Source organism: Achromobacter sp. 2789STDY5608621 (genome assembly GCF_001299375.1).
Classification (GTDB): Bacteria; Pseudomonadota; Gammaproteobacteria; order Burkholderiales; family Burkholderiaceae_B; genus Achromobacter; species Achromobacter insuavis.
The window spans coordinates 1-56490 of record NZ_CYTU01000031.1; the positions used below are offsets into that span (position 1 = coordinate 1).

The following is a 56490-nucleotide window of genomic DNA, read 5'->3' on the forward strand; positions in this document are numbered from 1 at the left end:
CGCCGCGCCGGCCGCGGCGGCCGAGGAGGGCCGCCACGCGCTGGTGGTGGGGGCGGGCCTGGCGGGGGCGGGCATCGCGCAGTCCCTGGCGCTGCGAGGCTGGCGCGTGACGGTGCTGGATGCGGCGCTGGCGCGGGGCGCGCTGGCCCATGCCGGCCACACCGCGGCGGCGCTGACGCCGGTGCTGGCGCGCGACGACAACGCCCGCGCGCGCCTGTCGCGCGCCGGTAGCGGACGCGCCCAGGCTCGCTGGGCCGGGCTGGCCGGCGGCGCCGCGCCGACCGTGTGCGGCACCGTGCAGCTGGAGCGAGATGCGGGCCGCGCCGCGGCGCTGGAAGAAACATTGTCGGTGCTGGCGTTTCCGCGCGACTGGGTGCGCGCGGTCAGCCGCGACGAGGCCAGCGCGCTGGCCGGATTGCCGCTGGCGCGCGGCGGCATCTTCTTCGGTCAGGGCATGCTGGTGCAGCCCGGCCAATTGATCCCGGCCTTGCTGGCGACGCCCGGCGTGCGCGTGGCGGCGGGGACGGTGGCGCGGGTGGTGGCCGAGGGCGCGGGCTGGCGCGCGTTCGACGCCGCGGACACGGAGCTGGCGCGGGCCGATGTCGTGATCCTGGCCAACGCCTTCGGCGCGCAGGGCGTGCTGGCGGCCAGCGGCCTGCTGGCGCCGCTGCCGCGGGTGGCGCAGATGCATGCGCTGGCGGGCGAGGTCACGCTGGTGCCGGCGGCGGCGCTGGGCGGCGGTCCGCGCTGCGTGGTGGGCGGCGAAGGCTACCTGCTGCCCGATACCGGCGCCGGTTGCGTGGCGGGCAGCACCTATGTGCACGGCGCCACCGAGGCGCGTATCGGCGCCGAAGGCCAGCGCGTCACGTTGGACAAGGCGGCGGGACTGCTGGGCGGCGGTTTTCCGGCTTTCGACGCCCTGGCGCCGGGCAGCTTGCCGGGCTGGGCGGGATGGCGGGCGGTCTTGCCGGGACGCCTGCCCGCCGTGGGCGAGCTGACCCATGCGCCGGGGCTGTGGCTGGCGGCCGGTTACGCGTCGCGCGGGCTGTCCTGGTCGGCGCTGATGGGGGACCTGATCGCGGCCCGGCTATGCGGCGAGCCGTCACCGCTTGAAACCGATCTGTCCCGGTTGATCGCGCCACGCTGAAAAAAACTTCTGCGGGGCTGCCGGGCGCGGAATGGGGTGGCGTAGAATTGGGGCAAATGCCAGGATTTGGCGCCAAATGGGCCCGCGTTGGGCGCAGGTTTGGTGTTCCGGAGGCGCTCTGGCGACGACGCGCGGGAGGCCGGCCGGGGGCTTTGTGACCCCTTTTTTTGGATGATATCGCCATCCAAAAGAGGGACCGAGTTTATTTCAAAGCTCAAATCCGTCAAAATAGCGTCTTTTGATGGTTTTTGGCTTAAGCCGGGGGATGCTCTGTGCCGCCCAAGTTCGACTTTGCCCATACTACCCAGCTCGACACCATCGAGCTGCTGACGTCCCGCCCCAGTCGCATCGATTTCGACGCGGGCGATGGGTTGCACCTGGTAGTCGAGGCGCATGCGCCTGGTGTGTTTCGCCTGCGCTGCGGCGAGGCGAACCACCTTACCGATGACAAGCCCGGCGCGCGCGCGCGCGCCGTGGCCGAGATGCTGCTCGCGCGCCAGGAGGCGGTGGGCGAGGCCGCCATCGCCCCGCGCGAAGGCGGGGACGGTTGGCGCATCACCCAGGGCGATGTGGCCCTGGAGCTCCAATCCAACCCGGTGCGCTTTGCGCTCTATCGCAATGAAGAGCGGGTGTTCGAGTCCGAGGTTTCCGCGCATACGCCCGCATTCGGGCACAACGCGCTGGACCAGGCCGACGACGCGGTCTGGACGGCGGGCTTCACCCTGCTGCCGGACGAGCGCGTGTACGGCCTGGGCGAAACCCCGGGCGACCTGAACCGCCGCGAAGAATCCGTGGTCTCCGACGATCCCGAGCATCGCGCCCTGCCGCTGGCATGGAGCCCGCGCGGCTGGGGTCTGTACGTCAACACCATGCGCCGCGTCGAGCACGCGGTCGGCACGGCGCCGGCCGATTCGGCCTACGTCGTCAGTGTCGACGACGTGGTGCTGGACGTGTTCCTGTTCGCCGGCGAGCCCGCTGAAATCCTCAACCAGTACACCGCGTTGACCGGCCGCGCCGGCCAGCCCGTGCTGTGGGCGATGGGCGCGTGGCTGCAGCAGGCCAGCGGCGAAATGCCGACGCAGACCGTGGCCCTGCTGGGCCGCATGCGCGAGAACCAGATCCCGGTCGACGCCGTGACGCTGGCGCAGCCGGCGGCGTGGGGCTTCCAGGCCGACAAGACCGTGTTCGAATGGGATGCCCAGCGCTTCCCCGACGCCAAGCAGATGCTGGCGCTGTTCCACAAGCACAACGTGCACGTGGCCGCGTCCGGTTTTCCCGGCGTCATCAAGACCAGCCCGTTGTTCGAGGAACTCGAAGACCGCGGCTGGCTGCTCACGCGTGAAGACGGCTCGGCGCAGGTGTTCGACGGCATCGCCGCCACCTCCGGCCAGCCCTACGGCTTGCTGGACCTGACCTATCGCGACATCTACAACCTGTGGGTCGAGCGCCATCGCCAACTGGTCGAGGACGGCCTGGACGCGCCGGCCTGCGACGCCCAGATCGCCATCCCCGACGGTGTCACCGCCCGCAATGGCGAGACCGGCCCGGCACTGCGCAGCATGTATCCGCTGCTGGTGCGCCGCGCGCTGTTCGACGCCGTCGCCGGCCTGAAGGTGCCGCCCGAAGGCGTGGTGCCCAGCACCGACCTGTTCCCCGCCGCGCAGCGCCTGCCGTGGCAGGTGGGGCCGCAGGTCGACAACACCTGGGAAGGCCTGCGCCATACCCTGCGCACCGCGCTGTCGATCGGCGCCTCGGGCCTGCCGGTCCAGGTGCACGGTATCGGCACCGGGTCGCGCGGCACGGCCGACATGACGCCCGAGCTGTACCTGCGCTGGCTGACCGCCGGCGTGTTCTCGGCGAACTTCTCGTTCCAGGGCGTGAATGGCCTGCTGCCGTGGGACTTCGGCGACGAGACGCTGGCCCAGGTCAAGACCTGGATGCAGTGGCGCTATCGCCTGGTGCCCTATGTGCTGGGCGCCATCGAGGATGCCGCGCGCACCGGCCTGCCGGTGCAGCGTTCCATGGCGCTGTCGTTCCCGAACGATCCGCACGCCCACGAATGGGATCTGCAATACCTGCTGGGCCCGGCCTTGCTGGTGGCGCCGATCACCGCGCCGGGCAAGCAGGTGCGGGTGTATCTGCCCAAGGGCGAAGCCTGGTGGGACCTGAACACCGGCCATCGCTACGAAGGCGGCACCACCTGGACCATCGATTGCGATCATGGCCAGTTCCCGGTGTTCGGGCGCGAAGGGCACATGCTCTGTCTGGGTCCGGCGGCGCAGCACACGGGCGAATTCAATTCGGCCCGCATCCTCGACGAAGTCTGGATGTTCGGCATGCCTGTGCATAACCCGGTGGTCATGCGTAACAAGATCCGCGTCATGCAGATGCAGGGCTCCAGCTACATCAAGGGGCTGGAAGGCCTGCGCATTTCGCCGTCGGAAGGCCTGGAGGTCAAGCGCCGCGGCGCCGAGGTCCGTATCTCCCGCGCTCGTTGAGCCAGGCGGGGCTGGTCCGCCGGCCTCCGATGCAAAAAGGGCAGTCAGGAAGGCTTTCCTTCCCGACTGCCCTTTACGTCTTTTTGTGGACGTATTCTATATTACTGTTAGTTATTAAAAATGGAAAAAACGGTCGTTCTCTTTAGAAGAGAAAAGATACAAAATCGCTTGCCATGATTCAGATCGAGAACCTATCCAAGACCTACGCCACGCCGCACGGCCAGTTCCAGGCGCTGCGTGGCATCAACCTGCACATCCAGCAGGGCGAGGTCTTCGGCATCATCGGCCCCAGCGGGGCCGGTAAAAGCACGCTGGTCCAGTGCATCAATTTGCTGGAGCGTCCCAACGAGGGCTCCATCGCCATTGGCGGCCAGGCGCTGACCGGCTTGAGCGAGGCGCAACTGCGCGCCCAGCGCCGCCGCATCGGCATGGTGTTCCAGGGCTTCAACCTGCTGTCGCGCCGCACGGTGTACGGCAACGTGGCGCTGCCACTGGAAATCGCCGGCGTCGCCAAGAGCGAGATCCCGGCCCGCGTCGAGCGCCTGCTGGCGCTGGTGGGCCTTGAGCACCTGCGCGACCGATATCCCAGCCAGATCAGCGGCGGCCAGAAGCAGCGCGTCGGCATCGCGCGCGCCCTGGCCAACAATCCGGACGTGCTGCTCAGCGACGAAGCCACGTCCGCGCTCGATCCCGAGACCACCCACAACATCCTGGCGCTGCTGCGCGACATCAATCGCAAGACTGGCGTCACCGTGGTCATGATCACGCACCAGATGGAAGTGGTGCGCGAAGTCTGCGACCGCGTGGCCGTGCTGTCGCAGGGCGAAGTGGTCGAGATGGGCAGCACCCGCGAAGTGTTTGCTCAGCCGCGCCACGAAGTGACCCGCGCCATGGTGTCGGCCGCGACCGCCTCGGACCTGACCGACGCCACGCTGGCCGCCGTCAAGCAGCGCATCGAGACGCTGGCCGCCGCCAAGCCGGGCCAGGCCGTGCGCCTGCTGCGCCTGTCGCTGACCGGCACCGACGCGTCGGGCTCGTTCCTGTCCGACCTGTCGACGCAGTATTCGCTGGACGTGGGCCTGGTGCAGGCGCGCGTCGAAGACATCCAGGGCGTGGCCGTCGGCACGATGTTCGTGCTGGCCCAAGGCGCGCCCGCCGCGGTCAAGGACGCCATCGCCGCGTTGACCGCCCGTGACATCACCGTTGAAGAAATTGCTCATGAGTCCGCAACTGATCGACCTGCTTATTACGTCGCTGCTTGACACCCTGCTGATGGTGGGCGTGGCCAGCGCCATCGCGGTGCTGGTCGGCATTCCGCTGGGCGTGATCCTGACCGTCACCGCGCGCGGCAACATGCTCGAGAACCAGCCCGTCAACCACGCGCTGGGCGCGGTCATCAACGCCACCCGCTCGGTGCCGTTCGTGATCCTGATGGTCGCCATCATTCCGTTCACGCGCCTGGTGGCGCAGACCTCGATCGGCACCACGGCCGCCATCGTGCCGCTGTCGGTGGCCGCGATTCCGTTCATGGCGCGCATCGCCGAGAACGCCATGCGCGAAGTCGATCCGGGCCTGATCACCGCCGCGCGCGCCATGGGCGCGTCGCCGATGCAGATCATCATGAAGGTACTGCTGCCCGAGGCGCTGCCCGGCCTGATCGCCGCCACCATCGTCACCGTGGTCAGCCTGATCGGTTATTCGGCCATGGCCGGCGCCATCGGCGGCGGCGGCCTGGGCGACCTGGCGATCCGCTATGGCTACCAACGCTTCCAGTCCGACGTGATGGCCGCCGTGGTCATCGTGCTCATCGTGCTGGTGCAACTGATCCAGAGCCTGGGCGACCGCTACGTGCGCCGCATCTCGCACCGTTGAACGCAGGCTTTCCTCATTCTTTTCCTCCCTCCGACATTCGGGAAATTCGCAACATGAGCATCAAGGTTTTGAAGTCGCTGGCCGCGTTCGCCCTCGGCGCCGCCGTATTCGCCCAGCCCGCGCTGGCCCAGGACAAGCCGCTGAAGGTCGGCGTCACGGCCGGCCCGCACGCCCAGATCTTCGACGTGGTCAAGCAAGAAGCCGCCAAGCAGGGCCTGAACATCCAGGTGATCGAGTTCACCGACTACGTGCAGCCCAACGTCGCGCTGGCCTCGGGCGACCTGGACGTCAACAGCTATCAGCACCAGCCCTACCTGGACAACGCCAACGCCGACCGCGGCTACAAGCTGGTCAGCATCGCCAAGACCGTGATCTTCCCGATCGGCATCTACAGCAAGAAGATCAAGTCGCTGGCCGAGCTGAAGGAAGGCGCCCGCATCGCGCTGCCGAACGATCCCACCAACGGCGGCCGCGCCCTGTTGCTGCTGCAGGCCAACGGCCTGATCAAGCTGCGTCCGGAAGCCGGCCTGAAGGCCACCCCGATCGACGTCATCGAGAACCCGAAGAAGCTGCGCTTCATCGAACTGGACGCCGCCCAGCTGCCGCGTTCGCTGGACGACACCGACGCCTCGGCCGTGAACACCAACTTCGCGCTGGAAGCGGGCCTGAACCCGGCCACCGACGCCATCGCCCAGGAATCGCCCAACTCGCCGTACGCCAACGTGCTGGTGGTGCGTGAAAAGGACAAGGACCGTCCCGAGTTCGCCAAGCTGGTCAGCATCTATCACAGCCCGGCCGTGAAGCAGTTCATCGAGACCAAGTTCAAGGGCGCGGTGGTGGCTGCCTGGTAAGCCAGGATCGCCTCTCCGATGCAGAACGGCCGCGCAAGCGGCCGTTTTTCGTTGACGCGCGCGGGGCGGCCATTTTCCATTGCCCCGCCGGGCCGACCGGAGGGGCGTGTGCACTGGCGCGTCGGGCGGGTCGCGAACGGATGTTGCGTCGTTGAGGCGCCTCGTCTCTATTTTTTGACAAGGTCTGCGAAATCAGCCATAATTTCTGGCTTCGGTCGGGCTGATAGCTCAGTCGGTAGAGCAGCGGACTTTTAATCCGTTGGTCGCGAGTTCGAGTCTCGCTCAGCCCACCACCCCAATTTGCCGGAACAAATGCCTGCGAGGTTGTTCAGGTCTTTGTTCCAGGCGGCCAGATTGCCTCTTGCGCCGCCGCATCGAAAAGACGCCGCTTTCAAAGCGGCGTTTTTTTTTGCGACGCAGGTCTTGCCGCGGTTTTCTTCTGGCAGGGGGCAGGGCCAGCATCGCATCCCGGCGGGGGAATCGTGTCATAATCAATAACGATTCCCATTTCCCTATTTTGTGCGCCGTGGACTCCCATCTGGCCAGAAACGCCCGCTTCGCCAGCATCTACAAAGACGATCATCCGTGGCTCGAGCGGCGCTTGCGCGATGGCCTGCGCAATCGGGAAGATGCGCAGGACGTCGCCAGCGAGACCTTCACGCAACTGCTGCAGGCGCCGGCGCTGCATCAGTTGCTCGAGCCGCGCGCGATGCTGGTCACGATCGCGCGACGCATCACCTGGCGGCTCTGGCGCAGGCGTGAACTGGAGCGGGCCTGGCTCGACATGCTGCGCATCCAGCCCGAACTGGTGGAACCTTCGGCGGAGAGCCGCTACCAGACCTTGCAGGCATTGCAGGCCCTGGACGCCGTCCTCGATGGCTTGTCCTCCAAGGCCCGCATGGCGTTTCTCTACAGCCAGCTCGACGGCATGACGCATGTCGATATCGCCGGCCGCCTCGCTGTGTCTCCCACGATGGTGCGCAAGTACATCGCCCAGGCCTTGCAGCGCTGCTGCGCAGCGTTCGACGCATGAGCGCCACGCCCGCCACCGAGGCGCGCGAGGCCGCCATCGCCTGGCGGCTCTGTCTGTCGGGGGGCGCGGCCACCGAAGCCGACCAGCGCGCATTCGAGGCCTGGTTGGCCGCCAGTCCTTCGCATCAGGCGGCCTGGCACCACCTGGAGGCCGCGCTCGGCAGCGCGCTGCACGCCATCGATCCCCGTCTGTTGAGCGCTTCCGGCGCGTTGCGGCGTTCCCTGCTGCGGCCGCAGGAGGCCCAGCGGCGTCGATTGAACAAGCTGCTCCTGACCGCCGGCGGGCTGTTCGGCGGCGCCGTCTGCCTGGACCGGTTCCTGCCGCTGACCCACGTGGCGGCGGACTATCTGACCGGCACCGGACAGCGCCGCACCGTGGCCTTGCCCGATGGCGCCATCATGGAACTGGACGCGCGCACCGCGGCCAGCGTCGATTTTTCGGGCGGGCGGCGGCGGGTGCGACTGGAAGCGGGCGCCATTGTCGTGAGGCTGGCCGACGGCGTCGACGCGGTTGGCGGAGCGTCACCGTTGCGCATCCAGACCGCGCAAGGCGCGGTGCTGCCGCGCAGCGGCAGCGTCCTGGTGCGATGCGCCGAGGATCGCAGCCAGTGCGTGGCGCTGACCGGACAGGCCGGGATCGTCACCGTGGGCGGCCAGCAGCGCTTGCTGGCCGAGGGGGAGGGCGCGTGGTTCGACGCGCACAGGATCGACCCGGTCCAGGCGGCGCAGACCCATGCGGCCGCCTGGCAGGAAGGGCGGATCGAGGTCCACGACGAACCGCTGCAACGGGTGATCGACGCGCTGGCGCGCTATCGCCCCGGCTGGATCCGGGTGTCTGCCGCCGCCAGCCGCCTGCGGGTATCCGGCCTGTTCCCGCTGGACGACACCGAGCGCGCCCTCGAAGCCCTGCGCCACACGCAGCCGATCACCCTGCGCCGCTTCGGCGCCTGGCTGGTGATGATCGACGTCGCGACGCGGCAGGCCTGAGGCGCGCTTGCCGCGCCACGGAAAATTTTCCGCACTGGGTGTTTTTTTGGCGACGCCATTGCACATACATGGAACGCGTCTTCACGCAATCACGGAGTGTTCCATGTTCTGCTTCAGGTTCCCGGCTTCCCGCGCGCTGGCCGCGCTCGCCTTCGCCGCCGCCGTCCCGGTCCAGGCGCAAGTCGCCCAGGAGGTCCGGTCGTACCGCATCGCGGCCGGCCCGCTCGACGTCGCGCTGACCCAGATCGCGCGGACCGCGGGCGCGGTGATCTCGTATTCGCCCGAACTGGTGGCCGGCAAGATGGCGCCGGCGGTCTCCGGCGACCTGACGCTGCGGCAGGCCGCCGGGCGCGCGCTGGCCGACTCGGGCCTGGAGCTGTCCACGGCGGCGGACGGCACCCTGACGCTGCGCCGAAGCGCGACGGGCGTTGCCACGCTGGCGCCGGTGAGTGTCGAGGGCGCCACGCTGGGGCCGGTCACCGAGGGCTCGGGCGCGTACACGATCGGTTCGATGAGCACGGCGACCAAGTTCCAGCTGTCCCAACGCGAGACGCCGCAGTCGATCAGCGTGGTGACGCGGCAGCAGATGGATGACCGGGGTTTCCAGTCATTGGACGAGGTGGCGCGCGATACCACCGGGCTGACCACGCGCCAGATTGGCGGCGGCGAGCGGACCCAGTTCTTCTCGCGCGGGTTCGAGATCAGTTCCTTCCTGGCCGACGGGGTGCCGCTGGGCTACGACTACGACACGCAGGGCGTCGCCACCCTGGCGATGTATGACCACGTGGAGGTGCTGCGAGGCGCCTCCGGGCTGATGACCGGCGTGGGCAATCCTTCGGGCACGATCAATCTGGTGCGCAAGCGGCCGACCGCCACGCCGCAGTTCTCGGTGACGACCAGCGCGGGCAGCTGGGACAACTACCGTGGCGAGGTCGATGGGTCGGGTCCCCTGAACGCCAGCGGCAGCGTGCGCGCGCGTGGCGTGGTCGCCTACCAGGATTCGCGCACTTTCAAGAAGGCGTACGAGCATCAGCGGCAGCTGTACTACGGCACGATCGAGGCCGACCTGGGCGCGAACACCACGCTGAGCGTGGGCGGCTACTACAACCGCGAGGACAACCCGGGCGCCGACTGGAACGGCCTGCCGACGCGGCGTGATGGCTCGTTCTACGACTTCAAGCGGTCGACCCGCCTGACCCCCGACTGGGCCTACTGGAACAAGGAGAACTCCAGCCTGTTCGCCGAACTGGACCACCGCTTCGCGAACGGCTGGAAAGGCCGGGTGACGGCCCGCGTGCTGCGCTCGAAGCTGGACATGCTGGGCACGTATCTCTATCCCCTGGAGGATTCCGAGGACTTTGGCCAGGGCGCGGGCCAATACGCCTACGACAAGACGCAGCACAGCATCGACGGCTACCTGAGCGGTCCGTTCCAGTTGTTGGGCCGCACCCATGAACTGGTGCTGGGCGGCAGCTTTCGCCGCAACAAGGACGATGACGGCCCGGGCGGCTGGCCCACGGATTACAACGTGATCGTCGATCCGATGAACTGGGATTCCAGCGCGGTGCCCAAGCCCGCGTTCACCTACCCGTGGTCGCGCAAGGGCCACCAGCGCCTGTCCAGCGCGTACGCCACCACCCGGCTCAGCCTGGCCGATCCCCTGACGCTGATGGTGGGGGCGCGCGTCGATTCGTATGAATACCGCATGACGCTGAAGTCCGGCGACTACGTCGATCCGGCCGGCTACAAGGTGAGCAACGAGATCACGCCCTACGCCGGGCTGGTCTACGACCTGGATGCCCACCACTCGGTCTATGCCAGCTGGACCTCGATTTTCCAGCCGCAGAACTACCAGACGGCGACGGGCGCATTGCTGGATCCGGTGACGGGCACCAATCTGGAGGCCGGGATCAAGGGCGAGTACTTCGACGGCAGGCTCAACGCCAGCGCCGCGATTTTCCAGATCAACCAGCGCAACCTGCCGGTCACGCAGTTGCAGTCCACTTGCGCGAACCCGACCCAGTCGTGCTATTCGCAATCCGGCGAGGTGCAGAGCCGGGGGGTGGAGCTGGAACTGGCCGGCACGCTGACGCCGGGTTGGCAGGTCATGGCCGGCTACACCTACAACCAGTCCAAGTACCTCAAGGATTCGGAGAACGGTCCGGCCGGCACGCGCTATGACACGCAGACGCCGCGCCACCTGTTCAAGCTGTCCACCATGGTCACGCTGCCCGGCGCGCTGAACGCATGGCGCGTGGGCGGCGCGGTCCGTCTGCAAAGCCCGATCAGCCTGCCGCGCTACAACGTGCGGCAGGCGGGCTACGGCATTGTCGATACGGTCGTGTCGTACCAGGCGAGCCGCAACCTGGACCTGCGCCTGAACGTGTACAACGTCTTCGACAAGTATTACTACCAGGCGATCGGCAGCACCCAGGACAACAACCATTTCGGCGCGCCGCGGTCGTTCCTGCTGACCGCCAAATACACCTTCTGAGTCAGGGGGGTCAAAGCGGCAGCAGCGCCGTCGCCTCGATCTCCACCAGCATCCCGTCCAGCGCCAGGCGCGGCACCGGGATCAGGGTGCAGGCCGGCGCCAGGTGGATGCCCCAGCGCGCCTTGATCTCGTGGGTGAACAGCGCCAGGCGTTCCTGGCTGTGATCGACCACCAGCACGGTCAGCTTGGCGACATCGAACAGCGTGGCGCCGGCGCCTGCCAGTGCGGTCTGGACGTTGTCGAGCGCCTGGCGCACTTGCAGCACGAAGTCGGGGTGCAGCTCGCCCCGGGTGTTTTCACCGCCCTGGCCGGCGGCGAACACCAGGCGCGCGGGCGTGTCGGCGACGGCCACGTGCGAGTAGCCGTTGGGACGGGGGTCGTACAGGCCGGGCGGATTGATGAAGGCGAGCGAGGGCAGGGCGGGGGTGATGCGGGACGACATGCTGGACTCCGGGAACGATTCGTCTTGTTGGAGCGCCAGTATCAGACCTCAACCACGGTTGAGGTCAAGGCAGGCCTCCAGGCATCACTTGTCGGCCGGGGCGACGGATCCGCGCTGGATCAGGACAGCGTGCGCGGCGGCATGGCCGACAGGTCGGCCAGGCTCAGGCCGCAGCCGCGGGCGCGTTCGGCCAGGATGGCGCTGTGCTGCAGCGCCCGCTGGCTTTCGGCCAACAGCACGTCCAGCTGTTCGTCGAGGGACGACGCCATGGCCCAGGCGCGCTCGGTGAACTCGGCCGAAAAGGCGTCGGCACAGGATTTGCAGATGGCGGCCCCGTTTCTTTCCAGCAGGGGCGCGCCTTGCGCCAGCGTCGATAGGCAAAAATGGCAGGCGAGGGCGCGGCTCATGCGTCGTGGGCTCGTGGTCGGTTGAAGGCCGTCGCGAGGCGTGTCGCGAGGCCTGACCTACAGGACAACGGCCGATCGGGCGGAGTCTTAAATCGGCGGGCCGCCGTCAGGCGACGTAAGCCGGGCGCAGCGGGGCGGCGATGGCCTGCGGCGTGACGTCGATCACGGTCTCGGCGGGCAGCTTGAAGAACGCGGCGGTGGCCGCCAGGCGCTTGGCCTGTTCCTCCAGCGAGGAGGCGGCGGCCGCCGCTTGCTCGACCAGCGCGGCGTTCTGCTGGGTGACGTCGTCCATCTGCGTGACCGCGCCGTTGATCTGGTCGATGCCGATGGACTGCTCGGTCGAGGCTTCGGTGATCTCGGCCATGATCAGGGTGACGCGCTGCACCGAGTCGACGATTTCCTGCATGGTGTCGCCGGCCGCGCGGACCTGCTCGGCGCCGCTGTCGACATTGCTGGAGGATTGCTCGATCAGGTCCTTCACTTCGCGCGCCGCCTGGGCGCTGCGCTGGGCCAGGGTGCGCACTTCGCCGGCGACCACCGCGAAGCCCTTGCCCTGCTCGCCGGCGCGGGCGGCCTCGACCGCGGCGTTCAGGGCCAGGATGTTGGTCTGGAAGGCGATGCCATCGATCACCGAGACGATCTCGGAGATGCGGCGCGAGCTTTCCGAGATGCGGGCCATGGTTTCCACCACCTGGCCGACGGCCTGGCCGCCGCGCAGGGCGACGCCACGGCTTTCGGCGGCCAGGCTGTTGGCCTGGTGCGCGTGCTCGGTGTTCTGCTTGACCGCGGTGGCCAGTTCTTCCATCGACGCGGCGGTTTCTTCCAGCGAGGCGGCCTGTTCCTCGGTGCGCGCCGACAGGTTGGTGTTGCCCGACGAGATCTCGGCGGCGCCGGTGTTGATCTCGGTGACGCTGCGGCGCACTTCGCCCACCGTGCGGGTGAGGCTTTCCTGCATGCGCTTGAGGGCGGTGAACAGCACGCCGATTTCATTGCTGGAATTGACCGCGACGCGCTGCGTCAGGTCGCCGGAGGCGATGCGGTCGAAGTGCGTGGCGGCGTCCTTGAGGGGCTGCAGCACCTGGCGGCTGATGAAGCGCCAGCAACCCAGCGCCAGCGCGGCCGCCAGGACCAGCATGATGATGGTGGACAACTCGGCGCGTTCATAGCGCAGGTCGGATTCGGCGTTGATGGTGGCGCTGCGGCGTTCGGTGTGCTCGAGGAAGCTGTTCACACGTTCGGCGAAGCGGGCGTCGGCGCTGCGGGTGTCGACCACGGCGGCGGCGTAGCCCTCGGCCGACTGCTTTTGCAAGGAGGCTTCCAGGGCCTCGATGCTGCGCACGTAGGCGGTGAAAACGCTTTCCAGCTCGCCGGCCAGCTTCAGGCCGGCCTCGGTGTTCTTGCGCACGCGCTGGTACACCGCGAATTGCTTGCGCGCATCCTGCAGGTATTGGGTGGCCTGGTCGATGCTGCCTTGCGCCTGGCTGCCCTTGCCGGACACGATGTCCAGGTAGGCGGCCACCAGCGTCAGCCGGCTGCGCAGCAGCAGCGTCTGCGTTTCGTACAGGGGGCGGGTCTGCTCGGTGGCGACCGAGTTCAGGTCGTCCACCGCGGCATCGGCATCGCGGGCGTAGATCCAGCCCATGCTCGTGGCGGTTGCCAGCGCCAGGACGAAGATGGCCATCACGGCCAGCAGGCCGGTGCGTATCTTCAGGTTCTTAAGCATGGTGGGGAGGCTCCTGTGTGTGTCTTGGGGCTGACCCGTCAAAGCGTGGTCTCGGAAAATCCGGCTGACTGTAAATTTGAATTACAAATTTAACAATTGATCATTTTTCATCGAGGCATTCTGCTTTCGGCAATGCTGCCGCCGCGCCTGGCTCTCCTGCGCGTTGGCGGGCCCGGCCGCGGGGTCAGAACAGTTGGGGAGCGTCGCTGCGGATGAAGCGCAGGAAGCGGTGCGCGGCGTCGGACAGGGGGCGCGAGGCGTGCGTCTGGAACTGGAGCTGGCCGGCGTTGAGCAGCGCGTCATTGATCGGGCGGCAGATCAGCCGCCCGCTTTCGAGGTGTTCGGTGGCGGTCAGGCGGGCGCAGAGGGTGACCGCGTCGCTGGCCTGGACATAGTGATAGGCCGCGCCCGGCAGGTTCGAGGTGAAGGCCGGCGACAACGTGATGTTGTAGAGGCTGCAGGCCATGTCCAGCACCTGCCGCAGGGCGCTGCCGCCGTCCGGCAGCGCCAGCGGATAGGCCGACAGCTGCGTGATGTGCAGCGATTCGCTGGCGGCCAGCGGGTGGCCGGGGCGCATCACCGCGACGATCTCGGCGGGATGCGAATAGATCACGGCGATGTCCTTTTCCGCCGTGTGGCTGTAGGTGACGCCGATGTCGGCCTGCGCCGAACGGACCCGTTCGGCCACCAGGCCGGCATCCAGGATGTGCAACTTGAAGCGGATGGTCGGGTGTTCGGCCTGGAAGGCGGCGAATTTGCGCGGCAGGGCGTAGGCGGCGAAGCCGGGCGCGCCGGCGATCTTCACGGTCTGGGTGTAGCGGCCGTTCTGGCCGTCGATTTCGGCATAGGTGCGGGCGGCGTCGGCCTCGACGCGGCGCGCATGGTCGGCCAGGATGCGGCCGACTTCCGTCACCCGCATGCCCTTGGGGTGGCGTTCGAACAATTGGTTGTGCAGGCGTTGCTCCAGGCCGGCGATCTGGCGGCTGACGGCCGAGCTGACGACGTTGAGCCGCGCGGCGGCGCCATTGACGGACCCTGTGTCGACGACAGTGAGAAAGTAACGAAGCGCGGTGCTGTCGAATTGGAATCGCTTCATTGATGTGCGTGCCGTAAATCTCAATGTCGAGTCCGGGCGGCTGGCAACCGCTATGAACAGCGCGGGAGGCGGCGGTCCTTGGGGTGGCCGCGCGCCGTGCCGTCTTGTGAACGCCACGGCCAACGGCGTCGGACCACGCAAGCGAGGGTGGGTTGCGCCGCGGGATGAGCGCTTTCCGGGAGCCCGGCGCGCTGCAATGCCAGCCCCGGGAGCCTGCGGGACAGGCGATTGGGCCAGTGGTGGAATTTATTCCAGCAACACCTTTTGCCACAATCGCAAATTTATCAATATTGCATTCTAATTTCGGCAATAAGCCCTGGCGCCGGGATTTACGGCCGTGCGCGGGCTGGATACGCAAAAAAAGCGCGCCCGAAGGCGCGCTTGAAAGCAGAGTGCAAGCGTGGTGCGCGTCAGTCGATCACGAAGCCGCCGGGGCCGGCCTGGCCGAGCAGTTCGCGCGCGCACTGCACCGCTTCATGCGGCGTGGCCACGGCCAGGAACGGCATGCCGAAGGCCCGCGCCATCTTCTCGCCGCGCTTGCGGATCTTGTCGAGCGCGCCGGCGTCGCGTTCGACGGCGATGAACGCGCGGCAACGCGCCTTCAGCCGCGGCATGTTGGTGGTCTGCCAGTCGATCATGGCCTTGCGGTCGTCGTGGCTGGCCTCGGTGCGCATGTCCGGCACCACCATGACGAAGGTCTGGGGGTTGTCGACCAGCATCTCCATCTCGCGGATCCAGCTGGCGGAATAGCCGGCCGGCGCGCTGCCGTGCCTGGCGGTGACGATGGGGAAGTGGGATAGATCGTGGAAGAAAAACTGGTCGCGGTTCATTCGAATTCTCCGATGGAAGGGGCGGGCGCGGCCTTGCGGCAGCCGCAGCCGCCGTAAAGCACCAGGCTGTAGGAATCCAGCGCGAAGCCGCGTTGCCTGGCGATATCGCGCACCAGCTGCGCCATCGCGGGGTCGCTGGATTCCTGGATCCGGCCGCAATGGCGGCAGACCAGGTGGTCGTGGTGTCCCTTGTCATTCAACTCGTACACGGTGGAGTGCGAGTCGAGCTGAGTACGTTTGAGCAGTCCGGCGTCCTCAAGTTGCGTGATGACGCGATAAACCGTGGCCAGGCCGATGCTGCTGCGTTCCGAGATGAGGTTGCGGTAGATGTCCGCCGCGCTCATGTGCTGGTCGGCGTGCTGGTGGAAGATGTCCAGGATCTTCAGGCGCGGGAAGGTGGCTTTGATGCCGGCCACGCGCAGGCGGGTATGGTCCATGTCGATTCTCCATTCGGGGGGCGATGCCCGATTGATGAGAATGATGTACATTTTCAAATGACCCCGCTAACGGGAATCCGTCAACCTGTAGCTCAAACCTGCCAACCATGCGCGTGACCGTGGTCCACAACGCCTTGCCCGATGTCCTGCTGACGCCGTTCAGCATGCGGCATCCGCGCGCGTCCAAGGGGCTGTCCGTGCCTGACCACGTGCACAACGAGGGCATGCTGGTGCTGGTGCACGAGGGCCTGGTGCTGGTGCAGTCGGGCGCCGAGGTCTGGACCGTGCTGCCGGGCAGCCTGGGCTGGATTCCGCCCGGCGTGACGCACGCCGCGCGCTGGTTCGGGGAGGCGCGCGGGTCGTTCCTGTACGTGCGGCCCGACGCCTGCGCCCGGCTGCCGGATCATTGCCGCTCGTGGCCGTCGTCGCGCCTGATCGACGCGCTGATGGAACGCTTCACCACCAGCCCGCCCGGCGAGCTGTCCGAGGCCTACCTCGAGCAGCTGTTCGAGGTGCTGCTGGTCGAGGTCAAGCAGCGCGAGCACGCGCCGGTGCTGCTGCCGATGCCGGACGATCCGCGCCTGCAGGACCTGGCCAACACGCTGCTGGGCACGCCCGACGACCCCTCCGGCATCGACGAATGGGCGCAGCGGCTGAACATGTCGACGCGTACCCTGATGCGCCGTTTCCGCCAGGAGACCGGCGTCACGCTGGGCCAGTGGCGCCAGCAGGCGCGGCTGCTGCGCGGCCTGGAAATGCTGTGCCGCGGCGGTTCGGTCACGGAAGCCGCGCTGTCGGTCGGCTACGAAAGCACCAGCGCCTTCATCGGCAACTTCCGCGCCGCCTTCGGCATGACGCCCACGCGCTATCTGGCGGGCCGGGAATAAGTCTTCGACGGGCCGCCGGCCGGTCCGGGGCCGCGTGGCGGCAGGCCGCCAACACCCGTCGCCGGCCGCGCCGTCCAGCCCTGGCCAGCCTTTACGGATCTTCACTTTTTCCCGACAGATTTGCGGATCTTCGCGGATGCCCTTTGCCTACCATGGCGGCAGGGTAGGACAGGTCTTCTCGTCCTGCCCTCCATGCATCAAGGGTGTTCCATGACTTGCCAACCTTTCCTCGCTTTCTCGCCGGCCGGGAGCGCCGGCGCCGCCGCGGCTCCGACCCCGGTCCTCGCCTTCGCCCACGTCCTGGCGCGCCTGCTGGCGGCCACGCGCGCCGCCTGGCAGCTCGATGCCCCGGCCGGGAGCACGCCGTGACCACCCCGCGCACCGGCGCGTTGCTGATCCATGGCCTGGGCGGCACGGAATTCGACATGGGCTCGCTGCACAAGGTGCTGGCGCGCGCCGGGGTGGAAACCCATGGCGTGACCCTGCCCGGCCACGCGGGGCGGCCCGAGGACCTGCTGGACGTGCGGGTCGAGGACTGGATGGACGTCGTCACCCGGCGCTACCGCGAGCTGTGCGAACAGTACGAGGTGGTGCACGTCATCGGCATGTGCCTGGGCGCCTTGCTGGCGGTCGAACTCTGCAAGCGCGAGTCGCACACCCGCGGCGCGCTGGTGTCGCTGTCGGCGCCAGTGTTCCTGGATGGCTGGAGCACGCCCTGGTATCGGGGCCTGCGCTATCTGCTGTATCACGTGCCGGGCGTGCCGCGCCGCATCCGGGTCGAGGAAGAAGACCCGTATGGCGTCAAGAGCGAGCTGGTGCGGGCCTTCATCAAGGCGGGCTTCGCGCGCGGCGACGGCTTTCACTACCAATGGGTGCCGCTGGCGTGCGTGCGGCAGGTCGATCGCCTGCGCGGCATGGTCAAGCGCGGGCTGGAGCGGATGCGCTGTCCGACGCTGGTGATGCACGCGGTCGAGGATGAGCTGACCAGCCCGCGTTCGGCGCGGCTGTTGGGGGCGCGGATTCCCGGCGCGTCGGTGGTGCTGCTGCAGGACAGCTATCACATGATCTGTGTCGACCACGAGCGCGAGCGCGTGATGCAGAACGTGCTGAGCTTCTTGGGCAAGGATCCAGGCATCGTGCGCGTGCGGCGTCGCGACAATGCGCCGCGGGCCGCGCGTGGGCAGGAGGCGCAGGCGGGCGCCGAGGGCATGCTGGTCGCCGCCCGTTAGGACGACAGGCGTTTCAGGCCGCGGCCGGCTGGTCGGGCTGGTTGGGGTGCGACGGGCCTTGCGGATCGTTTTCCGCGTCGGGCCGCGGCGGCACCGCCGGCAGGCCCAGCGCCAGCCGCAGGCGCTGGCAATCGGGATTGGGCGAACCGTCGGGCATCCAGATGTCGAACTCGCGGCAGGGCGTGGGGCGGTTCTCGTAGATCGCGCAGTGGATGCCGGGCTGGCCCAGTTCGCCGCGCAGCGAGACGCAGCGGCCGCCGCCCATTTCGGTGCCCTTCATGCAGGCCCGCAGCGGGCTCATCTGCGTCACGAGATCCAGCGGCACCTGGCCGCCATTTTCGCCGGCCAGTTCACCGATATAGAACGACACCCGGAAATGCGAACAACAGGCGCCGCAGTCCAGACAGGGATTGGTGGCGGGGTTGTTGTCGCCGGCCAGCAGGGCGGGCGATACCAGGGTCAGGGCGGCTGTCTCGAGCAGGGACATGGCGGTGGATCCGAAAGCCTGTCCGGCCCCGGCATGACGCAAAACGGGCTTGCATGCCGCAAGCCCGCCTGGCCGATCCGGGGCGCGCTCGGGCACGGCCGGCGCGGGATCAGGGCGGGAAATAGTAGCTGGATTCGGCTTGCGGCCGCTACGACTTTTTTCGGGGACGTTGCTGCGGTAGCATCGGAAACCCGATAGCCGCCAGGACGCTTTTCCATGACCGCAAACTCCGCCTTTTCCGACGGCCTCGCCCGTTGCGCCTGGGTCGACACGTCCGCCGAATACATGGCGTACCACGACAACGAATGGGGCCGTCCGCAAGGCGACGACCGCGCCCTGTTCGAGCAACTGTGCCTGGAAGGATTCCAGTCCGGCCTGAGCTGGCGCACCATCCTGAACAAGCGCGAGGCCTTTCGCCGCGGCTTCGCCGCGTTCGATCCGGCCAAGGTCGCGCGCTTCGGCGAAAAGCAGGTGCTGGCGCTGCTGGCCGACGCCGGCATCGTGCGCCATCGCGGCAAGATCGAAGCCGTCATCAACAACGCTCGGCGGGCGCTGGAAATGATCGAGCGCGAAGGGTCGCTGGGGGCGTTCTTCTGGCGTTTCGAGGCGCCGCCGGGATCGCCGTCCACGCGCGGCGCGTCGACCTCGGCGCAATCCGAGGCCCTGTCCAAGGCCCTCAAGAAGCTGGGCTGGAAATTCGTCGGCCCGACCACGGTGTATGCCTTCATGCAGTCGGTCGGCATGGTCAACGACCACCATCCCGATTGCCACTGCCACGGTCCCAGCGAGCAGGCGCGCAAGGCATTCCGGCGGCCGGCGATCCGGCGGCCGGCGAACCGGCGGCCGGCGTAAGCGCCTATCCGGCGGCAGCCGGCGTCTTCGCGTCCTGCGCCACGGCGGCCGCGCCCGGGATGCAGTAGCGCCCTTCGCGGTAGGCCCAGCTTGGCCAAAGCGCGTGCGCCAGCGCCTCGTCGGCCAGCGCGGGATCCAGCGGCGCCGGGGCATAGTCTTCCGGCGCGGTGTAGCGGTACTGCACCGGCGTCTTGTTCGGCGCCAGCACCAGCAGGTCGTTTTCCTTCAGATAGCCGTAGGTGTTGTCGTACTGCATGATGGCGCGGCCCGGCGTGCTGCGCGTCAGGTCATGGCCGAGCATCGGGTGCTCGGTATCGACGCCGATCAGCGACAGCAGCGTCGGCGCCAGGTCGATCTGGCTGATCAGGCGGTCGTCGCGCCGCGGTTCGACGCCGGCGCCCAGGATCACGGCGGGAATATGGAAGTGGCGCACCGGCACCAGGCTGGCGCCGAACACCCGCGAGTCGTGGTCGGCGGCGATCAGGAAGACGGTGTTCTCCCAGTAGGGCGCGGCCTTGGCGCGCTCGAAGAAGCGGCCCAGGGCCCAGTCGGCGTAGCGCACGGTGTTCTCCACCGTGGCCGGGTTGCCTTCGGTTTGGATGCGGCCCGCCGGGTATTCCCAGGGCGAGTGGTTCGAGACGCTGAAGGCCAGCGTGAAGGTGGGCTGGTCGCCGTCCTCGCGCAGCAGCCGGTCGAGCTGGTTGAACATGTCCTCGTCCGACGCGCCCCACGTGCCGACGAAGGCCGGATCGACGAAGTCCTCGCGGTCGACGATCTGGCGAAAGCCGTTGCCCAGGAAAAAGCCCTTCATGTTGTCGAAGTGCGATTCGCCGCCGTAGATGAAGCGCGAGTGGTAGCCATGGCGGGCCAGCAGGTCGGCCAGCGAGAAGAAGCCGCGCTGCGAGCGCGGCAGCTTGAGCACGGCCTGCGCCGGGGTCGGCAGGAAGCCGGTCACCACCGCTTCCAGGCCGCGCACCGAGCGCGTGCCGGTGGCGTAGGCGCGGGTGAAGGTCCAGGCGTCGCGCGCCAGCGCGTCCAGTTCGGGCGTCAGATCCATGCCGCCCAGGCCGGCGCTGTACTGCGCGCCCAGGCTTTCTTCCAGGATGATGACCAGGTTGAGCGGCCGCGCGGTCTTGCGGCTGGCGGGCTGGCGATGCAGGCTGGGGTAGTCCGCGTTGGCCGGCGGATAGGGCAGGCCGGCTTGCGTCAGCACACGACGCTGCATGTCGTCGTCGTCCATGCCGCCGTACACGGCGGAGGCCGACTTCTCGTTCTTCATGCTGTAGACGGCGTAGAACACGTTGTAGAGCGAGTTCAGCGCCAGGGTGTTGAGCATGCCGTCGGAGCTGTAGGCCACCGACGACGGGTTGATGGGCCGGTGGCCGAGGGTGCCGCGGATCGCCAGGATCACCACCGCCAGGATCGCCAGGCTGGCCAGCGGCATCTGCCACCAGGCCAGGGGCGCGTCGGGCACGGCGTGGCCGAACAGCGCATAGCCGCCCCAGCCGATCAGCCCGAGGGCGCCGAAGCCGCCCAGCAGCGCGCCCTTGTAGCCGCGCCACAACATGCCGGAGACCTCGCGCGGGTGCTTCAGGTATTCGACGAACAGGCGGTTGGGGCGGGTGTCGTATTCGAGGATGAAGGGCGGGGTGGCGACTTCCAGGAAGGCCAGCAGGATGAACGCGACCAGATACCAGATGCCGGCGGCGGTGGCGGCGAACGGCAGGTGGCCGAGCCAGGGCGACAGCACGATCGGCAGCGCGGCCAGCACGCCGATCTGGTGGGCGTCGATGCGCAGTCCGCCCAGCAGCAGGGGGGCCAGGCCGCCGGCGTTGCGCACCCGCTGCCATTGCCATGCGGCCAGGGCCAGGCGGCTGAGGGTCAGCAGCGCAAAGGCCGCCACCACGAAAATCAAGCTCGAATGCCGCATCGGGCCTCCAGGTAGTACTGCTGCTCCGTCCCCGGGGACGGTTGCGGGTCGATCGCCGCGCATTTGAACAGGGCGGGCGTCAAAAAATCGGTAGGAATTATTCCGTCCACGGCGGGCGAACGGCCGGTTCCCGCCCGGTCGCTTTGTAACTTTTGCCGACCGCGCTCTATGACACGGAAAAATCCGTACACATTATGGGGCCGGCAAGCTTAACCCGCCGGGCGCGGCGCGCTACCCTTGAGGGTAAATAGGGCCGGGGCATCGGCGCTCCGGCGGCAACGGCAAGGATGATAACGATGACGCGCAAAACAAAAATAGCGGTCGGGATTGTGGGCACCCTCGTCGTCCTGGTGGCGGTGCTGGTCGTGCTGGTTGCCACCTTCGACTGGAATCGCGCCCGGCCGATGATCAACGAACGCGTCAGCGCGGCCATCGGACGGCCCTTCGCGATCAACGGCGACCTGACCGTGGAGTGGTCGCGCGAATCGGACGAGGGCGGGTGGCGCGGCTGGGTGCCATGGCCGCACATCGTGGCCAATGACATCAGCGTCGCCAACACCGAATGGGCCCGGGTGCCGGAATTCGCCACCCTCAAGCGCGGTGAGTTCAGCCTGTCGCCCCTGCCGCTGCTGGCCCATCGGGTCGTGATCCGGCGCATCCAGCTGACCGAGCCCGCCGCCGACCTCGAACGCCTGGCCGACGGCCGCGCCAACTGGGTCTTCACCCTGCCCGAAACGGGCGAGCCGTCGCCGTGGGTGCTGGACATCAATGAAATCGGCTTCGACAAGGGCAGTGTCGGCCTGTCCGATGCGATCCTGCAGGCCGACCTGACCGTGCTGGTCGATCCGCTGGGCAAGCCGGTGCCGTTCGCCGACGTGGCCGGCGCCGCGTTTGTACCGGAAGACGCCGCAGCGGCGGCGCCGCGCGACTATGTCTTCGGCTGGAAGGTCGACGGCAAATTCAAGAACCTGCCCACCAAGGGCGAAGGCAAGGTCGGCGGCATGCTGGCGCTGCAGGATCCGAAGCAGCCCTTCCCGGTGCAGGCCGAGGTGTCGATCGGCGGCACCAAGGCCGCCATCACCGGCACCCTGACCGACCCCGCCAACCTGGGCGCGCTGGACCTGCGCCTGAAGCTGTCGGGCGGCTCGATGGCGCAGCTGTATCCGCTGACCGGCGTGACGCTGCCCGACACGCCGCCGTATTCGACCGACGGCCACCTGGTGGCCAGGCTGCGCAACGCCGGCGGCGCGGTGTTCGAGTACCGCGACTTCAACGGCCGCGTCGGCAACAGCGACCTGCATGGCGATGTGACGTTCTCGCTGGCCGCGCCGCGCCCGAAGCTGACCGGCAAGCTGTCGTCCAAGCAGTTGCGCATGGCCGACCTGGGGCCGCTGATCGGCGTGCAGTCCGGCAAGCCCGCCCCGGCCCAGGACAAGCCCAAGGACGCGCCGGCCAAGCCGCCCGACGGCAAGGTGCTGCCGACGCAGGCGTTCCGCACCGACCGTTGGCGCGACATGGACGCCGACGTGGCGCTGGAGGCCGGTCGCATCGTGCACGACGCCAAGCTGCCGCTGTCGGACCTGACGGTGCACGTGATCCTGCAAGACGGCCAGTTGACGCTCGATCCGCTGCGCTTCGGCATGGCCGGCGGCAGCATGGCCGCCATCGTGCGGCTGGACGGCTCCAAGGCGCCCCTGACGGGCCGCGTCGAGATGCACGCGCGGCGGCTGCGGCTCAAGCAGCTGTTCCCGGCGACGGCGTCGATGCAGAGCGCGCTGGGTGAATTGAATGGCGACCTGGCGCTGTCGGGCACGGGCAATTCCGTGGCCGCGCTGCTCGGCTCGGCCAATGGCGACGTGAAGATGCTGGTCAACGACGGCGTCATCAGCCGCAGCCTGATGGAGATCGCCGGCCTGAACGTCGGCAACTACGTCGTCTCGAAGCTGTTCGGCGACGACGAGGTCAAGATCAATTGCGGCGCGGCCGACCTGGAGATGAAGAGCGGCGTGATGACGCCGCGCGTCTTCGTGTTCGATACCGAGAACGCGCTGATCAACATCACCGGCACCACCGACTTCAAGAACGAGAAGCTCGACCTGGACATCACGCCCGACAGCAAGGGCTTCCGCATCTTCTCGCTGCGCTCGCCGCTGTACGTGCGCGGCACCTTCGGCAAGCCGGACGTGGGCGTGCACGTGGGGCCGCTGGCCGCGCGCGGCGCGGGCATGGTGGCGCTGGGCGTGATCCTGACGCCGGCGGCGGGTCTGCTGGCGCTGATCGCGCCCAGCACCACCGACGACAATTCCTGCGGCGCGCTGCTCAAGCAGATGCGCACCCCGCCCAAGGCGCCGGCGCCCAAGGGCAAGTAGGCGGCGTCAGCGCGGCAGCGCGAGGCGGGCGCCGTCGCGCGCCTGGTTGTCGGCGACGCAGACCGCGTTGCGGCCGTGGTTCTTGGCGTAGTAGAGGGCGCGGTCGGCGCGTTGGATCACTTCGTCCAGCGTGGCGCCGTGTTGCGGATAGCAGGCCACGCCGGCCGACAGCGTGATCGGCGCGGGCAGGCCGGTCTCGGTGCCGAGCGCTTCCAGCTTCTGACGCAGGCGCTCGGCCGTGGCCACCGCGGCGGCCAGCGGCGACCCCGGCATCAGCATCACGAATTCCTCGCCGCCGCTGCGCGCGACCGTGTCGCCGCTGCGCGAGCCTTCGGTCAGCAGCGCCGCCAGCACCTGCAGCGCGCGGTCGCCGGCGGCGTGGCCGTAAAGATCATTGACGTTCTTGAAGTGGTCGATGTCCAGCGCCACGATGGCCAGCGGCGTATCGGCCGCCTGCAGCAGCGCCATGGCCTCGTTCAGGCCGCGCCGGTTCAGCAGCGACGTCAGGGTGTCGGTGGTGGATGCGCGGCGCAGGTCGCGGATCTTGTGCTGGATCGACGTCAGCCCCATCAGCAGCGCGCGCTTGAGTTGCGAGGCCTCGAAATACCACGAGCGCACTTTGCGGATGCGTTCGGCCGAATCGGGATCCTGCATGTGCTTGGCGATGCTGGCCAGTTCCCCGAGCGGGCGGGCGATCCAGCGCGACAGCAGCCAGATCAGCAGGATCGAAATCAGCAGCAGCGGCAGGGTGTTGCGCGCGGTCGCCATCAGCAGGTCGTTCAGGGGCAGCAGGGTGCTGGCCACCGGCCGCTGCGCGATGATGGTCCAGCCGGTGCTCGGCACCGGCGCGTAGCCGGCCAGGATCTCGGCGCCCGTTGCGTCGGTGAAGCGCGCCTCGCCGGTCTCGCCGCGCAGCGCCGCGGCCAACGCCGTCTTGTTCGCGGACATGCTGCCCAGGCGGCTGCGGTCGGGGTGATAGATCAGCGTGCCGTCGCGCGCCAGCACGTACAGCAGCGAGTCGTCGCGGTTGAAGTGCTGGCCCAGCAGGCGGTCCAGCACGTTGTCCTCGTGCAGGTAGAGCGTGCCGGCGATATAGCCGAGATAGCGGTAGTCGCGCGAAAAGATCGGATGCGTGTACAGGATCAGCCAGCGGCCGGTGCTGGCGCGGAAGGGTTCGCTGATGAACGGCCGGCGCGTGGTCAAGGCGGTCCGGGCGGCGTCGCTGGTCATCTGCTGGCCCATCAGCTGCGGGTAGGAGGTCGACACCGCCAGCACCTTGCCCTGCGCCGACACCACGAAGCTGGAATTGAAGTGGCCCAGCTGTTCTTCCTGGCGCCGCGTTTCCGACGTCATGAGTTCCGGATGGTGCTCCATGTCGGCCAGCATGTCGGCGCTGTAGGCCAGATGGCGCCGCAGGTCGCCGAGGAAGTATTCCGTGGTGGCCGCGAGCTTGGCGGCATAGACGCGGTTGCTCTCGAGCGCGTTGTGCAGCAGCAGGTCGCGTTGCACCAGGTAGCTGGCATGCAGACCCGCGGCCAGCACCAGGAAGATCGACAGCAGGCTGATCCAGAGGATGAGGCGCCGGAGGTCGATGCGGAGCATGGGAGGGCCCGTCAGGCGTGGGCGCGGCCTGGGGGCAGGCCGGAAGGGGGCATGCCGGCGAGCGCGTCCCAGGCGCACATCGCCTGGCGCGCGACCGCTTGCAAGGTCTTGCGGCTGGCGCCGTCGCGCGCCTGGATCGACATTCCGTGCAGGATGGTGGTGTAGAACGCCGCCAACCCTTTCAGGTCGGTGCCGGCGGGCAATTCGCCGGCGGCGGCGCCGGCGGTCAGGCGGGCCAGGATGCGGCCTTGCATTTCGCGGCGGTTGTCGCCCAGGAACACGCCCACGCCGGCATCGGTGTCGGCGCCGGACGGCGCGCCCAGCACGATCAGGCAGCCCGGCGGCGCGCCGGGCGTGGTGAAGCGTTCGGCCGCCGCCAGCAGCATGCCGCAGATGCCCGCGCGGGCGGTGGCGGCGTCGGTCAGGGCGCGGCGCGAGGCGGCGCCATCGGTGTCGCGGTAAAGCTGTACCGCTTCCCGAAATAGTCCTTCTTTTGAGCCGAATGCGCCGTAGAGGCTGGGCGAGTTGATGCCCATCGCGGCCGTCAGATCGGTTAGCGATGCTCCTTCATATCCCTTCGACCAGAAGACTTCCATGGCCTTGCGCAAGGCCTGGGCTCGGTCGAAGTTCCGGGGGCGCCCACGTTCTGCCATGAATCCGATTTTACCCGCGAGAGCTATTTTGTGTTGATTGATAAAAAAATCATTGACGCCTGGCCGCCGTCGGTTGATGATATTTGTACTGAACACTACAAATTAAGGTAGACCCATGCAGAACCTGAACGGAAAAGTGGCCTTCGTGACCGGCGGCAGCCGCGGCATCGGCGCGGCGATCGTGCGCCGCCTGGCGGCCGAAGGCGCGGACGTGGCCTTCACGTACGTCAGCGCCGCGTCGCGCGACACGGCGCAGGCATTGGCGCGCGAACTCGAAGCGGACGGCCGGCGCGCGCGCGCCATCCAGGCCGACTCGGCCGATCCGGCGCAAGTGCGGCGGGCGGTGGAGCAGGCCATCGGCGAACTGGGGCCGGTGGACGTGCTGGTGAACAACGCCGGCATCTTCCTGGCCGGCCCGCTGGACGAGGTCACGCTGGAGGACTACGACCGCACGATGAACATCAATGTGCGCGCGCCTTTCGTCGCGATCCAGGCGGCGCAGGCCGCGATGCCGGATGGCGGCCGCATCATCAACATCGGCAGCTGCCTGGCCGAGCGCTCGGGCCGCGCCGGCGTGACGCTGTACTCGGCCAGCAAGTCGGCGTTGCTGGGCATGACCCGCGGCGTGGCGCGCGACCTGGGCGCGCGCGGCATCACCGCCAACGTGGTGCATCCGGGCCCGATCGACACCGACATGAACCCGGCTGCCGGCGAGCACGCGGGCGACCTGGTGGCGGTGCTGTCGTTGCCGCACTACGGCGAAGTGCGCGACATTGCCGGCATGGTGGCGTTCCTGGCCGGTCCCGACGGACGCTACGTGACGGGCGCGAGCCTGGCGGTGGATGGCGGGTACGCGGCTTGATCCGCGGCGCGATCCCCAGCCCCGTCTACGCGGCCTGATGCCGCGGCGCGCCGCGCGTGACAGGCGGCCCGTTTCGGCGGAAGGCCGGGAGCGATCGGCGGCTCGGCTGCGAGAGGCCTGCGACTTTTTTTGCGGCCGATCGGCAATCGACTTGCACAAATAAAAAAAGGTCCCTATAATCTCGCTTCTTCGCTGGTCAAACACAACAACGCAGCGGCAACAACGCGAAAGCGGCGTTACCCAAGCAGTTGTGAATGAACATGCAGGGCTGTTAGCTCAGTTGGTAGAGCAGCGGACTCTTAATCCGTAGGTCGAGTGTTCGAGCCACTCACAGCCCACCAGAATTTCAAAGGCCGTCGACGTTCAACGTCGACGGCCTTTTTCATGTTCCGCGCGATCCCGTGTCGTCCCGTCGCTCGTCGCTCGTCGGGCGCCAAAGCCAGGCCTTCAACGCCAATCCCTCACGCGATACACCACAACAGCCGGACACCAACGACGGCCGGACACCAACCAGCACGGCACGCTCATCGATCGTTGCATGCGAACGCAGGCCATCAATGCGGCGTACATGCCACAACACACATCAGATTTCGTCTTCCGGCTTGGAGGATTCGAAACAATGCGAATAAGATTGATTATTGATTGTGAATAGTGCCGTCTTCCTCGCATGTCCCCGCCTCCAAGCACAGAGGGGGCTCTGTGCCCTGATTCCCAGCAGACCGTCTCCGACCTGTACCGCGCCCATCACTCGTGGTTGACCGGTTGGTTGCGCGTGCGCGTGGACGACCGGCATGACGCCGCCGACCTGGCGCAGGACACCTTCATCCGCGTACTGCAATCGAACGTGGCCGCCACGCTGCGCGAGCCGCGTTCCTATCTGGCGACCATCGCGCGCGGCCTGCTGATCGATCTGTGGCGCCGCCGCGCGCTCGAGCAGGCCTACCTGCAGGTGCTCGAAAGCCTGCCCGAGACGCATCACCCGTCGCTGGAGGAGCAGGCGCTGGTCATGGAGCGGCTGGTCCGCCTGGACCGCATGCTCGACGGCCTGGGCCGCAAGGTCAAGGCGGCCTTCCTGATGGCGATGATCGAGGGCGCCTCCTATCCCGTGATCGCCGCGAGCCTGGGCGTGTCCGTGCGCACCGTGGGCGACTACATGGCGCGCGCCATGGCGCGCTGCTGCGACATGCTGGAATGATCCGGCCATGATTCGAACTGCGAAAGCGCGCGAGCGCGAAGCGGCGCGGCAGGCCGCGCAATGGTTTGCCCGCCTGATGGCGCCGCAGCATGACGAACAGATGCGCGCCGCCTGGCAGCAATGGCTGGAGGCCTGTCCGGAGAATCGCCAGGCCTGGACCAAGGTCGAGGCGGTGCAGCGCTGCTTTTCGGATGTGGCGTGCAAGCAGGTCGCGATGGCGACCCTGCAGGGCACCGACAGCGGGCGCAGGCAGATTTTGCGCCTGGCCGTGGCGGGCGCCGCCTGCCTGCCCCTGGGCATGCTGGCAATGCAGGCGCCGCAGGCCTGGCGTCGTTGGAATGCCGAATTCAGCACCGCGGTCGGGCAGATCTCGCGGTTGCCCTTGCGGGACGGCACGGTGGCCGTGCTCGATACGGACAGCGCCGCCGACGTGGTCTACGACGAGGGCGCAAGCCGGATCCTGCTGCGCAACGGCCGCGTGTATGTCAATGCGGCGGGCGAGCGCGGCGACGCCTCGTTGGCGGTGGTGGTGCAGACCGAATTCGGCGACGTGCATGCGGCGGGCGCTGAATTTGTCGTGTGCGTCGGAGACGGCCATGGCCAGGTGCGGGTCAACGCGCAGGCCGTGCGCGTCGTGCCGCGCGACGGCCGGGCGGGCGCGCGCCAGGTGGACGCGCACCACTGGGCGGACTTCTCCGCCACCGAGGTCGCGCCGCCGCGTCATGTGCGCAGCGAGTGGTTCGCGGTGTGGCGCACGGGATCGCTGGTGGCGGTCAAGATGCCGCTGGGCCAGTTCGTCGCGCGCCTGCGCGCCTATCGGCCGGGCTGGCTGCTGCTGGATGACAGCCTGGCGGAACTGCCGGTGTCGGGCACATTTCCGCTGGCGAACGCCGATCTTGCCCTGGATGCGCTGGAGAACAGCTACCCGGTCGAGATCCGGCGCATGACGCGCTACGTCACGTGGATCGTTCCCCGCGCCAGGGGGCCGATCCGTTCGGTCTGATACATCTTGTTTCCAATCGAGGTTCCGGTTGGCGAGTCCTGGATCGGCCTACCAGGAAGCCATTCACTCAGCCGGATTTTCCTCGATGCCCCTCTTCACTTCGCCTGTCCAAGCCGCTTCCCCGTCCCGCGCCGTGTTGACGCCCAGGCGGCTGGTCCTGATCCTTGCCGCCGCCTGGTCGTTGCAGACGTCCGTGGCGCACGCGCAGGCCGCGCCGGCCGCCGCCGGCGCTTCGCAGCAGCACTACAGCCTGTCCGCCGGTCCGCTGGTCGACGTCGTCAACCGGTTCGCGAGCCAGGCGGGCATTGCGCTGACGTTCGATGCCGACGCGCTGCGCAATGAGTCATCGTCCGGCGTGCAGGGCAGCTATGGCGTGGAGGACGGACTGCGGCAGGTGCTGGCCGGCACGCGCTGGCAGGCCCGCCGCATGGCCAACGGCGCCTACATCCTGGAGGCGCGCCCGCTGGCCAGCGGCGACGCGACCGTGCTGGCGCCGGTCAGGATCACCGCCCAGGGCTTCAATCCGGCCTCGACCGAAGGCTCGGGCGCCTATGGCGGCTCGGCCACCACGATCTTCAAGGGCGCCCAGTCGGTGCGCGACACGCCGCAGCCGGTGACCATCGTGTCGCGCCAGTTGCTCGACGACCGCAAGCTGCCGGATCTGCACGACGTGCTGCAGAACGTGCCCGGCGTCACCGTCGACTACACCGACAGCGAGCGGGTGAGCTACTACTCGCGCGGCTTCGTCATCGATTCGCTGCAGGTCGACGGCATGAACATGTACCAGGCCGGTTCGAACTTCATCCAGCCCGACACGGCGGTGCTCGACCGGGTAGAGATCCTGCGCGGGTCGGCCGGCATCCTGCGCGGCTCGGGCAATCCGTCGGCGACGGTGAACCTGGTGCGCAAGCGTCCGACGCGCGAGTTCCAGGCCAGCGCCGACGTGACGGTGGGCTCGTGGGACCGCCGCCGCGCCGAGGCCGACATCTCGGGGGCCTTCAACGACAGCGGCACGCTGCGCGGCCGGGTGGTCGCGGTCGCCGACAACAAGGACTTCTTCCAGGATGCCCGCTACGAGCACCGCAAGGTGTTCTACGGCGTGCTGCAGGCCGACCTGACCGACCGCACCACGCTGACCGGGTCGTTCCAGCATACCGAGCTCAAGGCCACCGGCGCCTGGGGTGGGCTGCCGCGCGGCTTCGACGGCTCGGACCTGAAGCTGGGCCGCAGCACCTACCTGGGCGCGGACTGGAACCACTGGAACCGCTACAACGACCAGGCCATGCTCGAACTGGAGCACCGCTTCGACGGCGGTTGGGAAGTGAAGGCGACCGCGATGAACACGCGCTTCCGCTATTTCGACGGCGGCTTCAAGCAGTCGTACATCACCCGCGCCAGCACGACCAATCCCTATCTGTACAACGTCACCACCTCGATCTATCCGAGCAGCGCCAGCGACCAGAACGGCGTTTCGCTGACCGCCAATGGTCCGGTCGAACTGTTCGGGCGCACGCATCACCTGACCCTGGGGGCCGAGAGCAGCTACGTGCGGCAGACCAACTCCAGCGGTTATTTCAATGTGGGGCCGAAGAACAACATCGACATCCGCGACTGGGATCCGTCGAGCACGTATCCGGAGCCGCAGGGCACGACCGGCGGTTCGTTCTACGAAGCCAGCAACAATCGCACCAAGCAGCAGGCGCTGTACGCATTGGGCCGCATCTCGCTGGCCGATCCGCTGACGTTGCTGGTGGGCGCGCGCGCCACGTGGTGGGACTATGAAGTGCTGCAGGGCACGACCCAGTACAGCATCGACCGCGAGATCACGCCGTATGCCGGCCTGGTCTACGACCTCAACGAGAACTTCAGCGTCTACGGCAGCTACAGCGAGATCTTCACGCCGCAGCAAGCCTATGACAGCGGCGGCAATCTGCTGGAGCCGATCCGCGGCGAGGACTACGAGGCCGGCATCAAGGGCGCCTTCTACGATGGTCGCCTGAATGCCGCGCTGTCGGTGTTCCGCATCAACAATGTGGGCCGGGCCATGGACGACGCGGGCAGCGCCAATCCTTGCCTGCCCAATTACCCCACGGGCTATTGCAAGGTCGCCGGCGGCAAGACCCGCAGCGAGGGGTGGGAACTGGAAGTGAGCGGCGAGGTCACGCCCGACTGGCAGATCATGGCCGGGTATACCAACACCCGCACCAAGTACCTGAGCGATTCGACCGCCAGCAACGTCGGCCAGCCGATCCGCACGCTCGACCCGCGCCACCTGCTGCGCGTGTTCACCACCTATCGCCTGCCGGGCCAATTGCGCGGGTTGACGCTTGGCGCCGGGGTGCAGGCCCAGAGCGACACCTACGCCAGCGCGCGCGGCATCACGGCGCGCCAGGCCGGGTTCGCGATCTACAACGCGATGGCGAGCTACGACTTCAACAAGAACCTGCGCCTGCAGCTGAACGTCAACAACATCTTCGACAAGGTCTACTACAAGAAGGTCGACGCCACCGGCATCAGCAACTACTACGGCGACCCGCGCAACGTGATGCTGACGCTGAGCGCGCGCATGTGATGCGGGCGGCCGGCGGCCGCTGGCTGCCGGCGCGGCGCTAGAACTCGCGCGCGATCGCGGCCGCCCGGACCTTGGCCTGCGCGATGGTGTCCGCGCCCAGGGCGTCCCAGGTGTGCTCGACCATCAGGCGCCGGACGTCCTTGACGCCGATGAACTTCAGCCAGAAGTCGAGGTAGTCGGCCTGGTGCGCGAAGCCGGGGCTGGCCGGGTAGGCGGCGGGATCGTGGCTCTGGCCGCGCACGTGGATCACCAGGGCGCGCGGGATGCTGAGCAGCGGGCTGTAGGCCTGGCCGTCGAAGCCGAACAGCATGCCGCGCTGGCTGACCAGGTCGATGAGCTGCTTGAGCTTGTAGGGATAGTCGAAATTCCACATCGGCACGCCGAGCACGATCCGGTCCGCCTGCTGGAAACGGCCGGCGAGCTCGGTGATGCGGGCCCAGATCGTGGTCTCGGCGTCGTCCAGCGGGGTTTTCGAGACGCCCTTGTACTTGGCGCCGATCGCCCGGCTGTCGAAATCGGGCAAGTCTTCTTCCCACACATTCAAGGTGTCGACCTCGAGACCGGGGTGGGCCTGGCCGCAGGCGGCCAGGAACGACTGGGCGATGGCGATCGACGCCGAGCGGGCGCCGCGAGGCGAAGACACGATGTTCAAGAGACGCATGCTGCGAGGTCCGGAGGTGGGCGGCGCGGGGCAGTCCGCTGCCGACGCGCCCGATGGCTAAATAATTGCAATTGCAATCGTGTGGCGGACGATTGTATCGTTGCCCGATGGAATTGCAAATGCAATTGCCGGGACTCCGATGGGACCGTCGTCGCGCGGCGGGCGTGTCCCGACGTCCGGGCCGCATGGCTGGCGGGCGCGGCCGGATTAAGCCTGGACTGAATGGTGATTGCATCCAGGCTAAATCACGGCGAGCGATGCCGTCTCTATAGTGACGGCATCGAATCCAAGGAGTGCCGCCATGCCCGTAGTTGCCCCGTCCGCCGCCTATCCCCGCGCGGTGCTGTTCGACCTGTTGACCGCGCTGCTGGATTCCTGGACGGTATGGAATGCCGCGGCCGGCTCGGAGGCGCGTGGCCGCGCCTGGCGCGCCGAGTATCTGCGCCTGACCTACGGCTGCGGCGCGTACCAGCCCTATGAACAGCTGGTCGAGGCCGCCGCCTCGGCCGTGGGGCTGCCGGCCAGCGCGCCGGCGGCGCTGGAGGCGGGATGGGAGCGGCTGCCGGCCTGGGACGGCGCGCGCGAGTTGTTGCAGGCGCTGCGGCCGCATTGCCGGCTGGGGGTGGTCACCAACTGTTCGCGGCGCCTGGGCCATCGCGCGGCCGCCCTGCTGGGGGTGGACTGGGACGTGGTGGTGACCTCGGAAGAGGCGGGCTACTACAAGCCGGATCCCCGGCCCTACCAACTGGCGCTGGCGCGGCTGGAGATCCCGCCCGCGCAGGCGGCGTTCGTGGCGGGCTCGGGCTACGACCTGTTCGGCACCAGCAAGGTGGGGCTGCGCACCTATTGGCACAACCGTGTGGGCCTGGCCCTGCCTGAAGGCGCGCCGGCGCCGGAGGCGCAGTCGCCGCGATTGGATGATGCGCTGCCGTGGCTGGCCGGGTTCGGGAGCGGGCACTGAGGGCGTATCGGGATTGAACGGAGCCCTGGCCGGGCCGGCAACGGGGCGTCCGGCCTGGCGCGGTACAAAATGTTGCGTACCTTTGGGTCACGCAGGGGGCGGGACTGGCCTTAACATGATTCAGCCGGCATCGTGCCGGCGCACCGACAGGATCGTGGAGGTTGTCATGCAATCAAGAACAATGCTCAAGCGTATCGCTGTAGTCGCGGCAACGGGTGTGCTGGTGGCGGGGTGCGCCACGCAGCAGCAGACCAACACCGCGGTGGGAACCGGGGCGGGCGCGGCCGTGGGGGCCGGCATCGGCGCCCTGATCGGCCATGGCACCGGCGCGGCGGTCGGCGCCGGCATCGGCGCCGTGGCCGGCGGCCTGATTGGCTACAACTGGAAGGTGGTGAAGGAAGACGTGCAGCAGTCGGGGGCGACCTCGCTGGGCATCGACGTGGTCGAGATGCCGGATGGCAGCCTGAAGGTCAACATTCCGAGCAACGTGTCGTTCGATACCGACAAGACCGCCCTCAAGCCGGCGCTGCTGCCGGTGCTGGACAGCGTGGCGCGCTCGCTCAACCAGCATCCCGAGCTGCGCGCCAAGGTGGTGGGCCACACGGACAGCACGGGCTCGCTGGCGCACAACCAGACTTTGTCGGTGAACCGGGCGCGCAGCGTCACGGACTATCTGTCGCGGCAGGGCGTGGCGGCGACGCGGCTGACGATCGAAGGGCGCGGGCCCAACGACCCGATCGGCGACAACGCCACCGCCGACGGCCGGGCGCTGAACCGCCGGGTCGAGATCTACCTGTACGCGGTCAAGCAGTAGTAGCATGCGGGCGCCGCGCCCGCCGTGCGCCGGCGGCATGCCGCCGGCCGCGATGGCGCGCCGGGCCGTTGCCGGCGCGAACGGCGCGGCGCTCTTTCCTGGCCTTTCCTGGAGTTCGCCATGAGCATGTTTCCCCCTGCCCGTATCGGCACCGACATCGCGGTCGCGGCCCTGTCCGGTTGGCAGGCCGTCGCGATGCGCGACGCGATCGAAAAGCGCTTCCGCTTCGCCAATTTCAACGCCGCCTTCGGGTTCATGGCGCGGGTGGCGATGTTCGCCGAGAAGCTGAACCATCATCCCGAATGGACCAACGTCTACAACCGGGTCGACGTGATGCTGACCACGCACGATGCCGGCGGCGTGACCGAGCTGGACGTGCGCATGGCGCAGTTCATGGACGAGGCCGCCGCGCAGATGGGCGCCACCACGCCGAAAGCGGCGGCGTAGGCGGATCAGTCCTCGCGCGCGCCGGATGGGTCGCGCTGGTGCGCGATCAGGCGGTCGAGCATGTCGCCCAGCTGGCGCTGCTCGTCGGCGCTGAGGCAGCCGAAGATTTCCTGGTTGCGGCGCGCGATCAGGTCGATGACGCGTCGGTAATGCGCATCGCCGGCCGTTGTCAGCGACAGCACCACGCCGCGGCCGTCGGCCGCCGAATCCTTTTTCTCGATCAGGCCGCGTTCGACCAGGGCCTGCGCCGAACGGCTCGCCTGGCCCTTGTTCAGGTTGGCGGCCAGCGCCAGGTCATTGACCGATAGCGGCGCGTAGCGGCCGATCGCGGCCAGGCAACGCGCTTCGCCCAGCGGGATGCCGCAGTCTTCCAGGTAGGCACGATTCGTGTCGCGGTCGGTGATCTTGTTGATCACGTGCAGGCGGTAGGTCAGGAATCGTTCGAGGGCGGGCGTGGTCACGTCGGGCGGTCGGCGGTGGCGGCGGGATAGTGTGCCACAGGGGCGGCGCAGGCCGCCTCGGCCTGCGCCAGCAGGGCGGTGGCGGCCTGGGCATCGGGCAGGCGCGCCAGCGCCGACAGTCCCAGGATCGACAGGAACAGCGGCGCCTGCGCGGGGCCGACGCGGGTCAGGGTCTGCGCCATCAGGGTGTAGACCTGGTCCAATTCATCGTTGCTCATGCTTGCGGCTCCTGCGGCGCGGGTTCGATCATCGGGTAGTAAGGCGCCAACGCGGCGCGCAGGACGCGCTCGTCCGCCGTGGCCCAGCGGCCGAGCACGTAGCCGTCCGGCCGCAGCAGCCAGACCGTGCCGGGCCGCGCGCCGAAGCGCTCGCGCAGGTGGCGGTGCGGGTCGCGCCAGGCGCCGGACGCCGGTCCGTCCACGGCGATGGCCTGCAACGGCCGCGGGCTTTGCCGGGTGGCGGCCGCGAGCGCCTGCAGGTTCCGGGCCGCGGCGGCATCGGGGGCGCAGGCCAGCAGCACGAAGCCCTGGCCGAAGCAGGCGCTGAGGTAGCGCGGCGCCGCGTCGGCATCGGCCAGCAGCAGGTCGGGCGCGGGCTGTCCGGGGGCGGCGGCAGGGTGTTGGTCCGGTGCGCCGTCGGCCAGGTTCAGCGGCGAGCCGTCATACGAGATAGGCGCGGACTGGCGCGGGTTGATCAGCGGGCGGGCGCGCGCGTCGGTCAGCGCCAGCCGCAGCGCGGCTTCGCGCATCAGGCGGAAGCCGAAATCCGGCGGCGCCATGAATTCGGTGCTCTTGGCGCCGTAGGCCAGGTTCTGGCGGGTGGCGTGGACGCGCTCGCCGCTGTAGCTGTCGAGCAGCGGCTCGGACGCCTGGCCGCGCAGCACCCAGGCCAGTTTCCAGGCGAGGTTGCCGGCGTCGTCCAGTCCGGAGTTCAGGCCGCGCACGCCGAAGATCGGCACCAGGTGGGCGGCGTCGCCCGCGAACAGCACGCGGCCGTGGCGGTAGCGCTCCAGCGTCAGGCATTTGGCGTTGTAGAGAGAGATCCAGAGCGGCTTCCACGGCGCCGTCTCGCCAATCATGTCGAGGTGGCTCTGCACCCGCGGCAGCACGTTCTCGGGCTTGACCGCCTCGGCGGCATCCTCGTCGTCGCGGATCTGGTAGTCGACGCGCCAGACGTTGCCGGGCTGGCGGTGCATCAGCAGGGTGGAGCCGGGATTGGAGGGCGGATCGAACCAGGCCAGCCGTTCGACGGGGCGATCGGACGCCTGTTCGATATCGACGATCACGTAGCGGCCTTCGTACTGCATGCCTTCCAGCTTCAGGCCCAGCGCGTCGCGCACGCTGCTGCGGCCGCCATCGCAGGCCACCAGCCAGTCGGTGCGCACGGTGTGGCGCTGGCCGTCGATCTCGGCCTCGACGTCCACGCCGTCGGGGCCCGGCCGCACCGCGATGGCGCGGGCGGACCATTGCAGTGTCGCGTGGCCAGGCTGACGCAGCATGGCCTGGTGCGCGTATTCCTCGACGAAGTACTGCTGGATGTTGACCATGGGCGCGAAGCGCTGCGTCGGGTCGTGCGGCATTTCGAAGTGCAGCACTTCGCGGTCGCGGTAGTAGCTGCGGCCGCCGCTCCAGGGCAGGCCGGTGGCGGTCAGCGCCGCGTCGGCGCCGGCCCAGCCCAGGATTTCCTGCGAGCGGCGCGAGATGCAGATGGCGCGGCTGCCGCTGCAATAGCCGTCGTCGGCCTCGAGCGTGAGCGAGGCGATGCCGTAATGCGCCAGCAGCGCGGCCAGGGTGAGCCCGACCGGACCGCCGCCGACGATCAGGACGGGCACGCGGGCGGGTGGCGTCATGGTGTCTCCGGGATATTGGTTGTTTGCGCAACTATATCGCCGAGTTGGTTGTGCGCGCAATCATTTTGCCGGGCCAAAAAAAACCCGCCGGGGCGGGCGGGTTCTTCTGACGGGGCGGTGAAGCTCAGTTGCGCACGTAGTAGATGCGCATGGCCTGCTGCTTCTGGCCGCCGTCCATGACGCGCAGCACCACGACCTTGGGGGTGAAGCCGTCGGGCAGCTTCAGCTGGCCCAGCGCGTAGTCGTAGCGGTCGACGTTGAGGGTCGGGCCTTCCGGGGTGATGGTGGCGGCGCGGCCGTTGGGGTAGCTGCCGTCGATGGAGAAGGTGAGCGTGCCCTTGAACGGCGCGCCATTGCGCTCTTCGCGCATCACCAGCACCTGGTAGTCGAGCAGGCCGGGCTGGCGCTTGAAGGTGGCCGAGCGGATGCCCAGGTTGCCGCCGCGGGGATCGGGCGGCATGGCGTCCTGGAACAGGACCAGTTCCTTGTTCAGGGTTTCCAGCTTGGCGCGGGTGTCGGCCAGGTCGGTGGTGAGTTTTTCGTGGCCGGACTTGTTGGCGTCGCGCTGCTGCGTGGCTTCTTCGAGCTGGCTTTGCAGGCGCTGGTTCTCGAGCTTGGAGGCGCTCAGCTCGCTGTGCAACTGCTCGGATTGTTCCACGGTCAGCCGTTGCGGGCCGTAGTTGGTCTGCAGGAAGAGCACGCCGCCCGCGCCCAGGGCGATGCCCACCAGCAGCAGGACCAGCCAGCGCGGCATGCGGCGCGTGCGTTGGCCGGGTTGGTATACGGAGGGCTTGAATACGGCCCGTTGCGATCTTCCAAACATCCCCATTCCTAGAAAACGTCCTGTGTGTTGCCTGACCGCGCGCCGCGCGCACCAGTCAAAGCGTCAGAGAATACCCGGTTAACCCGGGGCGATGGGCGCGCGGACAAGCCTCGTTGCGCACCTTGATATTGTGAAATATGTGGGCATTGGCCGGGCCTCACCGCGCGCCGGCACGGAGTTCGGCGTCGAGGTCGGCCAGCCGCTGGGGGGTGCCGATGTCGGCCCATCGGCCGGCGTGGCGGGCGCCGCGGACGCGGTCCTGTTCCATGGCTTGCCGGAGCAGGGGCGCGAGCCGCGCGGCGGTGCCGCGGGCAATGTCCGCGAACAGCATGGGATGGTAGACGCCGATGCCGGAAAAGGTCAAACGGGCCTCGCCGCCGTCCTCGACCCGGCCGTCGGCCGTGAGGGTGAAATCGCCGGCCGGGTGTTGCGGCGGATTGTCGGCCATCAGCAGCCAGGCGCCGGCGGGCGGCAGCGCGGCCGCCAGGGCCGGCGCGGCGGCGGGATCCCAGTCGCACCAGATGTCGCCGTTGATCACCAGGAACGGGTCAGGCCCCAGCAGCGGCAGCGCCTGGGCGATGCCGCCTGCGGTTTCCAGGGCGGCGGCCTCGGGCGAGTAGCGGATCCGCAGGCCGAAGGCCGCGCCGTCGCCCAGCGCGCGCTCGATCTCGTAGCCGAGCCAGGCGTGGTTGATGACCACGTCCTGGAAGCCGGCCGCGGCCAGCCGTTCCAGGTGCCAGGCGATCAGGGGCTTGCCGCCGACCGGCAGCAGCGGCTTGGGCAGGCGGTCGGTCAGCGGGCGCATGCGTTCGCCGCGGCCCGCGGCAAGGATCATGGCCCGCATCAGAAGGTGTATCCGACGCTGACCTGGCGGTCGTCGAGCTGGTCCAGCAGGCGCAGCAGGGGCGTGAAGACGCCATAGCGCTGCGCCACCTGGCGCACGTAGCCGTTCACGCGGGGCATGTGGGCCAGGTAGTGGGCCTTGCCGTCGCGGTGGTTCAGGCGGGCGAAGACGCCCAGGATCCGCAGGTTGCGCTGCAGGCCCATCCACTCATAGGCGCGATGGAATTCGGCGAAGTCGGCGTCGACCGGCAGGCCGGCGGCGCGCGCCATTTCCCAGTAGCGGATGGCCCAGTCGAGCTGTTGCGGCTCTTCCCAGGTGGTGCGGGCGTCCGTCACCAGCGACGCCAGGTCATAGGTGATGGGGCCGGCCAGGGCGTCCTGGAAGTCGATGACGCCGGGATTGGGGCCGTATTGCGGCTGGTCGCAGACCATCAGGTTGGGCGAGTGGTAATCGCGGTGCACCAGCACGGTGGGCTGGTTGCCGTTGCTGGCCGAGAGCAGGGCGAAGATTTTTTCCAGGGCCTGCGCGGTCTTGTCGTCGAGCGTGGCGCCATGGTGCTTCTGCACGTACCACTCGGGGAACAGCTTGAGTTCGTCGGCCAGCCGCCCGGTGTCGTACCGGGCCAGGCCGGTGGTCCGGGCCTGCTGCAGGCGCACCAGCGCCGCCAGGGCGTCGCGGTACATCGATTGCAGGCGGGCGTCGTCCACGCCGTCCTGGATGCGCTGGTAATAGGTCTGCTCGCCCAGGTCGGACAGCAGCAGCAGGCCCTGGTCGAGGTCCTGCGCGATCACGTCGGGCACGTTCAGGCCGGCGTCGCGCAGCAACTGGTCCACGTGCAGGAACGGGCGGCAGTCCTCATGCTGGGGCGGCGCGTCCATCACGATCAGGGTGCGGCCGGCGGCGTCCAGGCGGAAATAGCGGCGGAAACTGGCGTCGGCGGAAGCGGGGCGCAGGCTGTCCACCGCCAGTCCCAGGGCGGCGGGCAGGCCTTGCAGCCAGGCGCGGATCTGCTCCAGGCGGGGGTCATGATCGTTTTTCAAGGAAGATCCGTGTCAGAAGGGCAAGATTGCGGAAAATTGGGTTGCGCGCACATAAGGCTGGGCGTCTGGCGCGGCTTCTCTATAATACCGGCTCGTTTCCGTTAGCATGGGCCCTTGCCGGGCGCCCTTGCCTGGTTCCCCCATCGTCAAAAAGGGCTGTTTTCACTCGTGCGCAAGGTTCGGTGGTTGATCCTATCTGCTATCAGCGTCGCCGGGGCCGTTCAGGCCCAGGGCAGCCAAGGTTCGGCTCCCTCGTCGACGTCGATCACCGCGGCCCCTGAGCTGCGCACATCCCCCGGGCTGCGGGTGCACCGCCTGCCCGACGGGAACATTCCCGCCTATATGGAAGCGGACTCCATCGAGGGGGATCCGGATTCCGACCTGACCCTGACCGGCGCGGCCCAGGTGCGCCGCATCGACGGCGTCATCAAGGGCGACCGGATCAATTACCGCAAGGACACCGGCGAGGTGGACGTGCAGGGCAACGCGCGCATGATGCGCGACGGCACTCTGGTCACCGGCCCCAACGCCAAGTTCAACGTCGACAAGTATTCCGGCGAAGTCGAGAAACCGAATTTCTGGCTGGGCGCCACCGGCGGTTTCGCCGTGGCCGAACACGCCGACATCTTCAGCAAGTCGCAGATGCGGCTGCATACGGTCACCTACAGCGGCTGCTCGTGCGAGACGCCGTCGTGGTACATCAAGGCCAAGACGGTCGACATCGACTTCGACGAAAACGAAGGCGTGGCCCGCAACGGCGTGCTGTATTTCAAGGACGTGCCGATCCTGGCATCGCCCTACATGACCTTCCCGGTCAAGAAGGAACGCAAGTCGGGTTTCCTGATGCCGACGTACGGCACCACCAGCAAGGGCGGTTTCGACTTCTCGCTGCCGTACTACCTGAACCTGGCGCCGAACTACGATGCCACGATCCAGCCGCGTTACTTCTCCAAGCGGGGGCTGCAGATGGGGGGCGAATTCCGCTATCTCCTGCCGAACTCCACCGGCAGTCTGTACGGTGCCTTTCTGCCCAACGACACCATTACCGGTGAGAACCGCTGGATGTACTGGTGGCGTCATCAGCAGTTACTCTCGAATGGGTTCTACGCCGATTGGGATGTCGCCAAGGTCTCGGACGACAACTATTTCCGGGATATTTCCCAATTGGGTCTGAATCAGGCCTCCACAACCTATCTGCCTCAGCGTGCGCGGGTGGGCTGGGGGTCGACCTACTGGAGCGCGTACGCTCAAGTCTACAAATATCAGACCTTGCAAGATCCGGATGCACTGCTGACGCCGCCTTACGACAAAGAACCGGAAATTTATCTGCGCGGCGCGCGCTACGACTGGGGTGGTTTCGACGTGGATTGGACGTCCACGGCGGTGCGCTTTAGCAAGCCTTTGCTGCTAGGCCGGCGCAATGGTCCCAACGGGGACCGTCTGCAGAGCTATCCCTCGGTGTCGTATCCGATCGTTCGCCCAGGTTGGTTTGTTGTGCCTAAGGTCGGGGTGAACTACACCCAATATCAAACCAATTGGTACAGCGGTGATTGGCTTGGCCTGAACTCGGGGACGGCAAATGCAGGCACGGCTTTTGGCTACCCACGCTCTCAGTCGCGTACGGTGCCGATTATGTCGCTTGATACCGGGCTGATCTTCGAACGGGACACTACGCTGTTCGGCAAGGCATCGACGCAGACCCTGGAGCCGCGGTTGTACTACTTGCGAGTGCCGTACCGCGATCAGTCAAAAATTCCGGTTTACGACACCTCCCTGTCCGACTTCAGCTTCTCGCAGGCGTTCGACGAGAATATCTATACCGGTGGCTGGGACCGTATTTCCAACGCCAACCAGTTGACTGCCGCGCTGACGACGCGCTGGCTCGACGCCTCCACCGGCTTCGAGCGCGCGTCACTGGCGGTGGCGCAGCGGCTGTACTTCGCTGACCAGCAAGTGACGCTGCCGGGCGAGACGCCGCGCGAGAACGTGCGTTCCGATTTCCTGGTGGGCGCCAGCGCCGCGCTGACCGACACGTTCACGACTGACGTGGCGGCGCAGTACAACCCCTATGACAACCGCTGGTCGCGCACGTTGCTCAGCGGCCGCTGGTCGCCGCAGCGCCTGACCACGGTGGCGCTGGCCTATCGTTACCAGCGCGACCCGCAGACCGGCGTGGCCTACCAGCCGCAAGGCCAGAACCAGATCAGCCTGGCCGTGCAATGGCCGTTCACCAAGCGCTGGTATGGCGTGGGCCGCGTCGATTACTCGCTGCGCAATGGCCCGTCCAGCACGGTCAGCGGCACCACCGATTCCCCGCGTATCACGCAGGCCATCGCCGGCCTCGAATACAAGGGCGATTGCTGCTGGGTCGGCCGGATGGTGTTCCAGCGCTACGCTGTGTCCGCCACCGACGCCAACACGGCGCTGTTCTTCCAGCTGGAGCTGACCGGACTGGGTTCCCTGGGAACCGATCCGATGAACCTGCTGAACAGAAGTATCCCCGGTTACTCGCGCATCACCCCGCCTGCGCCCACCGGGACCACATTTGAAAGGTATGAATGATGCGTAGGTTGCACTCTTTGCGTCGCTTCTCCGGCAACGCGCTGTTGCTGGCCGTTTGCGCCGCTTTCTCCGCCGCGCACGCGGCCGAGCCGAATGGCAAGGGCGCCAAGAATGCGCCGGCCGCGCAGAAAGCCGCGCCGCCCGTCGCCGGAGAGCAGTTCGTCGACGGCATTGCGGCCGTGGTCGACAAGGACGTGATCACCCTGCGCGAATTGCGCGACGCATCGCTGCGTATTGCCGGTGAGTTGAAGACGCGCGGCATCCAGGTGCCCGACGACAAGACCCTGCAGCACCAGGTGCTGCAGCGGCTCATCATGGAGCGGGTGCAGCGTCACGAGGCCGATCGTCTCGGCATCCGCGTCGACGATGCCCAGGTCGATCAGGCCATCAAGACCATCGCCGAGCGCAACAAGATCAGTGCGGCGCAACTGCGCCAGGAAATCGAGAAGTCCGGCACGACCTGGGACAGCTACCGCAAGTCCCTGAAGGACGAGATCCGTTCCGATCGCCTGCGCCAGCGTGCGGTCGACTCCAACATCGTCATTTCCGACGCCGAGGTCGACGCCTTCCTGAAGGACCAGCGCCGCAATCCGGCGTTCGCCGCCGCGCCCCAGTCGGCGCAGCAGGCCCAGCCGCAACCGCAGCCGGAAGCCGCGCCCGAGCAGGCCGCCGCGCCGGCCGGCCCGATGCTTTACGCCGTGGCGCAGATCCTGGTGCGCGTGCCGGAAGGCTCGTCGCCCGACCAGCTGGCCGCGTTGCGCAAGAAGGCCGAGGACCTGCTGGCGCGCGCCAAGCGCGGCGATGATTTCGCCAGCCTGGCGGCCGCCAACTCGGACGGCCCCGAAGCCCTGCAGGGCGGCGTCATGGGCGTGCGTCCGCTGGACGGCTGGCCCGACCTGTTCGCCAAGGCCCTCGGCAACCTGCAGAAGGGCCAGGTCTCGACGCTGCTCCAGAGCGGCAACGGCTTCCACATCCTCAAGGTGATGGACCGCGGCACCGCGCAACCGGCGCCCAGCCGCACCGCCCGCGCGCCCGCACCGGCGCCCGCGCCGCAGCCGCGTCCGCAACCCCAGGCCCAGGCGCCGCAGGGTCCGGTCGAAGTGATGCAGACGCACGCGCGCCACATCCTGATCAAGACCTCGACGGTCATGAGCGATGAGCAGGCCCGCCAACGCCTCGAACAGGTGCGTCAGCGCCTGGTGGCCGGCGACGCCAAGTTCGCCGACATGGCGCGCCAGTACTCGCAGGACGCGACCGCGCCGCAGGGCGGCGATCTGGGTTGGCTCAACCCGGGCGAAACCGTGCCGACCTTCGAGGCCGCGATGAACGCGCTCAAGCCGGGCGAGATCAGCCAACCCATCCAGACGCCGTTCGGCTGGCACCTGATCCAGGTCGAAGAGCGCCGCCAGCACGACGCCACCGACGACCTGGCCCGCATGAAGGCCCGCCAGACCCTGTTCGAGCGCCGCGCCCAACCCGCTTTCGAAGATTGGCTGGACCAGCTGCGCGCCCAGGCGTACGTGGATAACCGTCTCGAGAAGCAGGACCGTATCAACCAGAACAACCGCTGATCACAGCCCGGGCTTTTCATGTCTCAACACCAGGCGCGCAAGCGCTTTGGCCAGAACTTCCTGACCGACGAGAGCGTGGTCGAGTCGATCGTGCGGGCGGTCAACCCCGCCCGCGGCGATACCGTGGTCGAGATCGGTCCGGGCCTGTCGGCGCTGACGCGGCCGCTGCTCGAGCGGCTCGATCACCTGACCGCGGTCGAGATCGACCGCGATCTGGCGGCGCGCCTGCGCAAGCAGTTCGAGGAAGGCCGCCTGACCGTGGTCGAGGCCGACGCGCTGACGGTGGACTTCTCGCAGTTCGGCGCCGGACTGCGGGTGGTGGGCAACCTGCCCTACAACATCTCCAGTCCGCTGCTGTTTCACCTGATGACCTGGGCCGACCATGTCCGCGACCAGCATTTCATGCTGCAGCGGGAAGTGATCGACCGCATGGTGGCGCAACCCGGCAGCGGCGATTTCAGCCGCCTGTCCGTGATGCTGCAGTCGCGCTATCGCATGCACAAGCTGTTCGACGTGCCACCCGAGGCGTTCGATCCGCCGCCCAAGGTGGTGTCGGCCATCGTGCGCATGGTGCCGCTGCCGGCCGAACGCCTGCGCCCGGTCAGCGCGCGCGCCTTCGAGACCGTGGTGGCCCGCGCCTTCTCGCAGCGCCGCAAGATGCTGCGCCGGGTGCTGGCCGACTGGGCGCCGCAGGTGCCCTGGGAAGCGCTGGACATCGCGCCCACCGCGCGCGCCGAGGATATCTCGGTGGACCGCTACATCCGCCTGTCGGACGCGCTGGTCGAGGCCGGCGTGCTGCAGCGCGGTTGATACCGCAATCCCAAAAAAGCCCGCGTCGAGCGGGCTTTTTTTTGTGACGCCGCGTTGTGCCGTGGCTACAGCATGCGCTTCTGCGCCGCCATCCACAGTTGCATCACGTCGCGGGCGCGGTCGTGCAGCAGCCGTTCGGCATCGGCCAGGGCCTGTTGCAACGTGATGGGACCCGGCGCCAGGCTGAAGGCGGCGCTGATGCCGCCCGCGTGGAGCGCTTCGTAGCCTTCGCCCAGCGAGCCGGCCAGCGCCACCACCGGCACGCCGGCCTGGTGCGCGATGCGGGCGACGCCCGCGGGCGTCTTGCCGCGCAGGGTCTGCGCGTCCATGCGGCCTTCGCCGGTGAAGGCGAGCGTGGCGCCCTCCATGGCCTGCGCCAGGCCGCCGAGTTCGGCGACGATCTCGACGCCGGGGCGGAAGTGCGCGTTCAGGAAGGTCTTGGCGGCGAAGCCGAGACCGCCGGCCGCGCCCGCGCCGGCGTCATCGCGGCGGTCGCTGCCCAGCTGGCGCGCACAGACGTCGGCGAAGTGGCCGAGCATGGCGTCCAGCGCCAGCACCTGTTCGGCCGTGGCGCCTTTCTGCGGACCGAAGATGTGGGAGGCGCCCTGCGGGCCGCACAGCGGGTTGTCGACGTCGGAGGCGATGACGATGCGCGTCTTCGCCAGCCGCGGATCGAGGCCGCGCGGGTCGATGCTGGCCAACTGCCCCAGCGCGCCGCCGCCCGGCGGCAGGCTGTGGCCGTCCTGGTCGAGCAGGCGCAGGCCCAGCGCGGTCAACATGCCGGCGCCGCCGTCATTGGTGGCGGAGCCGCCCAGGCCCAGGATGATGCGTTCGGCGCCGGCGTCCAGCGCCGCCAGGATCAGCTCGCCCACGCCATGGCTGCTGGCGCGCATCGGGTCGCGCTTGGCCGGCGCGATCAGTTCCAGCCCGGCGGCCGCGGCCATCTCGATGATGGCAGTGCCGTCTTCGAGCAGGCCCCACACGGCGTCGACCTTGTGGCCCAGCGCGTCGTTGACGGTGCGCTCGCGCGCCTGGCCGCCGGCGGCCGCCAGCACCGCCTCGACCGTGCCTTCGCCGCCGTCGGCCATCGGGATGCAGACGGTCTGCGCCCCGGGGCAGGCGGCCTTGACGCCGCGGGCGATGGCCGCGGCCGCGTCCGGCGCGGAAACGCTTTCCTTGAAAGAGTCGGGTGCGATGACGATTTTCACGAGGCCTGCCACGGTTCGTTGGGGACGGGATGTCGATCATGATACCCGCGTGTCCGCCGCCGTCGTACCATAGCGCTTTCGTTGTTCATGTGAGAGTGGATCGCCATGCCTGTATTGCGCCGCACCAAAATTGTCGCCACCCTGGGGCCCTCGACGTCGACGCCGGAACGCATCGACGCCATGATCAAGGCAGGCCTGGACGTGGCGCGGCTGAACTTCTCGCACGGCAGCGCCGACGACCATCGCGAGCGTGCCCGCCTGGTGCGCGAGAGCGCCGCGCGGCAGGGCCGCTTCGTCGCCATCATGGGCGACCTGCAGGGCCCCAAGATCCGCATCGCGCGCTTCACCGACAAGCTGGTGCAGCTGCAGGTGGGCCAGCCGTTCACGCTGTCGCGCGTGCATCCGAAAGAGGCCGGCACGGCCAGCATCGTCGGCATCGACTATCCCGAGCTGGTGACGGACTGCCGCGTCGGCGACGAGCTGCTGCTCGACGACGGCCGCGTGGTGCTGGTGGTCGACCGCGTCGAGGGCGACGAGGTCCACACCACCGTCACGGTCGGCGGCCCGCTGTCCAACAACAAGGGCATCAACCGCCGCGGCGGCGGCCTGTCGGCGCCGAGCCTGACCGACAAGGACCGCGTCGACATCAAGCTGGCCGCTGAAATGCAGCTGGACTTCGTGGCGGTGTCGTTCCCGCGCTATGGCAGCGACATCGACGAGGCGCGCGAACTGCTGCGCGCCGCCGGCAGCGAAGCCTGGATCATCGCCAAGATCGAACGCGCCGAAGCGGTGGCCGACGACGAAGCGCTGGACGCGCTGATCCGCGCCAGCGACGGCGTGATGGTGGCGCGCGGCGACCTGGGCGTGGAAGTGGGCGACGCAGAACTGGTCGGCATCCAGAAGCGCATCATCCAGCACGCCCGCACCCTGAACAAGGTGGTGATCACCGCGACCCAGATGATGGAGTCGATGATCTCCAGCCCGATCCCGACGCGCGCCGAAGTGTCGGACGTGGCCAACGCGGTGCTGGACTACACCGACGCGGTGATGCTGTCGGCGGAAAGCGCGTCGGGCGCTTATCCGGTCGAGACGGTGCAGGCCATGGCGCGCGTCTGCCTGGGCGCGGAAAAGCATCCCACCAGCACGCAGTCGCATCACCGCCTGGGCGAGACCTTCACGCGCTGCGACGAAACCATCGCGCTGGCGGCCATGTACGCGGCCAACCATTTCCCGGGCGTCAAGGCCATCATCGCGCTGACCGAAAGCGGCCACACGCCGCTGATCATGTCGCGCATCCGCTCGGGCGTGCCGATCTACTGCTACAGCCCGCACAGCATCACGCAGAACCGCGTGACGATGTTCCGCGGCGTCTACACCATTCCGTTCGCGCCGTCGGACTACGAGCCGGCCGACCTCAGCAACGCCGCCATCGACGAACTGAAGAAGCGCAATCTGGTGAAAGAGGGCGACTGGGTCATCCTGACCAAGGGCGACTTCTACCGCGACAGCGGCGGCACCAACGGCATGAAGATCCTGCTGGTGGATTGAGCGGTCCCGTGGCGCGCCGGGCCTGCAAGCAGGCTTCGCGCGCCGTTCAACCGAAGAACCAGTAGCACACGCCGATGGCCGCCAGCACGCCGGCCAGGTCGGCCACCAGCGCGCAACCCACCGCATGGCGCGCGCGCAGGATGCCGACCGAGCCGAAATACACCGCCAGCACGTAGAAGGTGGTTTCGGTGCTGCCTTGCACCACCGCGGCCAGCAGCGCGGGGAAACTGTCCACGCCGAAGTGTGTCATGGTCTCGAGCATCATGGCGCGCGCCGCGCTGCCCGAGAACGGCTTGACCAGCGCGGTCGGCAGCGCGTCGACGAAGCGCGTGTCCCAGCCGGCATTGGCGGCCAGCCAGCGGATGCCGTCGAGCAGGAAATCCAGCGCGCCCGAGGCCCGCAGCACGCCGACCGCGCACAGCATCGCCACCAGATAGGGCAGCAGGCTCTTGGCGATGTCGAAGCCTTCCTTGGCGCCTTCGATGAAGGCCTCGTAGACCGGCACCTTCTTCCAGGCGCCGACGATGAGGAAGGCCAGCAGGATGCCGAACAGGGCCAGGTTGCCCATCAGCGACGACAGCGCGGCGATGGCGCTGGCCGACATGCTGGCCAGCAGCGCCATGAAGCCGCCCATGACCAGCGCCGCGCCGCCCAGCCACAGCATCACGACGGGATCGATCAGGCGCAGGCGCTGGCATGCCGCCACCGCCAGGAAACCGGCCAGCGTCGACGCGCTGGTGGCCAGCAGGATCGGCAGGAACACCAGGGTGGGGTCGGGCGCGCCCTGCTGCGCGCGGAACATGAACAGCGTCACCGGCAGCAGCGTCAGCGACGAGGCGTTGAGCACCAGGAACAGGATCTGGGCGTTGCTGGCGGTGTCGGGCCTGGGGTTGAGCGATTGCAGTTCGCGCATGGCGCGCAGGCCGATGGGCGTGGCGGCATTGTCCAGGCCCAGGCCGTTGGCGGCGAAGTTGAGCGTGATCAAGCCGATCGCGGGGTGGTTGCGCGGCACCTCGGGCATCAAGCGCGCGAACAGCGGCCCCAGCAGCCGCGCCAGCCGTTCCACCAGCCCGGCGCCCTCGGCGATGCGCAGGAACCCCAGCCACAGCGTCAGCGTGCCGAACAACAGCACCATCACCTCGACCGACACCCGCGCCATGTCGAACAGGCTGGCGACCATGGCGCGGAACACGTCCGGGTCGCCGATGGCCAGCCAGCGGTATAGCGCGGCCACGGCGGCAGTCAGGAAGAAGCCCAGCCAGAGTTTGTTCAGCATGCGGTGTGTGCCCGGATAGCGATTGGATTGCGCACCAGCGCGGGGAGGCCCATTGTCGCAGAGTCGGACCGGTGGGGTTTGGCCCCGATGGCCCAATTCTGGTACTTTGCCCTGATATGCCCAGTGGCATCGAACGAGAGGGGAGCACATGGATTTCAACGCATGGCGCCGGCGCCGCATCTCCGAACCCGCGTACCGCTGGGCGCGCAACGCGATGCCGCCGCTCTCGGCCACCGAGCGCGAGGCCATCGAGGCCGGCGACACCTGGTGGGAAGCCGATCTGTTCACCGGCAATCCCGACTGGCGCAAGCTGCTGGACGTGCCCGCCGCCGCCCTGACGCCGGATGAGCAACGCTTCATCGACGGCCCGGTGGCGCAGCTGTGCGCCATGCTGGACGAATGGGACATCACCTGGCATCGGCGCGACCTGCCGCCCGAGGTCTGGGCCTTCCTGAAGGCGCAGCGCTTCTTCGGCATGATCATTCCCAAGCGCCACGGCGGCCTGGGGTTCTCGCCCTACGCGCATTCCGAGGTGGTGCGGCGTATCTCGGCCTATTCGATCACCGCCGGCGTCACGGTCATGGTGCCCAACTCGCTGGGGCCGGGCGAGCTGCTGATGCAGTTCGGCACCCAGGCCCAGCGCGACTACTGGCTGCCGCGCCTGGCCGACGGCCGCGAGGTGCCGTGCTTCGGCCTGACCAGTCCCGAGGCCGGCTCGGATGCCGCCTCCATGGTCGATACCGGCGTGGTCTGCCGCCAGGTGGTGGAAGGCCGCGAGCTGATCGGCGTGCGCCTGAACTGGCACAAGCGCTACATCACGCTGGGGCCGGTGGCCACGGTGCTGGGGCTGGCGTTCAAGATGTCGGACCCCGACGGCATCCTGGGCGAGGCGCGCGACATCGGCATTTCCGTGGCGCTGGTGCCGACCGACGCGCCGGGCGTCGAAATCGGCCGCCGCCACCTGCCGGCGATGCAGGTGTTCCAGAACGGACCCAATCGCGGCCGCGACGTGTTCGTGCCGCTGGACGCGCTGATCGGCGGCGTCGAGCGCGCCGGCCATGGCTGGCAGATGCTGATGAGCGCGCTGGCGGCGGGCCGCGGCATTTCATTGCCGTCGCTGTCGGCCGCGGCGTGCGTGATGAGCGCGCACGCCACCGGCATGTACGCGCGGGTGCGCGAGCAGTTCGGCATCCCCGTCGGCAAATTCGAAGGCGTGCAGGAAAAGCTCGCCAGCCTGGCGGGCAATGCCTACCTGGTGGAAGCGGCCCGGCGCCTGACCTGCGCGGCGCTGAACCAGGGCGTGAAGCCGGCGGTGGTGTCGGGCATCATGAAATACCACGCCACCGAGCGCATGCGGGTGTCGGTCAACGACGCCATGGACGTGCATGCCGGCCGCGCGGTGATCGACGGGCCCAGCAACTACCTGGGCGCGCTGTACCGGGCGGTGCCCATCGCCATCACGGTCGAGGGCGCCAACATCCTGACGCGCAACCTGATCATCTTCGGCCAGGGCGCGATCCGCGCCCATCCCTACCTGATGCCGGAGATCCTGGCGCTGGGCAATCCCGATGAAGAGCGCGGCATGGAAGTGTTCCATGACGTGTTCTGGCGCCACCTGCGCCATACCGGCATGAACACGCTGCGCGCCATCGGCCGCGCCTGGACCGGCGGCGTGCTGGCGCCGTCGCCGGTGTCCGGTCCCACCGCCGGCCATTACCGCCGGCTGGGCCGCTATGCGGCCGGCTTCGCGCTGCTGGCCGACGCCACGCTGGCGCGGCTGGGCGGCGGCCTCAAGCGCCGCGAGATGATCTCGGCGCGGCTGGGCGACATCCTGGCCGAGCTGTACCTGCTGTCGGCCGTGCTCAAGCGCTGGGAGGACGAAGGGCGCAAGCACGACGATCTGCCGCTGGTGCGCTGGTGCATGGAACAGGGCTATGCCGAGATCGAGAAGCGCATGGACCAGGTGCTGTCGAACCTGCCGGGCCGGCCGCTGGCCTGGGCGCTGCGCGCGGCCATCCTGCCGTTGCGGCTGGCCAAGGGGCCGGGCGATGCGCTCAGCCGCGAATGCGCGGAACTGCTGCTCAAGCCGTCGCCGACCCATGTGCGGCTGGCGGCCGACCTGCAGCGCGTGTCAGGCAGCGGCGGCCAGGGCGATGCCGATCCGCTGGCGCTGCTGACCCGCGCCTTCGCCCTGGTGGACGCGGTGCAGCCGATCCGCGATCGGCTGCGCCAGTCGGGCGTGCGCGATTGGCGCGAGGCGCACCGGCACGGCGCCATCACGGCGACGCAGGCCGCGCAACTCGAAGAGGCCGAGGCGATCGTGTCGCGCGTGCTGCAGGTGGACGATTTCGCGCCCGAGGAATTGTCGCCGCGGGACGATCAGTCGTCCTGATTCGGGTCCATGCCCGGGAACAGGATTTCGGTGAAGCCGAACTTCGAGAAATCCTGGATCCGGGAAGGATAGAGTCGGCCGATCAGGTGGTCGCATTCATGCTGCACCACGCGGGCGTGGAAGCCCTCGGCCTCGCGGTCGATGTCACGGCCGTAGGGATCCTTGCCCTGGTAGCGGATGTGGCGATAGCGCGGCACCAGGCCGCGCAGCCCCGGCACCGACAGGCAGCCTTCCCAGCCGTCTTCCATGTCGTCGGACAGCGGCGTGATGACCGGGTTGCACAGGATCGTCTGCGGCACCGCCGGCGCGTCGGGATAGCGCTCGTTGCGATCGAAGCCGAAGATGACCAGCTGCAGGTCCACGCCGATCTGCGGCGCGGCCAGGCCCACCCCTTGCGCCGCCGCCATGGTCTCGAACATGTCTTCGATCAGGGCGTGCAGTTCGGGGGTATCGAAGCGCTCGACCGGCGGCGCGATGCGCAGCAGCCGGGGATCGCCCATTTTGAGGATGGAGTGGATCATGGCGATGGTGGAAAAAAAGTGGTCCGTCGTTAGAAGGGGGCTTTCCCCGCCGGGCCGCCCCAAGGGGAAAGAGCCCCCTCGGGGGGCAGCTAGCCCACGCAGAGGGCGCGGCGTGGGGGCTTAATCCTCCGCCGGGCCGCCCCAAGGGGAAAGCGCCCCCTCGGGGGGGCAGCTAGCTCACGTAGTGAGCGCGGCGTGGGGGCCTCAATCCACTCGTCCCTTTTTCTGGATGAATTCGATCTTGTAGCCGTCCGGGTCCTCGACGAAGGCGATCACGGTGGTGCCGTGCTTCATCGGGCCGGCCTCGCGGGTGACCTTGCCGCCGCGTTCCTTGACCTTGTCACAGGCTTCGTAGGCGTTGTCGACTTCCAGGGCGATGTGGCCGTAGCCGGTGCCCAGGTCGTACTTGTCGGTATCCCAGTTGTGGGTCAGCTCGATCACGGCGCCTTCGGATTCATCCTGGTAGCCGACGAACGCCAGCGTGAACTTGCCGTCGGGGTAGTCGTTGCGGCGCAGGACGCGCATGCCGAGCACGTTGGTGTAGAAGTCGATGGACTTGTCGAGGTTGCCGACTCGCAGCATGGTGTGGAGCATACGCATGGTGGAATTCCTTAAGCGATGAGGGGGGGCGGGAAGCCGTGGACGTGTCCGGCGGACTCCCTGGTTATGCCGAGGTCTTGCAGCGCGCCGCCCATGGCGTCGACCGCAAGCCGCATCTGGTCGGGCCCGAAGGCGCCGATGCAACCCACCCGGAAAGTGGGCAGTTCGGTGTTGGTGAAATTGCTGAGCACGAAGCCGCGCTGCTTGAGCGCGTCCACGAACAGCTGCAGGTTCCAGGTCGGCGCGTCGGGCGCATGCACGTTGACGACGATCGGGCCTTGCAGCGCGGGCGGCAGGTAGGGGCTGAGCCCCAGGCCGGCCACGCCGTCGTAGAGGGTGCGCATGTTGGCGGTGTAGCGCGCCAGCCGGGCTTCGCGGCCTTCCTGATGATACAGCTCCAGCGCCACGGCCAGCGCCGCCAGCGTCGGCGCCGGCGGCGTGAAGCGCGGGCCGGCGTTGGGCGCCAGGGTGTGCTGGTAGATGTCGGCCAGGTCCAGCGACCAGCTGCCGGCGTTGCCGCGCGCGGCCTCCAGGCTGTCGCGGCGGCCCACCACGAAGGCGGCGCCGGGCAGGCCTTCCAGGCACTTGTTGGCGGTCAGCACCACGGCGTCCACGGCCGGCAGGGCGCGCATTTCCAGCGGCAGCGCGCCGAAGGCCGAGACCGCGTCGACGATGACGCGGCGTCCCAGCGCGTGGGCGATGCGGGCCAGTTCCGGCACGTCGTGGCAGATGCCGCTGCCGGTCTCGCTGTAGACCAGCGCCACGTGCGTCAGGCTCGGGTCCTGCTCCAGCGCCCGCGCCACGGCCTGGGGATCGACGCGGTCGCGCACGCCCACGTACAGCGGCACGGCGACGCGGCCGGCCTCGGCGGCCAGCTTCTGCAGGCGGCCGGCGTAGGCGCCGGTGGACGGCACCAGCAGGCGGCCGCCGGGCGGCACCAGGGTGCGGATCGCGGCTTCCACCGCGAAATGGCCGCAGCCCGGCAGCGCCAGCGCCACGTGCTCGTCCGCGTCGGCCTCGGCCACGCGCAGCACGCTGGCGCAGACCTGGCGGTACAGTTCGCGGAATTCGTTGTCCCAGGGCGCATAGTCCTGCGCCATGGCGGCCTTCACCCGTGCATCGGTCGTGACCGGGCCGGGAATCAGCAGAAGCATGGTGTGTCTCCGTGGGTACTCATGCGAGGCTTCTTTTAGTGTGAACAGGCCCTGGGCCGGTTGCGGGGGCGTCGCGCACCGACCCTAGAATTGGGGCAGCGAGGCCGGGTCGTGGCGCCGCAGCACGTTCTTCGCTTCCTCGAAATCGGGCAGGATCTGGCCGACTTCGCGCCAGAAGTCCTGGCTGTGGTTCATTTCGCGCAGGTGCGCCAGTTCGTGCGCGATGACGTAGTCGATGATGGCGGGCGCGAAATGGATCAGGCGCCAGTTCAGCATGATGTTGCCGTCGCTGGTGCACGAGCCCCAGCGCGTGGCCGCCGACGACAGACGCCAGCGGCGGATCTTCAGGCCGCTGATCTGCAGGAAGTGCGCCAGCCGGGCGCCGAACCAGGCGCCGGCGCGCTGCTGCAGCCAGGCCTGGGCGGCGTCGCGGATGCGGCCCTGGTCGGCATCGGCCGGCAGGGCCAGCCACAGCGTGTCGCCATCGGCCGGCGCTTCGGCATCGCCCGACAGGCGGGTCTGGCGGCTGTCGCCGCCCACGCCCAGCACGATGCGCTTGCCCAGGTAGGGCAGTTCGCCGCCGGCCTGCCAGCGCGTGTGCGCCATGGCCAGCTGCTGCTTGCGGGTGTGCCATTCGCGCAGCTTGGCGACGATCCAGCGGGATTTCTCGCGCACCGCGTCGTCGATCTGCGCCAGCGTGACCCAGTTGGGCGCCGTGACGCGCAGGCCGTCGTCGGTGATGACGAAGCCGATGCTGCGGCGGCGCGAGCGCAGCAGCACGAAGCCGATGGGTTGCGGGTCGGTGTCCACCTCGCGCCAGCGCGCGCCGGGCGGCAGCGGATCGGGGCAGGGGGTGGGCACGCGCGCGGCGGCGTTGGGCGACAGCGTCAGCAGCGGTTCGCCGGCCGGCTTGGGCGCGGAGGAGGCAGGGGGAGGGAACAGCGGCGCGGGCGGCGTGGCCGCCGGCGCCTTGCGTGGCGCGGGAGACGCGCTCAAGGGCGACGCGTCGGCAGACGCGTCGGAGTCTTGCACGTCGAACAGGAGTTCGAGCTGGTCAGTGCTGGGCATACCTTTCTGGATTGAGACGCCGCATTTCCCCTTCGATCCAGTCCTGGACTTTCTGGTTCAGTTCCTCGGGGGAGATTCCCTTCGATTCTATCGCGGGACCGATGGACAGCGTAACCATGCCCGGATATTTGACGAAGGCGTTGCGGCGCCAGCATTCGCCGGCATTGTGCGCCACCGGGATGACCACCGCGCCGGTGCGCGAGGCCAGCAGCGCGCCGCCCATCTTGAAGCGCGCGGTCTTGCCCGGCGGCACGCGCGTGCCTTCCGGGAACAGCAGCGGCCAGCGGCCTTCGTCCAGCCGGACCTGTCCCTGCTTGACCACCTGGTCGAAGGCGTCGCGGCCCTTGGCGCGGTCGATGGCGATCATGCGCAGCAGCGCCAGGCCCCAGCCGAAGAACGGCACCATGTGCAGTTCCTTCTTGTAGACGAAGCACACCTCGCGCGGCATGTAGGCCGGGAAGAACAGGGTCTCCCAGGCCGACTGGTGCTTGGACAGCAGCACCGCCGGGCCGTCGGGCAGGTTTTCCCAGCCCTTGACCTGCCAGCGGATGCCGCAGAACACCTTGGCGCCCCAGATGGCCAGGCGCGGCCAGCCCACCGTGAGCTTGTAGCGCAGGTGCAGCGGCAGCGGCGCCCACAGCACGCAGGCGAACGCGTACGGGATGACCGTGACGGTCAGGAACAGGAAATACAGGAACGAGCGCAGCCGGGCCATCAGTTGTCCTGCAGCAGGGCGTCGGCCACGGCCGACAGGTCGTCGCAGACCCGGGTGTTGTCGGGCAGGCCGCCCTTGGCCAGCGTCTTCTTGCCGTTGCCGGTCAGCACCAGCCAGGGCGAGCAGCCGGCGGCGGCGGAGGCCTGCAGGTCGCGCAGCGAGTCGCCCACGGCCGGCACGCCGGCCAGGTCGACGTCATAGCGGTGGCCGATCTGCTCGAACATGCCGGGACGCGGCTTGCGGCAGGTGCAGTCGTCGTCCGGGCCGTGCGGGCACATGAAGACGGCGTCGACGCTGCCGCCGGCCGCGGCCAGCTCGCGCCGCATCTTGGTGTGGATGGCGGTCAGCGTGTCCATGTCGAACAGGCCACGGGCCAGGCCCGACTGGTTGGTGGCGACCACCACCGTCCAGTCCGCCTGGGTCAGGCGGGCGATGGCCTGCAGGCTGCCGGGCAGGGCGATCCATTCGTCGGGACTTTTGACGAAGGCGTCGCTGTCCTGGTTGATGACGCCGTCGCGGTCGAGGATGATGAGCTTCACTGTGCCAGCCTGGAAATGTCAGCGACCTGGTTCATCAGGGTGTGCAGCTGGCCCAGCAGCGCCAGCCGGTTGGCGCGCACCGCCGGGTCTTCGGCCATGACCATGATGTCGGCGAAGAAGGCGTCCACCGGCTCGCGCGCCTGCGCCAGGGTGCGCAGGTTGGCGGCGAAGTCGCCGGCTGCCAGTTGCGCCTCGGCCTGCGGGCGCAGCGCGGCGATGGCGGCGGCCAGCGCCTTTTCGGCGGGCTCGACCAGGGCGGCGTCATTGACCGCGCCGATCTCGCCCTCGGCCTTCTTGAGCAGGTTGCCGATGCGCTTGTTGGCGGCCGCCAGGCTGGCGGCCTCGGGCATCTGCGCGAAGGCGGCGGCGGCGCGCACGCGCTCGGCCACCTGGTGCAGCGGCGGCGCCAGGGCGATGACGGCCTCGACCGCATTGCGGTCGTGGTCGTTGATCAGCTGGTTGCGGTAGCGCTCGTAGATGAAGGCGCGCACCTCGGCCAGCGTGTCGGCGGGGATCTTGCCGGCCGGGAAGGTGGCGGCGGTGGCGGCCAGCAGGCCGTCCAGCGACAGCGGACCGTCCTGGTTGAGCTTGAGCCAGCCGCCGGCGGCCAGCTGCTCGAAGGCGCTGATCAGGCCCAGCGCGGCGCGGCGCAGGCCGAACGGGTCGCGTTCGCCGGTGGGCGCCAGGCCGATGGCCCAGATGCCGACCAGGGTCTCGGCGCGTTCGGCGATGAACAGCGTGGCGGCGGTCAGGTCGTCCTGCGAGACCGGCGTGTCGTAACGGTTGCGGTACTGGGTGCGCAGCGCCTGCACGACGCTGTCCGGCTCGCCGTCGCCGGCGGCGTAGTAGGCGCCCATGATGCCTTGCAGCTCGGGGAACTCGCCCACCATGTTCGAGCCCAGGTCGGCCTTGGCCAGCAGCGCGGCGCGGTCGGCGGCGGCGACGTCGCCGCCCAGCTTGCCGGCCACATCGCGGGCGATGGCGCGCACGCGCTCGACGCGTTCGAGCTGGGTGCCCAGCTTGTTGTGGTAGACGATCGAGCCCAGTTGCTCGACGCGCGCGGCCAGCGGCGTCTTGCGGTCGGTTTCGAAGAAGAACTGGGCGTCGGCCAGGCGCGGGCGCACCACGCGCTGGTTGCCTTCGACGATGTTCACCGGGTTGTCCGTGTG

51 protein-coding genes and 2 tRNA genes (1 of these 53 only partly in view) are annotated in these 56490 nt (G+C 68.4%); 27 read left to right on the forward strand and 26 right to left on the reverse strand.

What is annotated here, in order from left to right; genetic code table 11:
- The 9 genes from AOZ53_RS23220 to AOZ53_RS23260 all read left to right on the forward strand — a co-directional run.
- Positions 1-1147, forward strand: a 1147-nt coding sequence (locus tag AOZ53_RS23220; protein ID WP_156333491.1) for an FAD-dependent oxidoreductase, incomplete at its 5' end; no start/stop codon positions are given.
- Between the two features lie 272 nt (positions 1148-1419).
- Positions 1420-3645, forward strand: a complete 2226-nt coding sequence (locus AOZ53_RS23225) for a glycoside hydrolase family 31 protein (RefSeq protein WP_054433523.1) — start codon at positions 1420-1422, stop codon at positions 3643-3645.
- A 173-nt stretch (positions 3646-3818) separates the two neighbouring features.
- A complete protein-coding gene (locus AOZ53_RS23230; protein WP_054433524.1) occupies positions 3819-4907 on the forward strand; it encodes a methionine ABC transporter ATP-binding protein in 1089 nt (362 codons plus the stop codon).
- Complete coding sequence (locus tag AOZ53_RS23235) at positions 4864-5517, forward strand: methionine ABC transporter permease (RefSeq protein WP_006392981.1); 654 nt, start codon at positions 4864-4866, stop codon at positions 5515-5517. Before AOZ53_RS23230 ends, AOZ53_RS23235 begins: the two co-directional genes overlap by 44 nt.
- Before the next feature lie 53 nt (positions 5518-5570).
- Entirely contained in the window at positions 5571-6368 is a 798-nt protein-coding gene (locus AOZ53_RS23240; protein ID WP_006392982.1) for a MetQ/NlpA family ABC transporter substrate-binding protein, read from the forward strand.
- 217 nt (positions 6369-6585) lie between these two features.
- Positions 6586-6661: transfer RNA gene (locus tag AOZ53_RS23245), tRNA-Lys, on the forward strand.
- Between the two features lie 233 nt (positions 6662-6894).
- Positions 6895-7401, forward strand: a complete 507-nt coding sequence (locus AOZ53_RS23250; RefSeq protein ID WP_054474686.1) for a sigma-70 family RNA polymerase sigma factor — start codon at positions 6895-6897, stop codon at positions 7399-7401.
- Positions 7398-8387, forward strand: a complete 990-nt coding sequence (locus tag AOZ53_RS23255) for a FecR family protein (protein WP_054489554.1) — start codon at positions 7398-7400, stop codon at positions 8385-8387. Before AOZ53_RS23250 ends, AOZ53_RS23255 begins: the two co-directional genes overlap by 4 nt.
- Before the next feature lie 103 nt (positions 8388-8490).
- Complete coding sequence (locus AOZ53_RS23260; RefSeq protein WP_054474630.1) at positions 8491-10881, forward strand: TonB-dependent siderophore receptor; 2391 nt, start codon at positions 8491-8493, stop codon at positions 10879-10881.
- 10 nt (positions 10882-10891) lie between these two features.
- Here the strand turns inward: AOZ53_RS23260 and AOZ53_RS23265 are convergent, their stop codons facing one another.
- The 6 genes from AOZ53_RS23265 to AOZ53_RS23290 form a co-directional block, all read right to left on the reverse strand.
- On the reverse strand, positions 10892-11323 hold the full coding sequence (locus AOZ53_RS23265; RefSeq protein WP_054433527.1) for a RidA family protein: 432 nt from the start codon (positions 11321-11323) through the stop codon (positions 10892-10894).
- A 119-nt stretch (positions 11324-11442) separates the two neighbouring features.
- The gene (locus AOZ53_RS23270) at positions 11443-11730 is read right to left on the reverse strand and encodes a hypothetical protein (RefSeq protein ID WP_054433528.1); all 288 of its coding nucleotides are present in this window, start codon (positions 11728-11730) and stop codon (positions 11443-11445) included.
- Between the two features lie 106 nt (positions 11731-11836).
- A complete protein-coding gene (locus tag AOZ53_RS23275) occupies positions 11837-13453 on the reverse strand; it encodes a methyl-accepting chemotaxis protein (protein WP_054474628.1) in 1617 nt (538 codons plus the stop codon).
- A 184-nt stretch (positions 13454-13637) separates the two neighbouring features.
- Positions 13638-14549 (reverse strand): LysR family transcriptional regulator, encoded by a 912-nt coding sequence (locus AOZ53_RS23280; protein WP_054433530.1) that lies wholly within the window; start codon positions 14547-14549, stop codon positions 13638-13640.
- 410 nt (positions 14550-14959) lie between these two features.
- Positions 14960-15379, reverse strand: coding sequence for a hypothetical protein (locus tag AOZ53_RS23285; RefSeq protein WP_054433531.1), 420 nt, complete (start codon positions 15377-15379; stop codon positions 14960-14962).
- Complete coding sequence (locus tag AOZ53_RS23290; RefSeq protein WP_054433532.1) at positions 15376-15816, reverse strand: Fur family transcriptional regulator; 441 nt, start codon at positions 15814-15816, stop codon at positions 15376-15378. Before AOZ53_RS23290 ends, AOZ53_RS23285 begins: the two co-directional genes overlap by 4 nt.
- 107 nt (positions 15817-15923) lie before the next feature.
- On the opposite strand from AOZ53_RS23290, the gene AOZ53_RS23295 reads away from it, so the two are divergent.
- The 3 genes from AOZ53_RS23295 (at position 15924) to AOZ53_RS23300 (ending at position 17932) form a co-directional block, all read left to right on the forward strand.
- Positions 15924-16703: a helix-turn-helix domain-containing protein gene (locus AOZ53_RS23295; RefSeq protein WP_006392995.1), complete on the forward strand. Its 780-nt coding sequence runs from the start codon at positions 15924-15926 to the stop codon at positions 16701-16703.
- Positions 16704-16913: 210 nt separating this feature from the next.
- The gene (locus tag AOZ53_RS34390) at positions 16914-17072 is read left to right on the forward strand and encodes a hypothetical protein (protein ID WP_156333492.1); all 159 of its coding nucleotides are present in this window, start codon (positions 16914-16916) and stop codon (positions 17070-17072) included.
- The gene (locus AOZ53_RS23300) at positions 17069-17932 is read left to right on the forward strand and encodes an alpha/beta hydrolase (protein ID WP_054433533.1); all 864 of its coding nucleotides are present in this window, start codon (positions 17069-17071) and stop codon (positions 17930-17932) included. Before AOZ53_RS34390 ends, AOZ53_RS23300 begins: the two co-directional genes overlap by 4 nt.
- A gap of 13 nt (positions 17933-17945) precedes the next feature.
- On the opposite strand, the gene AOZ53_RS23305 is transcribed toward AOZ53_RS23300, so the two are convergent.
- Complete coding sequence (locus AOZ53_RS23305) at positions 17946-18419, reverse strand: YkgJ family cysteine cluster protein (RefSeq protein WP_054433534.1); 474 nt, start codon at positions 18417-18419, stop codon at positions 17946-17948.
- Positions 18420-18635: 216 nt separating this feature from the next.
- Here AOZ53_RS23305 and AOZ53_RS23310 point away from each other — a divergent pair, with 216 nt between their 5' ends.
- Entirely contained in the window at positions 18636-19271 is a 636-nt protein-coding gene (locus AOZ53_RS23310; protein ID WP_054433535.1) for a DNA-3-methyladenine glycosylase I, read from the forward strand.
- A gap of 4 nt (positions 19272-19275) precedes the next feature.
- On the opposite strand, the gene AOZ53_RS23315 is transcribed toward AOZ53_RS23310, so the two are convergent.
- Entirely contained in the window at positions 19276-21201 is a 1926-nt protein-coding gene (locus AOZ53_RS23315; protein WP_054489556.1) for an LTA synthase family protein, read from the reverse strand.
- A gap of 296 nt (positions 21202-21497) precedes the next feature.
- Between AOZ53_RS23315 and AOZ53_RS23320 the strand changes: the two genes are divergently transcribed.
- Positions 21498-23570, forward strand: a complete 2073-nt coding sequence (locus tag AOZ53_RS23320) for an AsmA family protein (RefSeq protein WP_054489557.1) — start codon at positions 21498-21500, stop codon at positions 23568-23570.
- Between the two features lie 6 nt (positions 23571-23576).
- On the opposite strand, the gene AOZ53_RS23325 is transcribed toward AOZ53_RS23320, so the two are convergent.
- Both AOZ53_RS23325 and AOZ53_RS23330 read right to left on the reverse strand, forming a co-directional pair.
- The gene (locus AOZ53_RS23325; protein ID WP_054489558.1) at positions 23577-25172 is read right to left on the reverse strand and encodes a sensor domain-containing diguanylate cyclase; all 1596 of its coding nucleotides are present in this window, start codon (positions 25170-25172) and stop codon (positions 23577-23579) included.
- 11 nt (positions 25173-25183) lie between these two features.
- Positions 25184-25825, reverse strand: coding sequence for a TetR/AcrR family transcriptional regulator (locus tag AOZ53_RS23330; protein ID WP_054433539.1), 642 nt, complete (start codon positions 25823-25825; stop codon positions 25184-25186).
- Between the two features lie 115 nt (positions 25826-25940).
- On the opposite strand from AOZ53_RS23330, the gene AOZ53_RS23335 reads away from it, so the two are divergent.
- The 5 genes from AOZ53_RS23335 to AOZ53_RS23355 all read left to right on the forward strand — a co-directional run bounded on the left by AOZ53_RS23335 (position 25941) and on the right by AOZ53_RS23355 (position 31457).
- The gene (locus tag AOZ53_RS23335; protein WP_054433540.1) at positions 25941-26687 is read left to right on the forward strand and encodes an SDR family NAD(P)-dependent oxidoreductase; all 747 of its coding nucleotides are present in this window, start codon (positions 25941-25943) and stop codon (positions 26685-26687) included.
- Between the two features lie 265 nt (positions 26688-26952).
- Positions 26953-27028 (forward strand) — tRNA-Lys (locus AOZ53_RS23340).
- 356 nt (positions 27029-27384) lie between these two features.
- A complete protein-coding gene (locus tag AOZ53_RS23345) occupies positions 27385-27882 on the forward strand; it encodes a sigma-70 family RNA polymerase sigma factor (protein WP_156333494.1) in 498 nt (165 codons plus the stop codon).
- A gap of 7 nt (positions 27883-27889) precedes the next feature.
- Positions 27890-28885: a DUF4880 domain-containing protein gene (locus AOZ53_RS23350; protein ID WP_054489560.1), complete on the forward strand. Its 996-nt coding sequence runs from the start codon at positions 27890-27892 to the stop codon at positions 28883-28885.
- A gap of 85 nt (positions 28886-28970) precedes the next feature.
- A complete protein-coding gene (locus AOZ53_RS23355; protein WP_231690669.1) occupies positions 28971-31457 on the forward strand; it encodes a TonB-dependent siderophore receptor in 2487 nt (828 codons plus the stop codon).
- 37 nt (positions 31458-31494) lie between these two features.
- On the opposite strand, the gene AOZ53_RS23360 is transcribed toward AOZ53_RS23355, so the two are convergent.
- Positions 31495-32118, reverse strand: a complete 624-nt coding sequence (locus AOZ53_RS23360) for an FMN-dependent NADH-azoreductase (protein WP_054433544.1) — start codon at positions 32116-32118, stop codon at positions 31495-31497.
- A 301-nt stretch (positions 32119-32419) separates the two neighbouring features.
- On the opposite strand from AOZ53_RS23360, the gene AOZ53_RS23365 reads away from it, so the two are divergent.
- The 3 genes from AOZ53_RS23365 (at position 32420) to AOZ53_RS23375 (ending at position 34340) form a co-directional block, all read left to right on the forward strand.
- The gene (locus AOZ53_RS23365) at positions 32420-33079 is read left to right on the forward strand and encodes an HAD family hydrolase (RefSeq protein WP_054433545.1); all 660 of its coding nucleotides are present in this window, start codon (positions 32420-32422) and stop codon (positions 33077-33079) included.
- A gap of 166 nt (positions 33080-33245) precedes the next feature.
- Complete coding sequence (locus AOZ53_RS23370; RefSeq protein WP_054433546.1) at positions 33246-33893, forward strand: YiaD family glycine zipper/OmpA-like lipoprotein; 648 nt, start codon at positions 33246-33248, stop codon at positions 33891-33893.
- 120 nt (positions 33894-34013) lie between these two features.
- Entirely contained in the window at positions 34014-34340 is a 327-nt protein-coding gene (locus tag AOZ53_RS23375) for a 4a-hydroxytetrahydrobiopterin dehydratase (protein WP_054433547.1), read from the forward strand.
- 5 nt (positions 34341-34345) lie between these two features.
- On the opposite strand, the gene AOZ53_RS23380 is transcribed toward AOZ53_RS23375, so the two are convergent.
- From AOZ53_RS23380 to AOZ53_RS23405, 6 genes are all read right to left on the reverse strand, one after another.
- Positions 34346-34801 carry a MarR family winged helix-turn-helix transcriptional regulator gene (locus tag AOZ53_RS23380; protein WP_054489562.1) on the reverse strand — a complete coding sequence of 152 codons (456 nt, stop codon included), beginning with the start codon at positions 34799-34801 and terminating at the stop codon, positions 34346-34348.
- Positions 34798-35019: a hypothetical protein gene (locus AOZ53_RS23385; protein WP_054489563.1), complete on the reverse strand. Its 222-nt coding sequence runs from the start codon at positions 35017-35019 to the stop codon at positions 34798-34800. The genes AOZ53_RS23380 and AOZ53_RS23385 overlap by 4 nt, the downstream gene beginning before the upstream one ends.
- Positions 35016-36650 (reverse strand): FAD-dependent monooxygenase, encoded by a 1635-nt coding sequence (locus AOZ53_RS23390; protein WP_054489565.1) that lies wholly within the window; start codon positions 36648-36650, stop codon positions 35016-35018. The genes AOZ53_RS23385 and AOZ53_RS23390 overlap by 4 nt, the downstream gene beginning before the upstream one ends.
- A 124-nt stretch (positions 36651-36774) precedes the next feature.
- Positions 36775-37473 (reverse strand): DUF6776 family protein, encoded by a 699-nt coding sequence (locus tag AOZ53_RS23395; RefSeq protein WP_054474618.1) that lies wholly within the window; start codon positions 37471-37473, stop codon positions 36775-36777.
- A 157-nt stretch (positions 37474-37630) separates the two neighbouring features.
- Positions 37631-38317, reverse strand: a complete 687-nt coding sequence (gene murU, locus AOZ53_RS23400; protein WP_054489567.1) for an N-acetylmuramate alpha-1-phosphate uridylyltransferase MurU — start codon at positions 38315-38317, stop codon at positions 37631-37633.
- Complete coding sequence (locus tag AOZ53_RS23405) at positions 38317-39357, reverse strand: aminoglycoside phosphotransferase family protein (RefSeq protein ID WP_054433553.1); 1041 nt, start codon at positions 39355-39357, stop codon at positions 38317-38319. The genes murU and AOZ53_RS23405 overlap by 1 nt, the downstream gene beginning before the upstream one ends.
- A gap of 168 nt (positions 39358-39525) precedes the next feature.
- Between AOZ53_RS23405 and AOZ53_RS23410 the strand changes: the two genes are divergently transcribed.
- From AOZ53_RS23410 to rsmA, 3 genes are read left to right on the forward strand one after another with little or no spacing between them, the layout of a single operon-like run.
- Positions 39526-41919 carry an LPS-assembly protein LptD gene (locus AOZ53_RS23410; protein ID WP_054489569.1) on the forward strand — a complete coding sequence of 798 codons (2394 nt, stop codon included), beginning with the start codon at positions 39526-39528 and terminating at the stop codon, positions 41917-41919.
- Entirely contained in the window at positions 41916-43490 is a 1575-nt protein-coding gene (locus AOZ53_RS23415; RefSeq protein ID WP_054433555.1) for a peptidylprolyl isomerase, read from the forward strand. Before AOZ53_RS23410 ends, AOZ53_RS23415 begins: the two co-directional genes overlap by 4 nt.
- Positions 43491-43508: 18 nt before the next feature.
- Positions 43509-44300: a 16S rRNA (adenine(1518)-N(6)/adenine(1519)-N(6))-dimethyltransferase RsmA gene (gene rsmA, locus AOZ53_RS23420; RefSeq protein WP_054433556.1), complete on the forward strand. Its 792-nt coding sequence runs from the start codon at positions 43509-43511 to the stop codon at positions 44298-44300.
- 65 nt (positions 44301-44365) lie between these two features.
- On the opposite strand, the gene AOZ53_RS23425 is transcribed toward rsmA, so the two are convergent.
- Positions 44366-45508, reverse strand: a complete 1143-nt coding sequence (locus tag AOZ53_RS23425; RefSeq protein WP_054489571.1) for a glycerate kinase — start codon at positions 45506-45508, stop codon at positions 44366-44368.
- Between the two features lie 105 nt (positions 45509-45613).
- Between AOZ53_RS23425 and pyk the strand changes: the two genes are divergently transcribed.
- Positions 45614-47056, forward strand: coding sequence for a pyruvate kinase (gene pyk, locus AOZ53_RS23430; RefSeq protein WP_054433558.1), 1443 nt, complete (start codon positions 45614-45616; stop codon positions 47054-47056).
- A 46-nt stretch (positions 47057-47102) separates the two neighbouring features.
- Here pyk and AOZ53_RS23435 read toward each other — a convergent pair whose 3' ends face one another.
- Positions 47103-48332: a nucleoside recognition domain-containing protein gene (locus tag AOZ53_RS23435; RefSeq protein WP_054489573.1), complete on the reverse strand. Its 1230-nt coding sequence runs from the start codon at positions 48330-48332 to the stop codon at positions 47103-47105.
- Positions 48333-48480: 148 nt separating this feature from the next.
- Here AOZ53_RS23435 and AOZ53_RS23440 point away from each other — a divergent pair, with 148 nt between their 5' ends.
- Positions 48481-50724 (forward strand): acyl-CoA dehydrogenase, encoded by a 2244-nt coding sequence (locus tag AOZ53_RS23440; RefSeq protein WP_054489574.1) that lies wholly within the window; start codon positions 48481-48483, stop codon positions 50722-50724.
- Here the strand turns inward: AOZ53_RS23440 and def are convergent.
- From def to glyS, 7 genes are all read right to left on the reverse strand, one after another.
- On the reverse strand, positions 50712-51245 hold the full coding sequence (def, locus tag AOZ53_RS23445; RefSeq protein ID WP_054433561.1) for a peptide deformylase: 534 nt from the start codon (positions 51243-51245) through the stop codon (positions 50712-50714). The two genes, AOZ53_RS23440 and def, sit on opposite strands and share 13 nt — an antisense overlap.
- Before the next feature lie 204 nt (positions 51246-51449).
- Positions 51450-51845, reverse strand: a complete 396-nt coding sequence (gloA, locus tag AOZ53_RS23450; protein WP_006388855.1) for a lactoylglutathione lyase — start codon at positions 51843-51845, stop codon at positions 51450-51452.
- Between the two features lie 11 nt (positions 51846-51856).
- Positions 51857-52999, reverse strand: coding sequence for a 2-aminoethylphosphonate--pyruvate transaminase (locus AOZ53_RS23455; RefSeq protein ID WP_054489576.1), 1143 nt, complete (start codon positions 52997-52999; stop codon positions 51857-51859).
- Positions 53000-53083: 84 nt separating this feature from the next.
- Entirely contained in the window at positions 53084-54067 is a 984-nt protein-coding gene (locus AOZ53_RS23460; protein WP_156333493.1) for a M48 family metallopeptidase, read from the reverse strand.
- On the reverse strand, positions 54054-54782 hold the full coding sequence (locus tag AOZ53_RS23465; protein WP_054433563.1) for a lysophospholipid acyltransferase family protein: 729 nt from the start codon (positions 54780-54782) through the stop codon (positions 54054-54056). The genes AOZ53_RS23460 and AOZ53_RS23465 overlap by 14 nt, the downstream gene beginning before the upstream one ends.
- Complete coding sequence (gmhB, locus tag AOZ53_RS23470; RefSeq protein ID WP_054474609.1) at positions 54782-55321, reverse strand: D-glycero-beta-D-manno-heptose 1,7-bisphosphate 7-phosphatase; 540 nt, start codon at positions 55319-55321, stop codon at positions 54782-54784. The genes AOZ53_RS23465 and gmhB overlap by 1 nt, the downstream gene beginning before the upstream one ends.
- On the reverse strand, positions 55318-56490 hold the 3' portion of the coding sequence (gene glyS, locus AOZ53_RS23475) for a glycine--tRNA ligase subunit beta (RefSeq protein WP_054489578.1). It continues 966 nt past the right edge of the window; only the last 1173 of its 2139 coding nucleotides appear in the window; its start codon lies beyond the right edge, outside the window — the gene reads right to left on this strand; it ends in the stop codon at positions 55318-55320. Before glyS ends, gmhB begins: the two co-directional genes overlap by 4 nt.

What these genes read in the sequence shown, in the direction of transcription:
- AOZ53_RS23230 (WP_054433524.1), top strand. Translation starts at nt 3,819, where the DNA reads ATGATTCAGATCGAGAACCTATCCAAGACCTACGCCACGCCGCACGGC.
- AOZ53_RS23235 (WP_006392981.1), top strand. Translation starts at nt 4,864, where the DNA reads ATGAGTCCGCAACTGATCGACCTGCTTATTACGTCGCTGCTTGACACC.
- AOZ53_RS23240 (WP_006392982.1), top strand. Translation starts at nt 5,571, where the DNA reads ATGAGCATCAAGGTTTTGAAGTCGCTGGCCGCGTTCGCCCTCGGCGCC.
- AOZ53_RS23255 (WP_054489554.1), top strand. Translation starts at nt 7,398, where the DNA reads ATGAGCGCCACGCCCGCCACCGAGGCGCGCGAGGCCGCCATCGCCTGG.
- AOZ53_RS23260 (WP_054474630.1), top strand. Translation starts at nt 8,491, where the DNA reads ATGTTCTGCTTCAGGTTCCCGGCTTCCCGCGCGCTGGCCGCGCTCGCC.
- AOZ53_RS23265 (WP_054433527.1), bottom strand. Translation starts at nt 11,323, where the DNA reads ATGTCGTCCCGCATCACCCCCGCCCTGCCCTCGCTCGCCTTCATCAAT.
- AOZ53_RS23270 (WP_054433528.1), bottom strand. Translation starts at nt 11,730, where the DNA reads ATGAGCCGCGCCCTCGCCTGCCATTTTTGCCTATCGACGCTGGCGCAA.
- AOZ53_RS23275 (WP_054474628.1), bottom strand. Translation starts at nt 13,453, where the DNA reads ATGCTTAAGAACCTGAAGATACGCACCGGCCTGCTGGCCGTGATGGCC.
- AOZ53_RS23280 (WP_054433530.1), bottom strand. Translation starts at nt 14,549, where the DNA reads ATGAAGCGATTCCAATTCGACAGCACCGCGCTTCGTTACTTTCTCACT.
- AOZ53_RS23285 (WP_054433531.1), bottom strand. Translation starts at nt 15,379, where the DNA reads ATGAACCGCGACCAGTTTTTCTTCCACGATCTATCCCACTTCCCCATC.
- AOZ53_RS23290 (WP_054433532.1), bottom strand. Translation starts at nt 15,816, where the DNA reads ATGGACCATACCCGCCTGCGCGTGGCCGGCATCAAAGCCACCTTCCCG.
- AOZ53_RS23295 (WP_006392995.1), top strand. Translation starts at nt 15,924, where the DNA reads ATGCGCGTGACCGTGGTCCACAACGCCTTGCCCGATGTCCTGCTGACG.
- AOZ53_RS34390 (WP_156333492.1), top strand. Translation starts at nt 16,914, where the DNA reads ATGACTTGCCAACCTTTCCTCGCTTTCTCGCCGGCCGGGAGCGCCGGC.
- AOZ53_RS23305 (WP_054433534.1), bottom strand. Translation starts at nt 18,419, where the DNA reads ATGTCCCTGCTCGAGACAGCCGCCCTGACCCTGGTATCGCCCGCCCTG.
- AOZ53_RS23310 (WP_054433535.1), top strand. Translation starts at nt 18,636, where the DNA reads ATGACCGCAAACTCCGCCTTTTCCGACGGCCTCGCCCGTTGCGCCTGG.
- AOZ53_RS23315 (WP_054489556.1), bottom strand. Translation starts at nt 21,201, where the DNA reads ATGCGGCATTCGAGCTTGATTTTCGTGGTGGCGGCCTTTGCGCTGCTG.
- AOZ53_RS23320 (WP_054489557.1), top strand. Translation starts at nt 21,498, where the DNA reads ATGACGCGCAAAACAAAAATAGCGGTCGGGATTGTGGGCACCCTCGTC.
- AOZ53_RS23325 (WP_054489558.1), bottom strand. Translation starts at nt 25,172, where the DNA reads ATGCTCCGCATCGACCTCCGGCGCCTCATCCTCTGGATCAGCCTGCTG.
- AOZ53_RS23330 (WP_054433539.1), bottom strand. Translation starts at nt 25,825, where the DNA reads ATGGCAGAACGTGGGCGCCCCCGGAACTTCGACCGAGCCCAGGCCTTG.
- AOZ53_RS23335 (WP_054433540.1), top strand. Translation starts at nt 25,941, where the DNA reads ATGCAGAACCTGAACGGAAAAGTGGCCTTCGTGACCGGCGGCAGCCGC.
- AOZ53_RS23350 (WP_054489560.1), top strand. Translation starts at nt 27,890, where the DNA reads ATGATTCGAACTGCGAAAGCGCGCGAGCGCGAAGCGGCGCGGCAGGCC.
- AOZ53_RS23355 (WP_231690669.1), top strand. Translation starts at nt 28,971, where the DNA reads ATGCCCCTCTTCACTTCGCCTGTCCAAGCCGCTTCCCCGTCCCGCGCC.
- AOZ53_RS23360 (WP_054433544.1), bottom strand. Translation starts at nt 32,118, where the DNA reads ATGCGTCTCTTGAACATCGTGTCTTCGCCTCGCGGCGCCCGCTCGGCG.
- AOZ53_RS23365 (WP_054433545.1), top strand. Translation starts at nt 32,420, where the DNA reads ATGCCCGTAGTTGCCCCGTCCGCCGCCTATCCCCGCGCGGTGCTGTTC.
- AOZ53_RS23370 (WP_054433546.1), top strand. Translation starts at nt 33,246, where the DNA reads ATGCAATCAAGAACAATGCTCAAGCGTATCGCTGTAGTCGCGGCAACG.
- AOZ53_RS23375 (WP_054433547.1), top strand. Translation starts at nt 34,014, where the DNA reads ATGAGCATGTTTCCCCCTGCCCGTATCGGCACCGACATCGCGGTCGCG.
- AOZ53_RS23385 (WP_054489563.1), bottom strand. Translation starts at nt 35,019, where the DNA reads ATGAGCAACGATGAATTGGACCAGGTCTACACCCTGATGGCGCAGACC.
- AOZ53_RS23390 (WP_054489565.1), bottom strand. Translation starts at nt 36,650, where the DNA reads ATGACGCCACCCGCCCGCGTGCCCGTCCTGATCGTCGGCGGCGGTCCG.
- AOZ53_RS23395 (WP_054474618.1), bottom strand. Translation starts at nt 37,473, where the DNA reads ATGTTTGGAAGATCGCAACGGGCCGTATTCAAGCCCTCCGTATACCAA.
- murU (WP_054489567.1), bottom strand. Translation starts at nt 38,317, where the DNA reads ATGCGGGCCATGATCCTTGCCGCGGGCCGCGGCGAACGCATGCGCCCG.
- AOZ53_RS23415 (WP_054433555.1), top strand. Translation starts at nt 41,916, where the DNA reads ATGATGCGTAGGTTGCACTCTTTGCGTCGCTTCTCCGGCAACGCGCTG.
- rsmA (WP_054433556.1), top strand. Translation starts at nt 43,509, where the DNA reads ATGTCTCAACACCAGGCGCGCAAGCGCTTTGGCCAGAACTTCCTGACC.
- pyk (WP_054433558.1), top strand. Translation starts at nt 45,614, where the DNA reads ATGCCTGTATTGCGCCGCACCAAAATTGTCGCCACCCTGGGGCCCTCG.
- AOZ53_RS23435 (WP_054489573.1), bottom strand. Translation starts at nt 48,332, where the DNA reads ATGCTGAACAAACTCTGGCTGGGCTTCTTCCTGACTGCCGCCGTGGCC.
- AOZ53_RS23440 (WP_054489574.1), top strand. Translation starts at nt 48,481, where the DNA reads ATGGATTTCAACGCATGGCGCCGGCGCCGCATCTCCGAACCCGCGTAC.
- def (WP_054433561.1), bottom strand. Translation starts at nt 51,245, where the DNA reads ATGATCCACTCCATCCTCAAAATGGGCGATCCCCGGCTGCTGCGCATC.
- gloA (WP_006388855.1), bottom strand. Translation starts at nt 51,845, where the DNA reads ATGCGTATGCTCCACACCATGCTGCGAGTCGGCAACCTCGACAAGTCC.
- AOZ53_RS23455 (WP_054489576.1), bottom strand. Translation starts at nt 52,999, where the DNA reads ATGCTTCTGCTGATTCCCGGCCCGGTCACGACCGATGCACGGGTGAAG.
- AOZ53_RS23460 (WP_156333493.1), bottom strand. Translation starts at nt 54,067, where the DNA reads ATGCCCAGCACTGACCAGCTCGAACTCCTGTTCGACGTGCAAGACTCC.
- AOZ53_RS23465 (WP_054433563.1), bottom strand. Translation starts at nt 54,782, where the DNA reads ATGGCCCGGCTGCGCTCGTTCCTGTATTTCCTGTTCCTGACCGTCACG.